Source organism: Thiocapsa sp. (genome assembly GCF_022340925.1).
Lineage (GTDB): Bacteria > Pseudomonadota > Gammaproteobacteria > Chromatiales > Chromatiaceae > Thiocapsa.
Window position 1 is genome coordinate 1 of record NZ_JAJDNA010000085.1, and the last position, 57,671, is coordinate 57,671.

At 65.0% G+C, this 57,671-nt stretch carries 53 protein-coding genes (1 of these 53 running past the window's edge); 10 read left to right on the forward strand and 43 right to left on the reverse strand.

Annotated elements, in window-relative coordinates; translation table 11 throughout:
- Together LJE61_RS10430 and LJE61_RS10435 are read right to left on the reverse strand one after the other, a co-directional pair.
- The gene (locus tag LJE61_RS10430; RefSeq protein ID WP_296918330.1) at positions 1-1,038 is read right to left on the reverse strand and encodes a DUF2950 domain-containing protein; all 1,038 of its coding nucleotides are present in this window, start codon (positions 1,036-1,038) and stop codon (positions 1-3) included.
- A 98-nt stretch (positions 1,039-1,136) separates the two neighbouring features.
- The gene (locus LJE61_RS10435; protein WP_296918332.1) at positions 1,137-2,756 is read right to left on the reverse strand and encodes a DUF3300 domain-containing protein; all 1,620 of its coding nucleotides are present in this window, start codon (positions 2,754-2,756) and stop codon (positions 1,137-1,139) included.
- A 462-nt stretch (positions 2,757-3,218) separates the two neighbouring features.
- Here LJE61_RS10435 and LJE61_RS10440 point away from each other — a divergent pair, with 462 nt between their 5' ends.
- Positions 3,219-3,908, forward strand: coding sequence for a tellurite resistance TerB family protein (locus LJE61_RS10440; protein WP_296909839.1), 690 nt, complete (start codon positions 3,219-3,221; stop codon positions 3,906-3,908).
- An 88-nt stretch (positions 3,909-3,996) separates the two neighbouring features.
- Here LJE61_RS10440 and LJE61_RS10445 read toward each other — a convergent pair whose 3' ends face one another.
- The 7 genes from LJE61_RS10445 to ypfJ form a co-directional block, all read right to left on the reverse strand.
- Positions 3,997-4,491: a hypothetical protein gene (locus LJE61_RS10445; RefSeq protein WP_296909840.1), complete on the reverse strand. Its 495-nt coding sequence runs from the start codon at positions 4,489-4,491 to the stop codon at positions 3,997-3,999.
- 13 nt (positions 4,492-4,504) lie between these two features.
- Positions 4,505-5,368: a hypothetical protein gene (locus tag LJE61_RS10450; RefSeq protein WP_296909841.1), complete on the reverse strand. Its 864-nt coding sequence runs from the start codon at positions 5,366-5,368 to the stop codon at positions 4,505-4,507.
- 146 nt (positions 5,369-5,514) lie between these two features.
- Positions 5,515-7,923, reverse strand: a complete 2,409-nt coding sequence (locus LJE61_RS10455) for a putative bifunctional diguanylate cyclase/phosphodiesterase (protein WP_296918334.1) — start codon at positions 7,921-7,923, stop codon at positions 5,515-5,517.
- Positions 7,924-7,944: 21 nt separating this feature from the next.
- Positions 7,945-8,220, reverse strand: coding sequence for a hypothetical protein (locus LJE61_RS10460; RefSeq protein WP_296918336.1), 276 nt, complete (start codon positions 8,218-8,220; stop codon positions 7,945-7,947).
- Positions 8,221-8,835: 615 nt separating this feature from the next.
- Entirely contained in the window at positions 8,836-11,244 is a 2,409-nt protein-coding gene (locus LJE61_RS10465; protein ID WP_296918338.1) for a tetratricopeptide repeat protein, read from the reverse strand.
- A gap of 87 nt (positions 11,245-11,331) precedes the next feature.
- The gene (locus LJE61_RS10470) at positions 11,332-11,862 is read right to left on the reverse strand and encodes a hypothetical protein (protein WP_296909848.1); all 531 of its coding nucleotides are present in this window, start codon (positions 11,860-11,862) and stop codon (positions 11,332-11,334) included.
- Positions 11,863-11,923: 61 nt separating this feature from the next.
- A complete protein-coding gene (ypfJ, locus tag LJE61_RS10475; RefSeq protein WP_296909850.1) occupies positions 11,924-12,820 on the reverse strand; it encodes a KPN_02809 family neutral zinc metallopeptidase in 897 nt (298 codons plus the stop codon).
- A 216-nt stretch (positions 12,821-13,036) separates the two neighbouring features.
- Here ypfJ and LJE61_RS10480 point away from each other — a divergent pair, with 216 nt between their 5' ends.
- The gene (locus tag LJE61_RS10480) at positions 13,037-13,360 is read left to right on the forward strand and encodes an MIP/aquaporin family protein (RefSeq protein WP_296909852.1); all 324 of its coding nucleotides are present in this window, start codon (positions 13,037-13,039) and stop codon (positions 13,358-13,360) included.
- 103 nt (positions 13,361-13,463) lie between these two features.
- Positions 13,464-13,823 (forward strand): hypothetical protein, encoded by a 360-nt coding sequence (locus LJE61_RS10485; RefSeq protein WP_296909853.1) that lies wholly within the window; start codon positions 13,464-13,466, stop codon positions 13,821-13,823.
- 137 nt (positions 13,824-13,960) lie between these two features.
- Here LJE61_RS10485 and serS read toward each other — a convergent pair whose 3' ends face one another.
- From serS to rpoE, 20 genes are all read right to left on the reverse strand, one after another.
- Positions 13,961-15,235, reverse strand: a complete 1,275-nt coding sequence (serS, locus tag LJE61_RS10490; protein ID WP_296909854.1) for a serine--tRNA ligase — start codon at positions 15,233-15,235, stop codon at positions 13,961-13,963.
- Complete coding sequence (locus tag LJE61_RS10495; RefSeq protein ID WP_296909856.1) at positions 15,229-15,549, reverse strand: putative PII-like signaling protein; 321 nt, start codon at positions 15,547-15,549, stop codon at positions 15,229-15,231. Before LJE61_RS10495 ends, serS begins: the two co-directional genes overlap by 7 nt.
- Complete coding sequence (gene crcB, locus LJE61_RS10500) at positions 15,546-15,920, reverse strand: fluoride efflux transporter CrcB (RefSeq protein ID WP_296909858.1); 375 nt, start codon at positions 15,918-15,920, stop codon at positions 15,546-15,548. Before crcB ends, LJE61_RS10495 begins: the two co-directional genes overlap by 4 nt.
- Positions 15,921-16,142: 222 nt before the next feature.
- Positions 16,143-16,724, reverse strand: coding sequence for a class I SAM-dependent methyltransferase (locus tag LJE61_RS10505; RefSeq protein ID WP_296909860.1), 582 nt, complete (start codon positions 16,722-16,724; stop codon positions 16,143-16,145).
- 17 nt (positions 16,725-16,741) lie between these two features.
- Positions 16,742-17,356, reverse strand: coding sequence for a hypothetical protein (locus LJE61_RS10510; protein ID WP_296909862.1), 615 nt, complete (start codon positions 17,354-17,356; stop codon positions 16,742-16,744).
- Positions 17,357-17,417: 61 nt separating this feature from the next.
- Positions 17,418-18,092, reverse strand: coding sequence for an endonuclease III domain-containing protein (locus LJE61_RS10515; protein WP_296909863.1), 675 nt, complete (start codon positions 18,090-18,092; stop codon positions 17,418-17,420).
- 9 nt (positions 18,093-18,101) lie between these two features.
- The gene (locus LJE61_RS10520; protein WP_296909865.1) at positions 18,102-19,361 is read right to left on the reverse strand and encodes a GlgC family sugar phosphate nucleotidyltransferase; all 1,260 of its coding nucleotides are present in this window, start codon (positions 19,359-19,361) and stop codon (positions 18,102-18,104) included.
- Positions 19,362-19,594: 233 nt separating this feature from the next.
- Complete coding sequence (gene gpmI / locus LJE61_RS10525; protein WP_296918341.1) at positions 19,595-21,175, reverse strand: 2,3-bisphosphoglycerate-independent phosphoglycerate mutase; 1,581 nt, start codon at positions 21,173-21,175, stop codon at positions 19,595-19,597.
- A gap of 260 nt (positions 21,176-21,435) precedes the next feature.
- On the reverse strand, positions 21,436-22,191 hold the full coding sequence (gene pdxJ / locus LJE61_RS10530) for a pyridoxine 5'-phosphate synthase (RefSeq protein ID WP_296909868.1): 756 nt from the start codon (positions 22,189-22,191) through the stop codon (positions 21,436-21,438).
- A 3-nt stretch (positions 22,192-22,194) separates the two neighbouring features.
- Positions 22,195-23,001 carry a DNA repair protein RecO gene (gene recO, locus LJE61_RS10535; protein WP_296909870.1) on the reverse strand — a complete coding sequence of 269 codons (807 nt, stop codon included), beginning with the start codon at positions 22,999-23,001 and terminating at the stop codon, positions 22,195-22,197.
- Between the two features lie 9 nt (positions 23,002-23,010).
- A complete protein-coding gene (gene era, locus LJE61_RS10540; protein ID WP_296918343.1) occupies positions 23,011-23,913 on the reverse strand; it encodes a GTPase Era in 903 nt (300 codons plus the stop codon).
- The gene (gene rnc / locus LJE61_RS10545) at positions 23,906-24,583 is read right to left on the reverse strand and encodes a ribonuclease III (RefSeq protein ID WP_296910244.1); all 678 of its coding nucleotides are present in this window, start codon (positions 24,581-24,583) and stop codon (positions 23,906-23,908) included. The genes era and rnc overlap by 8 nt, the downstream gene beginning before the upstream one ends.
- A complete protein-coding gene (locus tag LJE61_RS10550; RefSeq protein ID WP_296918345.1) occupies positions 24,580-24,963 on the reverse strand; it encodes a DUF4845 domain-containing protein in 384 nt (127 codons plus the stop codon). The genes rnc and LJE61_RS10550 overlap by 4 nt, the downstream gene beginning before the upstream one ends.
- 239 nt (positions 24,964-25,202) lie before the next feature.
- A complete protein-coding gene (gene lepB, locus LJE61_RS10555) occupies positions 25,203-26,054 on the reverse strand; it encodes a signal peptidase I (RefSeq protein WP_296918347.1) in 852 nt (283 codons plus the stop codon).
- 76 nt (positions 26,055-26,130) lie between these two features.
- A complete protein-coding gene (gene lepA, locus LJE61_RS10560) occupies positions 26,131-27,933 on the reverse strand; it encodes a translation elongation factor 4 (protein WP_296910240.1) in 1,803 nt (600 codons plus the stop codon).
- A 217-nt stretch (positions 27,934-28,150) separates the two neighbouring features.
- A complete protein-coding gene (locus LJE61_RS10565) occupies positions 28,151-29,569 on the reverse strand; it encodes a DegQ family serine endoprotease (protein ID WP_296910239.1) in 1,419 nt (472 codons plus the stop codon).
- 159 nt (positions 29,570-29,728) lie between these two features.
- Positions 29,729-30,214 (reverse strand): SoxR reducing system RseC family protein, encoded by a 486-nt coding sequence (locus tag LJE61_RS10570; protein ID WP_296910237.1) that lies wholly within the window; start codon positions 30,212-30,214, stop codon positions 29,729-29,731.
- Positions 30,211-31,182, reverse strand: coding sequence for a MucB/RseB family sigma factor regulatory protein (locus LJE61_RS10575; RefSeq protein ID WP_296918349.1), 972 nt, complete (start codon positions 31,180-31,182; stop codon positions 30,211-30,213). The genes LJE61_RS10570 and LJE61_RS10575 overlap by 4 nt, the downstream gene beginning before the upstream one ends.
- Positions 31,166-31,726, reverse strand: a complete 561-nt coding sequence (locus tag LJE61_RS10580) for a sigma-E factor negative regulatory protein (RefSeq protein ID WP_296910235.1) — start codon at positions 31,724-31,726, stop codon at positions 31,166-31,168. Before LJE61_RS10580 ends, LJE61_RS10575 begins: the two co-directional genes overlap by 17 nt.
- Positions 31,727-31,954: 228 nt before the next feature.
- On the reverse strand, positions 31,955-32,533 hold the full coding sequence (gene rpoE, locus LJE61_RS10585) for an RNA polymerase sigma factor RpoE (protein ID WP_296910233.1): 579 nt from the start codon (positions 32,531-32,533) through the stop codon (positions 31,955-31,957).
- Positions 32,534-32,785: 252 nt separating this feature from the next.
- Here rpoE and nadB point away from each other — a divergent pair, with 252 nt between their 5' ends.
- Both nadB and ppsA read left to right on the forward strand, forming a co-directional pair.
- Positions 32,786-34,414, forward strand: coding sequence for an L-aspartate oxidase (nadB, locus tag LJE61_RS10590; protein ID WP_296910232.1), 1,629 nt, complete (start codon positions 32,786-32,788; stop codon positions 34,412-34,414).
- Positions 34,415-34,779: 365 nt separating this feature from the next.
- Positions 34,780-37,155 carry a phosphoenolpyruvate synthase gene (gene ppsA, locus LJE61_RS10595; protein WP_296918352.1) on the forward strand — a complete coding sequence of 792 codons (2,376 nt, stop codon included), beginning with the start codon at positions 34,780-34,782 and terminating at the stop codon, positions 37,153-37,155.
- Between the two features lie 204 nt (positions 37,156-37,359).
- On the opposite strand, the gene LJE61_RS10600 is transcribed toward ppsA, so the two are convergent.
- Positions 37,360-39,222: a phosphoenolpyruvate carboxykinase (GTP) gene (locus tag LJE61_RS10600; protein ID WP_296910230.1), complete on the reverse strand. Its 1,863-nt coding sequence runs from the start codon at positions 39,220-39,222 to the stop codon at positions 37,360-37,362.
- A gap of 579 nt (positions 39,223-39,801) precedes the next feature.
- Between LJE61_RS10600 and LJE61_RS10605 the strand changes: the two genes are divergently transcribed.
- Entirely contained in the window at positions 39,802-40,824 is a 1,023-nt protein-coding gene (locus tag LJE61_RS10605) for an SUMF1/EgtB/PvdO family nonheme iron enzyme (protein ID WP_296918355.1), read from the forward strand.
- Between the two features lie 189 nt (positions 40,825-41,013).
- Here the strand turns inward: LJE61_RS10605 and LJE61_RS10610 are convergent, their stop codons facing one another.
- Entirely contained in the window at positions 41,014-42,948 is a 1,935-nt protein-coding gene (locus LJE61_RS10610) for a cytochrome c3 family protein (protein WP_296909483.1), read from the reverse strand.
- Between the two features lie 405 nt (positions 42,949-43,353).
- Positions 43,354-43,929: a hypothetical protein gene (locus tag LJE61_RS10615; RefSeq protein WP_296909482.1), complete on the reverse strand. Its 576-nt coding sequence runs from the start codon at positions 43,927-43,929 to the stop codon at positions 43,354-43,356.
- 431 nt (positions 43,930-44,360) lie between these two features.
- Between LJE61_RS10615 and LJE61_RS10620 the strand changes: the two genes are divergently transcribed.
- The 4 genes from LJE61_RS10620 to pilV are packed head-to-tail and all read left to right on the forward strand — an operon-like array spanning position 44,361 to position 47,208.
- The gene (locus LJE61_RS10620) at positions 44,361-44,918 is read left to right on the forward strand and encodes a GspH/FimT family pseudopilin (RefSeq protein WP_296909481.1); all 558 of its coding nucleotides are present in this window, start codon (positions 44,361-44,363) and stop codon (positions 44,916-44,918) included.
- On the forward strand, positions 44,912-45,715 hold the full coding sequence (locus tag LJE61_RS10625) for a hypothetical protein (protein WP_296909480.1): 804 nt from the start codon (positions 44,912-44,914) through the stop codon (positions 45,713-45,715). The genes LJE61_RS10620 and LJE61_RS10625 overlap by 7 nt, the downstream gene beginning before the upstream one ends.
- Before the next feature lie 60 nt (positions 45,716-45,775).
- Complete coding sequence (locus tag LJE61_RS10630) at positions 45,776-46,777, forward strand: pilus assembly PilX family protein (RefSeq protein ID WP_296918357.1); 1,002 nt, start codon at positions 45,776-45,778, stop codon at positions 46,775-46,777.
- Positions 46,774-47,208 carry a type IV pilus modification protein PilV gene (gene pilV / locus LJE61_RS10635; protein ID WP_296918359.1) on the forward strand — a complete coding sequence of 145 codons (435 nt, stop codon included), beginning with the start codon at positions 46,774-46,776 and terminating at the stop codon, positions 47,206-47,208. Before LJE61_RS10630 ends, pilV begins: the two co-directional genes overlap by 4 nt.
- A gap of 46 nt (positions 47,209-47,254) precedes the next feature.
- Here the strand turns inward: pilV and LJE61_RS10640 are convergent, their stop codons facing one another.
- The 11 genes from LJE61_RS10640 to LJE61_RS10690 form a co-directional block, all read right to left on the reverse strand.
- On the reverse strand, positions 47,255-48,502 hold the full coding sequence (locus LJE61_RS10640; protein WP_296909477.1) for an O-succinylhomoserine sulfhydrylase: 1,248 nt from the start codon (positions 48,500-48,502) through the stop codon (positions 47,255-47,257).
- Positions 48,480-49,994, reverse strand: coding sequence for an amidophosphoribosyltransferase (gene purF / locus LJE61_RS10645; RefSeq protein ID WP_296909476.1), 1,515 nt, complete (start codon positions 49,992-49,994; stop codon positions 48,480-48,482). Before purF ends, LJE61_RS10640 begins: the two co-directional genes overlap by 23 nt.
- A gap of 171 nt (positions 49,995-50,165) precedes the next feature.
- Positions 50,166-50,657, reverse strand: coding sequence for a CvpA family protein (locus tag LJE61_RS10650; protein ID WP_296909475.1), 492 nt, complete (start codon positions 50,655-50,657; stop codon positions 50,166-50,168).
- Positions 50,658-50,707: 50 nt separating this feature from the next.
- A complete protein-coding gene (locus LJE61_RS10655; protein ID WP_296909474.1) occupies positions 50,708-51,352 on the reverse strand; it encodes an SPOR domain-containing protein in 645 nt (214 codons plus the stop codon).
- Between the two features lie 214 nt (positions 51,353-51,566).
- Complete coding sequence (gene folC, locus LJE61_RS10660; protein ID WP_296918361.1) at positions 51,567-52,850, reverse strand: bifunctional tetrahydrofolate synthase/dihydrofolate synthase; 1,284 nt, start codon at positions 52,848-52,850, stop codon at positions 51,567-51,569.
- 18 nt (positions 52,851-52,868) lie between these two features.
- On the reverse strand, positions 52,869-53,750 hold the full coding sequence (gene accD, locus LJE61_RS10665) for an acetyl-CoA carboxylase, carboxyltransferase subunit beta (protein ID WP_296909486.1): 882 nt from the start codon (positions 53,748-53,750) through the stop codon (positions 52,869-52,871).
- A gap of 151 nt (positions 53,751-53,901) precedes the next feature.
- The gene (trpA, locus tag LJE61_RS10670) at positions 53,902-54,723 is read right to left on the reverse strand and encodes a tryptophan synthase subunit alpha (protein WP_296909472.1); all 822 of its coding nucleotides are present in this window, start codon (positions 54,721-54,723) and stop codon (positions 53,902-53,904) included.
- The gene (gene trpB, locus LJE61_RS10675; protein ID WP_296909471.1) at positions 54,720-55,985 is read right to left on the reverse strand and encodes a tryptophan synthase subunit beta; all 1,266 of its coding nucleotides are present in this window, start codon (positions 55,983-55,985) and stop codon (positions 54,720-54,722) included. The genes trpA and trpB overlap by 4 nt, the downstream gene beginning before the upstream one ends.
- Positions 55,966-56,595 (reverse strand): phosphoribosylanthranilate isomerase, encoded by a 630-nt coding sequence (locus LJE61_RS10680; RefSeq protein WP_296909470.1) that lies wholly within the window; start codon positions 56,593-56,595, stop codon positions 55,966-55,968. Before LJE61_RS10680 ends, trpB begins: the two co-directional genes overlap by 20 nt.
- Positions 56,596-56,787: 192 nt before the next feature.
- A complete protein-coding gene (gene truA, locus LJE61_RS10685; RefSeq protein ID WP_519972622.1) occupies positions 56,788-57,585 on the reverse strand; it encodes a tRNA pseudouridine(38-40) synthase TruA in 798 nt (265 codons plus the stop codon).
- 70 nt (positions 57,586-57,655) lie between these two features.
- Positions 57,656-57,671, reverse strand: the end of a protein-coding gene (locus tag LJE61_RS10690; protein WP_296909469.1) for a FimV/HubP family polar landmark protein. Its footprint extends 3,314 nt past the window's final position; 16 of the gene's 3,330 nt are visible here — the last part of the coding sequence; the start codon falls outside the window, past its right edge; the stop codon is at positions 57,656-57,658.

Below are 57,671 nucleotides of genomic sequence, written 5' to 3' on the forward strand. Positions count from 1 at the left end.
TCAATCCACCACCGGCTCCCAGTCATCATCTGGGTTGAAGGCGTCGATGGCCGCGGCCGCCGCGGCAGTGTCCTCCCCCAAGTCGGCCTCATAGACCATGCCCCTTTGGTTGACCAAGAAGCTCATGATGCCGGAGTTGCCGTAGGCAGCGGGCCAGGCGAGGAGAGCAAAGCCGCCGGTGAGGTGCCCGTCGTTCATGTAGCTCATGGCGCCCCCAGGCGCGCTGGGTCCCTGGGCGGTGAGGATCCTGAAGTAATAGCCGTGGTAGGGGCGAGGCCCCTCCCCCTGCTTCCGGACCCCATATCCTTCATCGACCGCCTCCGCGACCAGTGGCCCCATGGGGCTCTCAGGCTCGCCCGATTCGGTCTGCCAATAGAGCCCGTCCCGCTTGCCCTGCGCACTCCATAGCCGCGCGGCGTAGGCACGGATGCCGTCCCCGTCCGGATCGGCCGCCGCGTATTCCAACTGAGCATCCACAAAGGCGCGGGCGGTGGCGATGGCGTGCAGCTCGTTGAGGCCGATGCGCCTGTCCAGCACCTCCTCGACCCCGGCCGCGGTATCGAAGTACCAACCCTCGTCGTCCCTGGCCAGCGGGATCGGGAAAGGCCAGTCCTCGGGTCCGATCACGAGGATGGCGCTGTCCTCGGTCTCATCCTCGATGTAGGCGGCCCCTTTGGCCAGCTCCACGAAGCGTTGGCGATCCGCGGCATCCGCCACCGGGTCTCCTGAGACGAGCTCGTCGAGGTCAGAGCCAAGCACCCCGTAGAGTGCATCCCGGCCGTCCTCGGCGGATGCCTCGATCAGCGCCATGGCGGCGGCATCCGGACTCTCGAAGCGCCTTGGCGGCACGCCTAGCGTCTCGGCCTCCCCTGCGGCCTCTGCGAGGGCATCCTGGGTCGCGCCCGCCACCGCGAGCGTGACGAACGGGGCATCTGATGCAGTCTGGGGAGTCACCGATGAGGCCTCCTCGGCGGCCAGCACACTGGCGAAAACGACGCCTGCGGTCAATCCGGCTAGCAAGTTGCAGATCTTGTTCATAGGGTTATCTTCGCTCGGACAGGCTTGCATTCGATGGACGCTGGCACCGGCTCTGCGTGCGGCGTGGCTTGGTGCTCAGCCTAATCATGGTCAGCGGATCAGCGACGAATGGCTCGACCACCGCCGCCACCCCTGCTGGCACCCGCCTTGGCCCGGCTCGCCCCGCCGCGGTTGCTCGCGGCTCGGGCAGCCTTGGGCTTGCCGGCCTTGAATGCGCTGGCCTTGTGCTTCGATGCCTGGCTGACCGCGGGTCGCTTGGCCTGTGGCCTCGCGGCGGTCTTGGCCGGGCGTTTAACCTGCGAGACCGGCGGCCGCTTGGCCGCGGTGTTCACCGGTCGCCTGGTCGCCGCCGCAGTGTTGACCTTGGGTTTCGCCTTTGCCTTCGCCTGGGCCGCCGGCGCCTTTGCCTGGACCTTGGCACGTGCCTGAGGGGCCTTCGCCTGGACTTTTGCGCGCGCATCGCCCGCGCTCGGACGCTGGTCCCTGTCGGCGAACGTGCGGCCGGCACCGCCCCGATCTTTGAGGTCGTCCAGCCTGCCGCTTTTCGCACCTTCGCGCCTCACCTGGTCCAGATCGGGCGCCTTGACCTGCCGGTCTCCGCCCTTCAGCCGGCCGCGGGCCTCATCGCGATCAATGGTGCGCTCTTTACGCTTGGCGGCGAACTTGTTCTCGGTGGATGAATTCCGGTAGCGCACTCCGCCCCGCCGCTCGGGGTTGTGCTCCCACTTCTTAACCTCGTTGCCGACGATCCCTTTGTTGATGTTGATGTCGCCGCGCTCGACGTTGCGGTCGATATCGATGTTGCGGGTGCGGTTCAGGTTGATATTGGCCGGCTCGCGCCAGCCGTTGTTGTTCCAATAATTGGGTTGGCCCCAATAGCTCGGTGCGCCGTAGTAGCCGGGCCCGCCATAGTAGAGGCGGTCATTCCGGTCGTCGTCATCGTCCCACATGATGGCGGCAGTCAGAAGCCCACCCGCCAAGGCGCCGAAGCCGAAATTCACGAGGCTGTCGGTGCCGCTCGACGAGGCCACCTCGCCGCTCGGGACATAGGCCGTCGCGGAGTCGCCGGCGGCTCGCCCGGCCGCGTAGCCCGCATCGTAGCTCGCGGTGGCATCGGCATAGGCGTCCGGATAGTACTCCTTCGCAGGGGGGCTGCTCTGCCCGTAAGCTTTCACCGGATCATAGGTGGGCAGATAGACCACCTCGGGCTGCGCGGGCTGAATGACAATGGTGTCCCCCGCCTTTTCGACCCGCTGGACCTCGTTACTCGTGAGTGCCCCGGCCTTGTCGGCCTCGCCGCGGAGGCGCTGTATGGTGTCCGTCAGCTCGCCCTGCTGAGCCAGCACGGCATCACCCAGGTCCTGGGTCCAGTCCAGGTTGTCACTCATAAACTCAAGTACGCTGGGGAAGAATGCCAGCGCCTTGACGCTGTCGTCCCATGGCTCCTGGTCGACGGCCTTCTGCAGGTCGTCGCCCTCCAGCCCTTCCCGGTCACCCAGCCAGCGATTGGCCTGGACTACGTCCAGCGGATAGGTGCTAGCCATCAGGATCTGGGCAATCAAGGCGTCCGGGTACAGCGCGATCGGCGCCACCAGTTGCTCGAGCTGGTCTGCGGGGATGAGCTCGGCATCCGCCTTCTCGGCGGCCCGGGCCTGGACCGCAAGACCCAAGCTGATGCTCAGGACCAAGGTCATGACCCGACGTGCAAGGTTGGACATCGCGGATCCTCCGGGTGGTAGAGCCTGAATTGTAATCAAGGCCGTTGGCATCGACCGCATGACCCGGTAACGGTCTTTCATTGTCAGCTCCGGGCCGGCGTAGGCACTATAACGCAATGCGCGAGGTGAGTCGGAAGGCCTACGCTATCGTGAGGCTGGTCGGTGCCTGCCGGGGCTCCGCCGGAGTGAACCGGAACACCCGAGTTGGCACGGAGTCAACCGCCTGCGGCGCTTGGGGCAAACGTTCGAGCGGATGAGCGAGTCGGTCGATCACGTGCGGCTGGTGGTGCCGGGCGTCGGCGTTTGCGCAATACACGTGGCAGATCCACGAATTGGCGCGCTATCCTAGCGTCGGTACCCGTTGTCCGGGGCTACGTCCTCTTCGGTCTCGTGCGATCCCTCGCTCGGGCCGAACAGCCGCCACTCGCTCTCACCAACGCAACACTCATGAGGAGCTTGACAATGGCTTTCAAAGACATGCTTGACCAGATGCTCGCCGCGGGTAAAGACCTGGCTGCCCAAGGGCAAGCCTACGCGCAGCAGCACATGAATCTGCCGCCGGCGGGACCGGAGCGCGACGCGGTCCTGTCCAACCTGGGCAAGGGCGCGCTCGCCGGCGGCACGCTGGCCCTGCTGCTGGGCAGCCGTGGCGGGCGCAAAGTCGCCGGAACAGCGGCCGCCCTGGGCGGACTCGGCATGTTGGGCAAGGTGGCTTTCGATGCTTACCAGACCTGGCAGGCCGACCAAGGCGCGGCGGTTGCGGAGCCGGGCACGCCCGTGGGTGAGCTGAGCGGTCCTGCCGCCGAACAGCGCAGCAGGGTCCTGTTCAAGGCGATGATCGCCGCCGCCAACGCCGACGGGCACATCGACGACGCCGAGCGCGCATCCATCCAAAATGCCGTCAGCGGATTCGGACTCGACGACGACATTCGACTGATGATCAATGCGGAATTGGCGCGGCCACTGAACGCGGCCGACATCGCGGCTGATGCCGATTCACCCGAGACCGCCGCTGAAATCTACCTGGCGTCGCTGTCCGTCATCGACCCAAATGATCCCAGCGAGCGTGCCTATCTGAACGAGCTTGCCGCCGCACTCCAGATCGAGCCGGCCCTGGCGCGCCATTTGGAGGGGACGGCCCAAGCAGCTTGACCATGTAAAGGGATCGATCGCGAAACACGCCAGGGAAGGCCCCGCCGCGGCGACAGACGGGCGGGCCATCTGGGAGGCGGGTCGTCCTTCAGACCTTGAGGACATCCTTGAGCTCGTCGAGGAATCCCTGCTCGGCGCCGCTCACGCGCTCGCCGCCGAATCCGAGGAAGCCCCCCTCCTTCGCGGCATTGGCGGCGGTCGTCGCCACGCTCATGAGCATGCCCTTGTAAGCCTCCACTTCCGCGGGCGTGGCCTTGCTGGCGACGAGATCAACCGCCCTCCGGACCTCCTCGAACGATGCCTTGCGGAGGCTCTGGACCTGCTGCTCGCGGTTGCCTTCACCGAGCAGGCTCTTGGGGTCGGGCATGCCCGGGATGCTCTGGTCGGCGAGCATCTCCTGGGCAAGCTCGACACCGCTCGCCGCTTTCAGGGCCTCGACCATGCCCTTCATGCCCCCGGCTGCCTCCTTGAGGGTTCCGAACAAGCCGCTCGGGTCCGAGGTACTGACACCGGCGGCAAGAATCGCGGGCACGGATCTCAGCAGGTTCCACTCGTCGGTCGTGAATGCGGTTTTCGTTGTCATCCTAGTCTCTCCGTCAGCTCGCTGGTGATGGGGTCTTCGCGCCGGGGGGTCCATGCCGGACGAGAGTTCCCAGTGCTCGCTGCCCGGTCGACGGACCGAGATTAACCGCCAAGCGGACTCCGCACAACGCTCGCCGAGCGCGATAGGTGACACGACAAGGGGGCTGTGCCCTGTCGTCATCCGGTTCCAGGGGCTGGGGATTCGCACCGCCTGAGCCCGTCCTCCCCCGGACAACGCCTGACAGCCTCTCGTTTGCGGGCCCGCCTTCGACGTAGAGATGCACGTCGCGCTGCGGGAAGGGGATGCCGATTCCCTCGGCATCGAAGCGTTGCTTGACCGCCTTGGTCACGTCCCAATAGACGTCCCAGTAATCGGCGGTCCTGGCCCACGGCCGACAGATGAAGATGACCGCCATGACGATCCAACGCACCGCGCCGACCAGGAAGTCTTCCAGCAACTTGGACACCCGACCCGATACCTGCAAGCCACGGTGCACAGCCCGGCTGAGGACATTGGACAGGATCCAGACGGCAGACAGGATATCCACGAACAGGACGATGTTCTTCGCCCAGCGCAGCCCGCCTTCCTCGGAGGTCGGCCACCCCTGGATCGCGACCCAGGCCGAGGTCGTGTCCTTGACATCGAGCGTTATACCGGTGACCGAGGTTATATCGAGGCGGTGATCCTTGATCTTTGCCAGGGTGTCGGCGTCGTCCTTGTCGGTCTTGGTTTCCAGCTCGTCGAGCGCTGCCTTGATGTGATCGATGAGCTGGGTGCGCTCCTCGGCCTTCGCCTTGAGCAGCGCCTGCCAGCCATCCACCTCCACCAGAAGCTCGTCCTTGGCCAAGGGCTTCAGCAGGAGGGCCGGCTCGGCCACGGGGTTCTCGGAGTCGCCGGTGGTCAGCGGCTGGGGCGGCGGCGCCTTCTCCTCGGCTGCGCATGCGACAGAGAGACCAACACCAGCATCACCCGAAACGCCACTGCCGCCGTGATCCGGATCCGCTGAACCATTCCGTGTAAACCTCATTGTGTCGAGATGAGCGTCTGTGAGGCTGGACACCTTCTATCAACCGGCGTCACACTCGAGTCGGTTTCGTTTTGTTTCACGTTTTGCTGGTTGATCGAACCCGGCGGAGGAATCGCGGCGCAGTGTTCCGTTCGCTCGGGCATTCCCGGCCCGATCAGGGCACAAGGAAGACTTGGCCCCAGTCGTCCTTCATCGACACGACGACCCAGCCGTTCCGCGGGAACAGACAGCCAAGACGGCGGGCACCGCCAGGCGGCCAACCAGACCGGCAGCTCATCCGCGGGCATGGGCCGGGCGATGGCGAAGCCCTGGGCGAGATCGCAGCCGAGACGCAGCAACAGCTCCCCGTGGGCTCGGGTCTCGACCCCCTCGACGATGACCTGCCGGTGCAAGGTCGCGGCCAGGCTGAGCACTCCCTGAAGGATCGCCTGATCATCGGGGTTGTTGAGCAGGTCGCGCACGAGGCCCTGATGGACATTCAAGCGATGGACCGGCAGCCGCCTCAGGCAGGTGAGCGAGGAATAGCCGCTGCCGAAATCGTCCAGGGCGAAGGCCACACCGAGGCCGCGGCAGGCTTGAGCCAGAGGTGTGATCAGGGCCAACTCTTGCAGCGCCGTCGCCTCGACGATCTCGAGCTCCAGGTCGCCAGGCTCAACACCCGGATGGGCCGCCAGGCGGCTGCGAAGGCGGTCCAGGAAATCGCCTTGGCGGAGTTGCTGCACCGCCACGTTGACGCTGACCGGCAAGCTCAGCCCGTTAGACCGCCAGGTCTCGAGTTGGTCCAGCACCGTGTCGAGCACCCAATTGCCGAGCTCGACAGCAAGCGGGTGTCCGTCGATGATGGACAGGACCTCGGCGGGCAGGACGAAACCGCGTTGGGGATGCCGCCAACGCAGCAGGGCCTCGACGCCGACCACCTCTCCGGTCAGCATGCGCACCCGGGGCTGGTAATGGAGCACGAGCTCCCCGGCGAGCATGCCCTGGCGGATCCGTTCCAGCTCGCTGTAGCGGCGGCGCAGCGCGCGATCACGCTCGGCGTCGAAGATGTGGTAGCGGTTCCTTCCGGCCACCTTGGCCTGATACATCGCCTGGTCGGCCTGCCGAAGCAACTGATCGGCATCCGCCTTCTCAGGCCCGGGGTAGAAGGTGACCCCCAGGCTGGCGGTCACCCGCAGCACCTCGCCGTCGACCCGCATCGCCCGCGCAGCCGCCCCGAGCAGCCGATCCAGAATCGGGAGGCAGGCCTCCGTGTCGGTCAAGTCGGGTAGCACGGCAACGAACTCGTCGCCGCCGAGGCGTGCCAGGGTGTCGCCTTCGCGCAGGGCATCCTGCATGTGCTCGGCGACGACGGGGAGCAGACGGTCACCGACGGCGTGACCATAGGTGTCGTTGACGACCTTGAAGCCGTCCAGGTCGACGTACACGACGCCGAGCCGCCGGCTCGTTCTTTCGGCCCGCACCATGGCCTGCTGCAGACGGTCGGACAGGAGGACGCGGTTTGGCAGGCCGGTGAGCACATCGAAATGCGCGATGTACTCGAGCTGGCGTTGATGCTCCTTGATCGCCGTGATGTCGGAGTAGATCGCCACGTAGCGCACCAGCTGGCCACGATCATCGTGCACAGCGCTGATGGTCACCAGCGCGACGAAGCGCTTCCCGTCCTTGCGCCGGTTCAAGATCTCCCCGGTCCAATGGCCGTGCTCGGTCAGCCCGCGCCACATGTCCTCGTATAGGAAGCGATCTCGACGATCAGATCCGAGCATCTTCGGGTTTCTTCCGATCACCTCGTCGCGGCGATAGCCGCTGATCTTGGTGAAGGCGTCGTTGACGTCGAGGATATCGCCGTTCGGCGCGGCGATCACCACGCCTTCGCGCGCATGACTGAAGACACTGGCAGCCTCGCGCAGACGATCCTCCGTCCGCTTGCGCTCGGTGATGTCCTCGACAATGCCTTCGACGCGGTTGTAAAGGCCGTTTTCACCCCTCACCGGGTGCGAGATGACAGCCACGGTACCGATGCCCCCGTCGGGGCGGCGGAACTGGAGCTCATAGCGCGGGGGCGTCTCGCCGGTGACCATCATCGCCCTGATGTTGGCCCAGGCCGACTCTCGGCTCGCCGGCAACCAGGGGATCAACTCGAAGCTGGATCCGATCAGGCGTTCCAAGGAGATGCCGAAGATGTGCTCCGCGCCCTTGGTCGCATACTCCACGATGCCGTCGTCACGATGGCTGTAGATCACATAGTTTGGGCCGATGTCCTCGACCAGGCGCTGGAATCTGCGCCGGCTCTTCTCCAGCGCCAGGACCGCCCACGGAGCCTCTCCCGTCTGCCGGGCGGCGCCCTGGCTGCTGATGGCGAGGCCGTTCTCACGACCGCGCCGACGCAGGTTGGTCTCGACCCGCATGAGACGCTGGTCGTCCGCGCCCTAGAGCCGCGAGGCCGCGGCCAGCAGGGGTCCGCTGAACGCGATGTGGTCGAGGACATCGCCAGAGTCGAAGTCCCAGGCGACGTGCCGATACAGCAGCGAGACCTCTGCCCCCCCGGCCGTCTCGCCCTGGATACCGGCGGCCCAGAGATAACACGCGGCGCTGTACTGCCAGTCACCCTCGGTGTCGGCGGCCAGCACGGGAAGAGGTGTGCCGGCGAGTGCGCCGGCGGCGAGGGCACTGAGTGACAGGGGGCGAAGGATCGATCGGGTCATTGTCATGCCTCCTGGCGGCGATCGCTATCGTCGTCGCGTGCTGATGAATGGCGATGCTGCGCTCCCCGATTCCGAGCCCCCGGAACGGAGTGCATCCGCCTCTCCTCGCTGACCGTCGTAGCAACAGGCTACAAACAATCGATGAACAAGTGGTGACCATGCGCTGACGAATAGTGCTCTCTCACGCAGCAGAAAGGAAGACAGGGCCCGGCCCAGCTGGCGTGAGGAAAGCGGTGATGTCGGAGCGTTTAGCGTCCGGGCCATGAACGGCCCGGCATTTTCAAGCGCCCTCAGCGATGGAAAATGCGAGGATTCAGAACTCGCACTTTCAAGTCGCGAGCCGATCCCGCCGGCGCGTCGCATGCCGGCGGACCGACACGACTGGATTGACCCGCGTCCGGCGCAACCCGAAATCTCCAGCGCTGCGCCAGGGCTTCCCTCCCAGGAGAGGACCCGCACAAGGGCCGGAGCGGTGCTGCCCTTGATCTCCCTGTGCCCGCGCCGGATGCTTAGCCCGAATGAAGTACGAGCGGATTTGGGGAGCCCTGTCGGGGTCGTAGCGGATGTGACAGAACCCGATCGGCAGCGACGAGGTTCAGGTCGCCAGATGAGGAGTCAGCGCTCGTCCGGATCCTTGCTCGTTCCCTGAACGATCTGGGCCCGGAGCTGCTGCACCTCCGGATCGCCGGGTGCGTCGGCGTCAAGCTGGTCGAGCCAGCCGATCGCGACATCGCGCCGGCCCAGCTTGGCGTTGTACCGGATCAAGGCGACCAACAGGTCCCGATTGGCAGGGTCGCGTTCCCGGGCGGCCTCGAGCAGCGGCAAGGCCTCGGCGGTGCGGCCGGCGCCGTCCAGGGCAACCGCATAGACATACTGATAACGGGTGTTCTCCGGGGCCAGCTCCGCGGCGCGCGACAGCTCATCAATGGCGCCGTCCATCCGTTGAGCACGCACCAGCGCGAGCCCCAAGGCGTGATGCAGGGCCGGGTTATCCGGCTCCGAGGCCAGCCCGGCCCGGAGCTCGGCCTCGGCGTCCCGCTCCCGCCCCTGCTCCCGATAGAGGTCCGCCAGGTTCGCGCGGGCAGGGGTGAAGCGCGGATCGAGGCGCAGCGCGGTGCGATAGGCCTGCTCCGCGAGCTTGGACTCGCCGGCTGCCGCCGCAACCAGGCCCAGGTTCAGGTGCGACTCGGGCCGGTCAGCGTTCACCATCTGCGCCGCGACGTATTCCTCCAGGGCGGCGCTCATCTGATCGCGAAGCCTGCCACCGATCCCTTGGCGCATCACCGGCGCGAGCACCCGCGCCGCCTCCAGCCGTGCCGTGCGTGCCGGGTCGGAGAGCAGCGGCCAGCCCAGCTCGACCCGGGTCCGCAGGTCCGCCAAGTCCAGGAGGTCGAGCGCCTGCGCACGGACGTGCGCGTCGGAGTCGGCAAGAAGCCGCCGGACCGTCATCAGTGCCTCGGGGCTGGGATGTTCGCGCAGGCGCGCGAGCGCGCTGGCCCGGACGATCGCCGGCTGATCCAGATCTCCTGCCAGGGCCAGGAGGCGGGCGGCCGCGTCCGGGACGTTGCGCTCAGCCGCGTGCAGCGCCTCGCCGAAGTGCGTCCCCCGATAGGGCGAGTCGGGGTACCACGCCGCCACGGCGGCCGAAGCCCAGGTGGCATCCTGGTCCTGGTGACAGCTATTGCAGGCGTTGGGTGTGCCCAGGGTGAGTGTCAGATCCGGACGCGGTACCCGCATGCTGTGATCCGCGCGCTCGTCCACCACCATGTAGTAGCGCTGGGGCATGTGGCAGGACACACAGGCGGCGCCGGCCGTGCCCGGCTCATGGTGATGGTGCTGGGGTGCATCGTAGCGGCTGGCGACATGGCAGCGGGCGCACACCGCGTTGCCCTCGGCGTGCAGACGCAGACTATGGGGCTCGTGGCAGTCACCGCACACCACCCCCTGGTGATACATGCGGCTCTGGATGAAGGAGCCGAAGACATACACCTCGTCCTCGATCTGACCGTCAGGAAAGTAGAGCCCCGGATCCAAGAGGGCGAGCCGGAACGCCTGGTGCAGAGGCTCACCCGGCGTCAGCTCATCCCAGATGCGCCCGCGCCGGGAGTGACACCGCGCGCAGGTCTGCGTCTGGACCTGTGCGCTGCCGTCAGGCGCGCGGAGCACCGAGCGCACCGGTTTGCCGGTTTCGGGATCGATTCGCCAGGTCCCGCCGTCGTGATCCTTCAGGTCCACCATCAGGCCGCGACTGACCGCGTCGATCGTGGCCGCTTCCGCCGAACCTGTGGTCCCGCCGTTCCCCGCCTGTGCCTGTTCCGCAGAGTGGGCTCTGGCCCACTCAACATGGCGGGCACCGGGTCCATGACAGGCCTCGCAGGCAACATTGATCTCCGCGTAGCGTGTGTCGTAGACATTGCCCTCCGGATCGTAGCGCTTCTGCAAGTCGGTGGAGTGGCAGTCCGCGCACTGATAGTTCCAGGTCTGGTCCGGGGCGGTCCAATGAAGCGGGTTCGTATGGCTCATGGACTCGCCCGGATAGAGATGGAACCATTGCTGACCTCCTTGTTCCTTGGGACGCGAGTCCCAGGCCAATCCCAGGCTCTGAAGCCGCCCGCCCGGAAACGCGATCAGATACTGCTGCAGTGGATACCAGCCGAAGGTGTAGCGGATCGGGTAGTCCCGAAGCTCACCGTCAGGCCCGTCTGTCTGGACGAGGAACTGACCGTCCCGTTGGAAAAAGCGCGAAGTCACGCCGTGGGCGGTGAGCTCGGCGTTGTCGAAATCGCCAAGAACGGTCGCGGCAGTGGCTTCCTTCATGGCGAGGTCGTGATGGGAACCTGTCCACAGGTCCAGCTCCTTCTCGTGACACTCCCCGCAGATCGCGGCGCCCACGTAGCCGCGCTCGCCCCGCTTTGGGTCCAACAAGGGATCACCCCCAGGCGTGGGCGAGTGATCCGCTGGAAGCATAGGCGGGGACGCAAGGGCGGCAAGGCAAAGGGCAATCGCGAATGTGAAACGGCTCATGCGGAACGGCTCCTGAGGTGACCGGAGCGGCCAGGATAAGGGGCGCGGGGCGCGCTCACCAGCAGGCTCGAGCCCAGGCGGCAGCGGTCAGCGCGCAATCAGGTGCCCGACGATCGCCTGGATCGCCGGGTGCTCCATCAGGCGAAGAAAACGTGGGTCGGACCTCAGTGCCTCCAGGTCGCCGGACACGACCAGCCGGACGAGCTCGGGATCTGAGAGCGCCGCGTGCAGCTCAGGATCCCCCTGCAGGGCCGTCACTGAGCTTAGGATCTCAGGGTCGCCGACAATTCGCCGCTGAACACCCGCAATCCCACCGCCAGGGTCGGCGGGTGCAGAGCCGAGCATCGCAGCGGAGGCAGCGGTTGCTGCCGTGGGGCGGATCGACAGCACGTCCGCCTCCTTGACCTCGACCTCGCCGATCACCGAGCTGCGGATGCGGTAGCGGCCGTCTCCCACTCCGACCAGCTCGCCCGAGAGCACGCTGCCGTCACGCAGCTCGATCCGGCTCTCCCCCGCCTCGAGCACGGCGACACCCGGGACCCAGAGCAGCACACCGGCGAGAATCAAGGCCGGCAACGCAGGCGCGGCGCCGCGTCGGACGACGACATACAAGGACATGGGAAACCGCTCCATCGTTTGCGCCGGTCGACCCGGGCTATGGCCCAAAGCGCCCGGCCCTTCAGAAGTCGCCGAAGGTGTTGCAATCACTCAGGCGGCCGCTCCTGACCCCCCGTGCGAACCATTCGGCGCGTTGCTTGGAGGTGCCGTGCGTAAAGGTATGGGGAATGGCGAAGCCCTGCGCCTGTCGCTGAAGCCGGTCGTCTCCGATCGACGACGCCGCGACCAGGGCCTCCTCGAGGTCGCCCTCTTCCAGGATATCGAACATCTTCTGGGCATGGTTCGCCCAGACGCCCGCGTAGCAATCGGCCTGCAGCTCGACCCGGACCTGGAGCTGGTTCTGCTTGGCATCGCTCCGAAGCTGCTGCTTCGCGCTCTGCACCTGGTCCAGGGTACCTTCCAGGTTCTGGATGTGGTGACCGATCTCATGGGTGAGGACATAGGCGCGCGCGAAATCGCCCTCCGCACCGTGCTGCCTCTCGAGGTCTTCGAAGAAGCCCAGGTCGACATAGACCTTCAGGTCCTCAGGGCAATAAAACGGCCCCATGCGGGCACTGGCGGGTCCGCATCCGCTCACGGTCGAGCCGCGGTACAGGACCAGGGTGGGGAAGTGGTAGCGCTGCCCTGCCTCGGCGAAGATCCGGCCCCAGACGGCCTCCGCATCCGCGTGCACGGTCTTGATGAAGGCGGCCAGCTCCTCGTCCTGCTCCTCGTTGACGAACATCGGGCTGCCGCCGCCGGTAAAGACGGAGAGGTTGGTGCCGGCGAAGTAGGCGAGCGCGCCGATTCCCAGAATCGCGAGTCCGAGCTTGGACCGCAGTAGCGGCTTGATGATCGGCCACAGGAACAGGAGCGTCCCGATGGAGGGCAGGCCGCCTCCGCCCGGACCCGCGGCCCCGCCGCTGCTGTGTCGTCTGTCATCGACATGGGTACTTTGCTTTCGATTGCGCCATTTCATTTTTCACACCAATGAGTTAAGAACAGTGGGTGCGACGCTCCGAGCAGGTGACAGTGGCGAGCCGCACCCGGAGGACTTGGCTGTCCTATCGCCATGACCCGCGATTTTACTGCGTTTTGCGCGGCTGATTCCGTTTCGCGATCAGGCCTGGTCGCCGGCCTGCCGGACGCTATAATGTCGCGCTTTCCCCGCTCGTGGCTGATACAGGCGGCTTGTATGCCATTGATGACTCGCGCCATAGCCGAGCTGATCGGCACCTTTTGGTTGGTACTTGGCGGATGCGGTGCCGCCGCCTTCCTGATCTGGTTTATCGCCGCCGACATGGGGATGCACAAAGAGGGTCAGGCAACCTTCGAGCTCGCCGCCAACAGTCTGGCCGTAAACGGGTATGGGTCTCTCTCGCCCCAGGGCTACGGGATGATGGCGGGTCTGGTGACCGAGATCGTCATGACCGCCATGTTCCTCTTCATCATCCTCGGTGTCACCGACAAACGTGGCACAGCCGTGGCCGGGGGCCTGAGGCGCCGGCGCGATCCATGAGGGCGGCCGCTTGCGTCCGGCCGCCCCCGGGCCCGGCCCGACTCGCACGGCCGGCCAGAGCAACGCGAAACCGATCCCGTCTGATCACAATGCCAAGCCCCGAATGTCCCCGGAAGACTTACCCACACCCTTGACCGATCTGCGCCGACGGGTGAACGTCGCTCGCGATCTGATTCGCGCCGTCATGGCAGAGCTGGTCGGCCCGAGCGACCTCGTGTTCGACTTTTACCGCGAATGGAACGGGTGCTGGCGCGTGCGCATCGAGATCCGGGAGCCGATCAAGGGGAGACTGGAGTTCACCCTACTGGATACGCCCGGTGGCGGCATGCTCGCCCTGCCCCGCCCGCTGCCGGAGCGCTGGAGATCGGAGACGGGGATCCCGGCGACCGACGGGACGCGTTGGAGCCTGGACGCTGAAGGCCAGCTCACGCCCTTTCCGCGCCCGGACGGCCGCTCAAGCTAGTCGCTGTGTCACCTTGACAAACGCAAGGGTGCGAAGCGGCTTGGTAGACGCTGATTGTTTGGCCATCCCGGCAACAAAGCAGCGCGGAACGGCGAGATTCCCCAACACCCCTTGCGGTGCACAAGCCCTTTCAGGACCTACGCAAGCACGTCCTGCCAACCTACGTAAGGGCGCAGCACCTCCGGGACGATGACGCGGCCGTCCGAGTCTTGATAGTTCTCCAGCACCGCGACCAGGGTGCGGCCTACGGCCAGACCGGAGCCGTTGAGGGTATGGAGCAGCTCGGGCTTGCCAGTATCTGGATTGCGCCAACGGGCTTGGAGCCGTCGCGCCTGGAAATCCCCAAAGCTGCTGCAGGATGAGATCTCCCGGTAGGTTTCCTGGCCAGGAAGCCAAACCTCGAGATCGTAGGTCTTGCATGCCGCGAACCCGAGGTCTCCCGCACAGAGGGTCACCACTCGATAGGCCAGGCCCAGGCGCTGCAGAATTGTCTCGGCATGTCCGGTCAGGTCCTCCAAGGCCTGGAACGCATCCTCCGGTCGCACCGCCTGCACCAGCTCCACCTTCTCGAACTGGTGCTGGCGGATCATCCCGCGTGTGTCCTTTCCGTAAGAGCCGGCCTCGCTGCGGAAGCAGGGCGTATGGGCGACCCATTTTCGCGGCAGCTCGCCGGCAGCGAGGATGCGGTCGCGCAGCAGGTTGGTGACGGGAACCTCGGCGGTCGGGATCAGATAGAGGTCGCGCTCCCCCGGGACCTTAAAGAGCTCCTGCTCGAACTTGGGCAGCTGACCGGTGCCGTAGAGGCTGTCCGCATTGACCAGATAGGGGACATAGACCTCGGTGTAGCCATGCTCGCGTGTGTGGGTGTCGAGCATGAATTGGATCAAGGCCCGATGCAGACCTGCCAGCGGACCTGACAGCACGACGAACCGCGAGCCAGCGAGCTTGGCGGCCAGGTCGAAATCCATCCAACCGTTGAGCGATCCGAGCTCGACGTGGTCGCGCGGCTGGAAAGCGAAGGACGGCGGCTCACCCCAACGCCGCTCTTCGCGGTTGTCACGCTCGTCGCGCCCGTCGGGCACGCTGGCATGCGGAAGGTTAGGCAGACTCAGGCCGATCGCGTCCGCCGTCTGCCGGATCTCGTCCAAACGGGCCTCGGCCGCCTTCAACCGGTCGCCCAGGTCCGAGACCTCGGCGAGCAGCGGCACGATGTCCGCACCCGATGCCTTCGCTTGGCCGATCGCCTTGGAACGGGCGTTACGCTCACCCTGCAAGGCCTGCACCTGCATCTGCAACCCCTTGCGCTCGGTCTCCAAGGACTCGATCCGCCCAGTGTCGAGAACCAGTCCACGACGCGCCAGGTGCGCGGCGACCTCCGCCAAACGGGTGCGCAGCAGGCGTGGGTCTAGCATTGAAGCTCCTCTGATTCGACACCGACCGGCCAGGATACGATATGCCCGGGCGGCAAGAAACGCTCAATGCGTGCGATCGCGCCCGCCGCCTTCTCGGGACGATCGAAGAACTCCACCACCAATGGCAGATCGAGCGACAGGTCGATCAGTGAGGCGGCGTGCCGTTTGCCGGAGGCACCGAAACCCTCGATCCCCCGCATCACCGTGACCCCGCAGACACCAAGCTCATTGTGCAGACAATCGAGCAGCTGCTTCAGCGCATGGTCGGATTCAGACAGATAGACCCGCACCATGAGCGCCTCTTGCCGACTCATAGCGACCTCCCGAGAATGATCCCCACCCAGCAAAGCAGGACGCAGAGCAAAACGCTCATGATCATGTTCACAAAGGCCCCCACGATGGCCCCCTCCTCCAGCAGATTCAGGGTCTCGATCGAAAAGGTCGAGAAGGTCGTAAAGGCGCCGAGAAAGCCGATCAATATGGCTGCGCGCCATTCCGGTGCCGCACTCAGCCGTTCCAGGAACAGGACAAACAGGAGCCCCATCAGGAACGAGCCGAGCACGTTGACCGCGAGCGTGCCCCAGGGGAAATCCCGCCCGAGCAGTCCATAGACCGCGTTCGAGGCCCCGTAGCGCGCCACCGCCCCGAACGCGCCACCGGCGGCGATTGCGATGAGCTGAAGCATCCATCCCCCTGCTTTGATGTGGGATCCGCGACGGCCATGCCATCCGATCGCGGCCAACCCAGGAGCCTGTCGGACGGAGGATGAATCGGCTGCGGAAGCGGGAGAAGGGCCATGTCGCCCCGCTTTTTCGTTACATAGCCCCCACTATGCGCCTCAAAACCGGAACGACATGGCCTCACTCTCCCACTCTCTCGCGTCGATCCCCCTAAGTCCGACAGGCTCCTAGGCCTTGAGAAACGCCATCGAGAAATCGCCGGACAGATAGCCTTCTTCCAACCGCGGCTCCGCGCCCAACTCGCCGGCAAGCGCGGCGAGGTCCCTCGGCTGCTGGAAATTGTAGCTGCCCGGCCCGTCCGTGCCCTTGAGCAGGTTAAAGACGAAGCCGCGCCCGGATGCGCCGTAGCAGTGGCGGATGAAGCACCAGGTCTCCTCGCGTGTGAGGTTGTTCATGGCACCGCTGCACAGGTAGTAATCGGCATCCGGGAGGCGGTCGTGCAGAACGTCACAGAGGCGGATCTCACACCCCGTGCGCCGACGCGCCGCCTCCACCATCGGCTCCAGGACATCGAGCCCGATATAGCGCGCGGGTATGTCGTTGCGTTTCAGTAGGTAGCGATAGAGGTCGCCGAAACCACAGCCCGCGTCGACGAGCATCAGATCGGAGAGGTCGGCCGGCAAGAGCCGGCGCAGCACCTCGAAGCGCAGCTCCTGCGTGTGCGTCGACATCCATTGAACCCCTTTGGCGGTCTCGCCGTGGGAGGCCAACGAATCCAGATAGAAACGGGTCGTGTCAAGCCGCGGCATGGTCTGAGTCCACCGTGTCAGATCCGCGAGAGGTTCTGGATCGCTGCGATGGCGCCCTTCCCGGCGGCATCGATATCCGCCTCCCGACCCGCCAGTGTCAGGCGCCCGAAGGCCCCGACCGCGCGCACATCGATGAGCGTCACACTCGCCGCCTTCTCGGCCTCGTTAGCGGCGTACACGATATAGCCGGCCGGCTCGGTCTCCAGGATGAACATGCTCTGTCCCGGCAGGATCATGGAACCGCGTCGATCCTGCCGGTTGATCAGGACCGCATGATCCGGCGTGATGGCGCGAATGGTCTCGTTCCAGGCGATGCGGCATGTCCGGCGAGCCCCCTCGGTCGAGTCGAGTGCGTTGAGCACCACGCGGCCGGCATCCATCACGTCGCTCTGATCGCGGTGGTGGATCACCATCGACCCGAAGGCACGCTCGACGACCTGCTGCCCGAGGTGGACCCGCGTGGCCTTGAGCGCGATGTCGGTGAGGCGATGGATCGCCATTCCGGGTGCCACCTCGAGCCACAGGCAGGCATCGCCGGGCACCGGGAGGAAGCCTTGCGAGACCGAGCCCAGGTACTCGGCCAATTGGGGCTGCAGCGAATCGATGAAGACGTAGGTCCGAAGCTCGATCATTGTTCTCTTCTGATTGGAAAGGCCCGACTAGAGGCTTTGGCGCGAAACGAGGCGGTCCGGGTCAGCCGGCCGAAGAGGGATCAAGCGAGTCTGCCGCGGCCGCACAGGTCTGCCACAGTGCACAGCGGTCGCATGCGGGACGCGAGCGACAGACTGCCTTGCCCTGCTGGACAATCAGCGCATGGTACTCCTTGAGCAGAGGTACGTCAGGGCCAAGCGCCCGCTCGAAGGCGTCCCGGATCCGCTCATAGGGCTCCTTCCCGGCCAGCAGCCCCAGTCGGCTGAAGATCCGCCGGGTATAGGCATCCACTATGAAGACGGGCCGCTCGAAGGCGTAGAGCAGGATGTCGTCGGCGGTCTCGGGCCCAACCCCCTTCAGGCCCAGCAGCCAGGCCCGAAGCGCTGGCGTTGGGAGCCGATCCAGACCGGACAGGCCCCCGGCCTGCAGGTAGGCCTCGCAGAAAGATCTGAGACGCTGCGATTTGACGTTGAAATATCCCGAGGGACGGAGGGCATCGGCGAGCTCGTCCGAATCCAGCCTCAGGATCGCCTCGGCACTGAGCGGGATGCGCGCCTGCAGCCGCATCAAGGCGCGCTCGACATTCGTCCAGGCGGTGTTCTGCGTGAGGATCGCCCCGACCATGATCTCGAACGCACTCTCGGCCGGCCACCAGTCTTGCGGGCCGAAGCATGCGACCAGCACCTCGTGAACCCGGCGGAGGGCCTCGGGCTCCACACGGACCTCTTACGAGAGTGAGTCAGTCTTGGTCACGACAACCACACCCTGCGCTGAGACGGTGAAACGCTCGCGGTCTGACTTGAGATCAAGACCGATCTGGGCCCGCGCTGGGATCTCCACCTCCTTCTCCACGACACAGTTGCGCAGGTGAGCGCCCGGTCCGACTACGACGCCGTTAAACAGGATCGATGCCTCGACGATCGCCCCGTCATCGACGCGAACCTTGGGGAACAGGACCGAGTGATTGACCCCGCCGCCGCTGATGACCGTACCCGCCGCCAGCATCGAATTGACGAAGATGCCCTCGTTTCCGCTGGCGGCGCCAGGCACGGTGCGGGCGGGAGGGTACTGACCTTGGTAGGTATGAATGTTCCAGTCGGCCTGGTAGAGATCCAATGGGGGTTCGGCCCGCAGCAGGGCCATGTTGGCCTGATAGTAGGCATCGATCGACGACAGATCGCACCAGTATCGATCCGGGGTTACGCGGCCCCTCGCCTGGCCGAAGCGGTAGGCAACGACCCGATTCGCGGCGCTCAGGGGTGCGATGAAATCAAGCGCGAGATCCCGGTCGGCACCGGCGCTGACCGTGCCTGCGGCGTCCGTGCGCAGCGGATCGGTCCGGGCCATCTCGGCCAAGAGGAACCGACGATCGAAAACATAGACGCCCATGGTCTCGAGGCGCTCGGCCTCGCTCGCCGCCGTCTCGCCGTTCTGGGTGCCGGCCGGAGCGGGTCGGGCGAATCCGCTGATGAGATCGGCATCGGTCAGCTCGACGCCGGCCTGCGTCCCGGAGCCGGTGCCCTTCACCGCACGCACCGCGACGGTGATCTCGGCCTTCGACTCGACATGCGCCCGCACCAGCTCGGCGTAGTCCATCCGATAGACGGCCCCCCCGTCCAGCACCAGCACCTGGCGGGCGCGGCTGCGTTCGATCAGATAACGGTTTTGCCGAATCGCATCGAAGGGACCGGCATACCACTCCTGGCTCTCACGCATCTGGGGCGGCACCGGGGTGATGAATTCACCTAGCTCCGGGTTGAAGATCGACCAGCCATCGCGCAGGTGCTTGTGCAGCGAATGACTCTTGTATTGGGTCAACACCAGGACCTGGCGCAGCCCGGAATGCAGACAGTTCGCCAACGTAAAGTCGATGACGCGGAACTTCCCCCCAAAGGGAACCGCCGCCTTGGTGCGGTGCTCGGTCAGAGGCTCGGGGCCCGTACCGCGATCGATGGCAAGGACCAGAATGAGCGTGTCGTAAGACATAGCGAACCGGAATCACCGACGGGACCCCTTGTCCCGGCGCACAGTCTAGCGGGGACCCGGCACGAAAAGCCAGTCGCAATGGCGATGCCGACTGAATCCGCCCGTGCAACAAACCAGCTCGGAATCGCACGACTGCGATTGCCCGACCATTTTTTGTTCAACGACCTGGCGACATCGCATTCAGCGGGTGACATGCCAGGCCAGGACCGGAAGCGCAATCAATCGGCCTATCGCTACGCCGCGTCCAGGCGCTCGAGGGCAGGCACCGGTTTGGGGTGCAAGGCCTCGATCAGGACCGATCGACCGGTCATCTCGGTCGGTCTCGGCAACCCCATGAGATCCAAAACGGTCGGGGCGACGTCGGCAAGGCTGCCGGAGGACGCCAGGGTCCAGCGGGATTTGTCCACGACCAGCAGAGGGACGGGATGGGTCGTATGCTGGGTGTGGGGCTCGTCGGTCTCGGGGTCGACCATGAGATCGCAGTTGCCGTGGTCGGCCGTGACCAAGGCGGAGTAGCCATGCGCCACCGCCGCATCGAGTACCTGACCGACGGCACGATCGAGCGCCTCGACCGCCCGAATCGCGGCTGGCTGGTCACCTGTATGCCCCACCATATCGCCGTTGGCAAAGTTGACGACCAGGAAGCCATAGCGGACGCTGCGGATGGCCTCCACGACGGCGTTTGCAACCTGCGGGGCGCTCATCTCGGGCTTCAGGTCATAGGTTGCCACCTTCGGGGACGGAATGAGACGGTGTTCTTCACCAGGCGCGAGGTCCTGGCTGCCCCCATTGAAGAAGAAGGTGACATGGGCGTATTTCTCCGTCTCCGCACAATGGAGCTGGGGGATGCCTAGCCCCCCCAGGATGCGATTGAGCGCCGCACCCGGCGTCTCGGGCGTAAAGGCGAAAGGCAACAGGAGATCGCGGTCGTACTGCATCATGCACGTCAGATCGAGCCGCGGATGGCGCCCTCGGTCGAAGCCGTCGAAATCCGGGGTCGCCAAGGCAGCCACCATCTGACGCGGGCGATCCTTGCGAAAATTGAATGAGACCACGACATCGTCGTCGCTCAGCCCGCGAAAGCCGCCGATGACGGTGGGCTGGATGAACTCATCGTTCTCCCCGGCGGCGTAGGCGGCATTGATGGCGTCGCGGGCGGAGGCGGCGCCCCGTCCCTTCCCGAGCACCAAGGCGCGCCAGGCGCGCTCGGTGCGTTCCCAGCGCCGATCGCGGTCCATCGCATAGAAGCGCCCCGCGAGCGTGGCGATCCGACCCGGCCCGCGGCCAAGCGCCTGCTCGAGCGGAGCAAGATACTGGAAGGCCGACTGAGGCGGCGTATCCCGGCCGTCCGCGACCATATGGACCACGGGCTCGACGCCCTTTTTCTGGCACATCTGAATCAACGCGAGCAAGTGGCTCAGATGGCTGTGGACCCCTCCTTCGGAGACCAGGCCGAGGAGATGCAACGGACGACTTCGACCCTTCGCCTCCGCCAGCGCCTTCGACAGCGCCGCGTTGTTCGAGAAGGTCCCGTCGGCGATCGCGTCGTTGATGAGGACCAGGTCCTGGCGGATGACGCAGCCGGTGCCGAGCGTCATGTGCCCGACTTCCGAGTTACCCATCTGCCCCTCTGGCAGACCCACAGCAGGACCCGACGCGGTGAGGACCGTGAAGGGATACCGGAAGTAGTATTCGTCGAGCCGCGGGGTGCTCGCCAAAGCAACCGCATTGTTGAGCTTGCTTGGGTTGATGCCGACGCCGTCCATGATCACGACGACGACGGGCCGTCTCGGAACCAACTGTTGACCATTCATGGGTCTCAATCACTCACGAGTTGAGTTGCGGGGAACGCGGATGGCCCAAAGGCATGCAAACGCAGTACCGACGGGTCGGGACAGAAACCACGGAACTCCCGCGGCAAGGCGCCGATGGCGGCCAACTGGCGCGCCTCATATCCGCCAGACCCATCCCGATGATCGACAGGGGCACCTTGTCTACACCCGAGCCTTCTGCCCCCTGCAGGGGCAATCGCCGCCCGACACGCCCCGACAGGGTGCAGGTCGACACGAGCGCGTCAGTGTGATCCCCGGGCCGCGGCATCCATGACCTCCTTCATGTCCCGAACAGCGCGGTCGAGACCCGAGAAGATCGCACGGGCGACAATGGCGTGCCCGATGTTCAGCTCGCGGACCCCGCGGATGGCGGCGATCGCCTTCACGTTGTGGTAGTCCAACCCATGTCCGGCATTGACCTGCAGTCCCAGAGCGAGACCCAGCTCCACCCCGCGACGGATTCGCGCCAAGGCACTGGAACACTCAAACCGCGTGCGGGCGTCCGCATACTGGCCGGTATGGATCTCGATCACGGGGGCACCGACGGCATGCGCCGCCTCGATCTGGGCGGGCTCGGCGTCGACGAAGAGGGATACGCGGATCCCGGACTCGGCAAGGCGTGCGCAGAACTCGCGCAGGGCAGGAACGTTGGCCGTCACGTCCAAACCGCCCTCGGTGGTGAGCTCCTCGCGGCGCTCCGGCACCAGACAGCAGTCGGCGGGGCGCAGGCGACAGGCGATTTCGCCCATCTCCGGCGTGGGTGCCATCTCGAGGTTCATGCGGGTCTGTAAGATGCCGCAGAGCAGCTCCACATCGCGCTCCTGAATGTGGCGCCGATCCTCGCGTAGATGCAGTGTGATCGAGTCCGCGCCGGCCTGCTCGGCCACCAGCGCGGCCTGGATCGGCTCTGGATAACGGGTCCCGCGCGCACGACGGATCGTGGCGACATGGTCGATGTTGACGCCGAGCAGGACCTCGGCAGGTGTCTGGTTGATCAAAGCTCACGACTCCGATTCACGATCCCCGGTCGAAAAGGTTTGCGACATCCCGGCACTGATCCCTGACGCCGGCGGCTGACGCGCTGCCGGCTTGGCCTCAGCAGCGGCCCAGCGACGGAACAGCTCGCGGCTCTTCAAGGGTCGTCCGCCAAGATGGGGCTCGAGCACGCGGCGCAGAAGGGCTCGGGCCTCGCGGATCTGAGGCGGCGACAGGGGCATACCCTTCGAAAGGGCCAGCAATGTAGCCCCGGACAGGGTCTGCCCGGCGTCATTCACGGCGGCCCGCCGTACGCCGTATCCCGGATCAAGCGCATAGATGCCATCGGCGACGACGGCGCCCCCCCCCCCTGCCTCGACATCCAACGCCAGTCCATAGCCGAGCTCATCGAGCAGCCGGATCTCGAATTGCCGCAGAACGGTCTCCTGATCCTCATCTTCCGCCAAGGCGGCGAGTGCGGAATGGTAGAAGGCGAACAACGGGTCGTGCGGATCATCGCGACCGAGGAGTCGCACCAGCAGCTCGTTGAGGTACAACCCACACCAGAGTGAGCGGCCGGACAGACCGATGGCCGGTCCCGCAGCCTCCACGCGCGTCAGGGTGCGGACCTCACCGCGCCCGATAACGTCCAGCCACAAGGGCTGAAACGGCTGCAGCAGGGCGCTTCCCGGATTGCGGGGGCGCCGCGCACCTCTGGCGATGGCTGGGATGCGGCCGAGATCGATGGCGAATATCTCCAGCAGGAGACTGGTGTTGCCATAGTCTCGCCGGTGAAGCACGAAGGCTTGGAGCAGGGACCCTGGATCGGTCACGGCGACGCGTCACTCATCCCCATAGCCGAGGCGGGTCAAAGCCTCCTCGTCACTTGACCAGCTCTTCTTGACCTTGACCCAGACCTCCAGGTGCACGGGGTAGCCAAACAGCTTTTGCATCTCGAGCCGGGCCTGGGTCGCGGCAGCCTTGAGCGCCTCGCCTTGGCGACCGATGATGATGGCCTTCTGACTGGGGCGCTCAACCCAGATCAGGGCATGGATCCTGTAGCGCTGGTCGATCTCCTCGAAGCGCTCGATCTCCACCGTCGTGCGGTAGGGCAGCTCCTCGCCGTAACGCTGCACCAGTTGCTCGCGCACCAGCTCGGCGGCAAAGAAACGCTCCGAGCGGTCGGTGATCTGGTCTTCGGGGAAGGCAGGCTCGCCCTCGGGCAAGGCCCGCAGCAGGGCGAGCTCCAGTGCATCGGTCTGATCTCCGGTCCTCGCCGAAACGGGGACGAGCTCCACGAACCCATGGCGTTGCCCGAGTCGCTGCAGGAAGGGCAGCAGATCTTCCTTGTTGACGACACGGTCCACTTTGTTGACAGCGACGATCGCCGGTACGCCCGCGGTGACGATGGCCTCGAGGGCCGCGTCATCTTCGCCCGTCCAGCGCAGCGCCTCGACCACGAAGAGCACCAGGTCAGTTTCGCTGATCGCCGTGCGCGCCGCACGATTCAGATAGCGGTTCAGCGCACTGCCCCCGCGGTGGTGAATCCCCGGTGTATCGACGAAGAGGATCTGTCCCTCCGGCCGCGTCCTGATCCCGAGAATCGAATGGCGGGTCGTCTGCGCCTTGTGCGAGGTGATGGCGAGCTTATGCCCCATCAATCGGTTGAGCAGGGTCGACTTGCCGACATTGGGCCGCCCGATGATGGCCACCGTCCCACAGCGACCTCCCCGCGACTCAGACATGTCCGATCCGCTCCAGCATCGCCTGTGCCGCCGCCTGCTCGGCGCGGCGTCGTGTTCCGCCCTCGGCGCGCGTACAGAGGTCCGCATCGCTCAAGGTGCAGCTGACGAGAAAGGTCTGGGCATGGGGGTCACCACCGATCGCCTCGACGCGGTACTCAGGGAGCGGCCGCCGTTGAGCCTGAAGCCACTCCTGCAGGCGGGTCTTGGGGTCTTTCGCGGACTGCGTCGCACCGGTTTGGTCAAGCCGGGGACGAAACAGACGAAGCACCAGCTCGCGGGCCGAGGCGAAGCCCGCGTCCAGGTAGGCAGCGCCCAACAAGGCCTCGAAGGCATCGGCCAGAATCGAGTCTCGCGCGTAGCCGCCGGTGCGCAGCTCCCCGCCCCCGAGCGTCAGGTAGTTGCCCAGGTCCAGCCCGCGGGCGAGTCGCGCCAACGTCTCCCGCTTAACCAGCGATGCCCGCATCCGGCTCAGGGTTCCCTCATCCGCATCCGGAAAGCGCTCCCAGAGTGCCTCGGCAATCACGAAGCCGATGAGGGCGTCCCCGAGAAACTCCAACCGCTCATTGTTGGATGGTCCCGCGCTGCGGTGCGTGAGCGCCTGCTCGAGCAGATCTGCCCGCGTGAATCCTTGTCCGATGGCGCGAGCGAGCCGTCTCGGATCGGCCGTCACGGCGCCTTCACTTCGACCTGGTGATCGAACGTCAAGACCGCATCGACGTTGTATAAGACATGCTGGCGCTGCTCGTAGTCGAGCTTCACCTCGTAGCTGTTCTCGCCCGTACGCGTGACCTTGAAATCCTTGGGAGTGACCTGTCCAACGTTGTTGATCTCCATCTGACGCGAGATCTGATTGACGATGCCACGAGCGCCGCCCTCGATGGGCTCCGAAGGGTTCGCGACGCGGTTCATGATGGACCTGACCGTCCAGAAGTTCATATAGGCCGGGCCCAACTTAAACAGAAGGGTGAGAAAAAAGGCGATGAGCGAGATGATGACAATCACCGACAGCATGCCCATTCCGCCCTGGTGTGTGCGCAGTCGCGATCTCACAGACGCCTCCGATCGGTTTGACTCATGATGCTGTATACACCACATGTCGCTCGGTCCTCGAGCGGCCTATGCGGTGCGCCGATATCGCTTGGCCTTTGAGCCAGACGCTTGATTGCGTTTCCCCCGAGTTGCAACGACGACACGTCGCCGAACGGGGGATGAATCGGGAGACCCCGTCTTCCGGCTCCATGCTGATTCCTCGCCAGGATGGCCGATCAATCAGCCGCTGCATAGGGAGCTTACTCGATGCCCTCACCCAGCCGGCCCCATGCGATCGGCAACCCGTCACGGCCGCCGTCCCAATGCATCCAGATTGCGAATGCCTTCCCGACAAGGTTGCCCGCCGGCACGAAGCCCCAGCAGCGGCTGTCATTGCTGTTGTCCCGATTGTCGCCCATCACGAAATACTGGCCTTCCGGGACCTTGATCGGGCCGTACGCCAGCATCCGGCAACCCGGGGGGAGGTCCGGGGCATTGGGGCGCGTCAGGATGTGGTGCTCGACGCTGCCGAGCCGCTCCAGCGCCTCGCGCGCACCGGTCATCTCGGCCCCCGATCCCACACCTGTAAAGGACCCGACCGGCAATTGCGCCACGGGCTCACCATTGCGATAGATCGTCTTGTGACGGTAGCCGATCTCGTCGCCCGGAACGCCCACCACGCGCTTGATGTAATCGGTCGACTGATCCTGGGGAAATTTAAAGACCACCACGTCGCCGACTGCGGGGTCGCCGATGTCAATGAATACGCTGTTGAGGATCGGCCAACGCAGACCATAGGAAAACTTATTGACAAGGATGAAGTCACCTGTCAGGAGGGTCGGCATCATCGAGTTCGAGGGAATTCGAAAGGGCTCGACTAGAAAGGAGCGCAGAATCAGGACGGCAAAAATGACAGGAAAAAAGGAGCGGGCATACTCGACCAAGACAGGTTCTTTGCGGGCGGACCTGCGATCCTCCGCCACCGCGCCTGTGCCGACAGCGACCTCGGCCAGGCGCCGCCGACGCGGCGCGAACAGGAGTGCATCGATCAGCCAGATGCCGCCCGTCACGGCGGATGCCAGCACCAAAAACGCGGGGAAATCGAAAGTCATGGGTCTGTTTGTCGGGGCTCTCTGTTCGTTGGCGGGACCGCGTCCTCACGGACCCGGCACATCGGCCGAAGCCTGGTCAATTATCCTTCCCGACCTTTAGCACGGCAAGAAAGGCCTCCTGAGGGATCTCGACCCGACCGACCTGTTTCATTCGACGCTTGCCGGCTTTTTGTTTTTCCAGGAGCTTGCGTTTTCGAGTCACATCGCCGCCGTAGCATTTCGCCGTGACGTTCTTGCGCAAGGGCTTGACCGTGGTTCGCGCGATGATCTTGGTGCCGATCGCCGCCTGGATCGCCACCTCGAACATCTGGCGTGGAATCAGCTCCTTCATCCGCTCGGTGACGTCCCGTCCGCGACCCTGCGCGAGGGCGCGGTGGACAATCGAGGAGAGCGAGTCCACCTTGTCGCCGTTGATCAGGACATCCAGCTTGACCAGATCCGTCGCCTGGAAGCGCTTGAGCTCGTACTCGAACGAAGCGAACCCTCGACTGACCGATTTGAGCCGGTCGAAGAAGTCGAGCACGACCTCGCTCAGGGGCAGCTCGTAGCTGACCTGCACCTGCCCCCCGAGATACTGGATCTGCTTCTGCACGCCCCGCTTCTCGATGCAGAGATTGATGACCGCGCCCAGGTAATCCTGCGGGACCAGGATATGGGCCTCGATGATCGGTTCGCGAATCTCTCGGATCTTGCCCGGATCCGGCAGGTTCGCCGGATTGTCGATCTTGATGAGCTCACCGTCGGTTCGCAGCACCTCGTAGACGACGGTCGGTGCGGTCGTGATTAGGTCCAGATCGTATTCGCGCTCAAGCCGCTCCTGGATAATCTCCATGTGCAGCATGCCGAGAAAACCGCAGCGAAAGCCGAATCCCAAGGCTTGCGAGACCTCGGGCTCATAGTAGAGAGCGGCGTCATTGAGCCTCAGCTTGCCGAGCGCCTCGCGCAAGTCGTCATAGTCGTCTGAGATCACCGTATAGAGTCCGGCGAACACCCGCGGGCGCATCTCCTTGAAGCCCGGAAGCTTGGCCGCCGGGGCATCGGGACGCGTGATGGTGTCCCCCACCGGTGCGCCGTCGATCTCCTTGATGCCGGCCACCATGAAGCCGACCTCGCCCGCACCGAGACCCTCCCGCTCCGTCTTCTTCGGCGTGAAGACGCCGAGCGCGTCGACCTGGTGGGTCCGTCCGGTCGACATGATCAGGACCTTGTCTCGGCGACGCATCTCGCCGTTCATGACACGCACGAGAGAGACCACACCCACGTAGGGGTCGAACCAGGAATCGATGATCAAGGCCTGCAAGGCCGCGCTCCGGTCACCGCGCGGCGGCGGGATGCGCTCGATCAGCGCTTCGAGGAGATCGGGGATCCCCTCGCCGGTCTTGGCACTCACCCGGAGTGCATGCTCGGCCTCCAGGCCGATGATCTCTTCGATCTCCGTGATCACACGCTCCGGCTCGGCCGAAGGCAGATCGATCTTGTTCAGGACCGGCAGGACCTCGAGACCCTGCTCAATGGCGGTGTAGCAGTTGGCCACGCTCTGGGCCTCGACACCCTGAGCGGCATCCACGACGAGCAAGGCACCCTCGCAGGCAGCAAGCGACCGCGACACCTCATAGGAGAAGTCGACATGGCCCGGCGTGTCGATAAAATTCAGCTGATAGATCTCACCGTTACGGGCGCGGTAGTCGAGCGTCACACTCTGTGCCTTGATGGTGATCCCACGCTCGCGTTCCAGGTCCATCGAATCGAGCACCTGGCTCGACATCTCACGGTCTGTCAGTGCACCGCTGAGCTGGATGAAACGGTCGGCGATAGTCGACTTGCCGTGATCGATATGGGCGATGATCGAGAAATTTCGGATATGACTCAGGTCTGCCATGAAGATACAGGTCGCCCGGGGACGCGTTGACAGCACGCGGGAGGATCAAGGCCGAGCCGGTCGGCGCGGTGCGCTTGGGTATCGCGAATGGCAGGCGATCATAGCAGACAGGCCGGACCGGCGCAGCGAGGAACCGGGCGTCAAGCACCCGGCCCCAGGCTGCAGGAGGGCTCGATCGCGCAGCGGTGTCCGTTTTGAGGTCCGGACACGTGCGCCCTCACGGAACCCGAATCGCGTAAAACATCCGACCCTCGCCGCGCTGCACCAGAACCGCCACGGAGCGACCTGCCGGAATGGACTCCAGGATCCGGTTGAATTGGTCCACGTCTTTGATCATCTCCTTGTCGAGCATCAGGATCAGATCACCGGCGCTCAGACCCGCCTGCTCCGCCGGACCTGGCTCAACCCCCTCTACCAGCACGCCCCCGCTGGCGACCGCGAGCTGCTCTCTCTGCTCGACCGTTGGTTCGCTCACGATCAGGCCGAGCCGATTTGCCCGGTCCTTCTCGGGCTCACTCACCCGGCCGGCGAGCTGCTCTTCATCGGGGAGCTCACCAATCTCCACCTCAAGCTCGAGGAGCTCGCCGCTTCGGAGGACCTGGAGGATCCTCCGCTCCCCGACCGGCGTGATCCCCACCATCGGTGGCAACGAGCTGGAGGTCAGGACATCCCGGCCGTTGTAGGCGAGGATCACATCACCCGGCAGGACCTCCGCCGCCTCGGCCGGACTGCCTGGCAGAACCTGGGCAACCAAGGCACCGCGGGGCTGCGTCATTCCGAAGGTCTCGGCAAGCTCGCGCGTCACGTCCTGGATCAGAACGCCCAACCAGCCGCGGCTCACCCGTCCGGTGGTCTTCAGCTGCTCCACGACATCCATCGCAACGTCGATCGGGATCGCGAAGGACAGCCCCATGAAACCACCGGTGCGGCTATAGATCTGGCTGTTGACTCCAACCACCTCGCCGGCGAGATTAAACAGGGGACCGCCCGAGTTGCCCGGGTTGATCGCCACATCGGTCTGAATGAAAGGGACGTAATTCTCGCTCGGCAGGCTCCTGCCAATGGCACTGACGATCCCCGCGGTGGCCGAGGACTCGAAGCCGAACGGCGAGCCGATGGCCAAGACCCACTCACCCACCTTGAGGTCCCTTGGGGAGGCGACCTTGACGGCGGGAAGATCCTCTCCTTCGATCTTAAGGAGGGCGATGTCGCTTCGCTTGTCCGTCCCGATAAGCTCGGCAACGAACTCGCGCCGGTCGCTGGTGCGCACGATGATCTCGTCGGCGCCTTCCACGACATGCGAGTTGGTCAACACGAACCCATCGGTCGACACGATGAAGCCCGAGCCGAGCGAGCGCGCCTGGGAACGGTCGTCGGGCAGCTCGCCATCCTCGCCGAAGAAATGACGGAAGAAGTCCTGCAGCGGGCTGTCCTCGGGGAGATCCGGGACCGAAAAGTCGTGCAGCTGCTGTGACGCGGCCGGCGACTGTTTGGTGCTGATGTTGACAACCGAGGGGCCGTTCTCGGCGACCAGGTCGATGAAATCCGGCAAGCTACGACTGGCGGCGAGGCCCGGCACAAGCGCACAGCAGACCAGTGCCGCAAAGGCGATATACGAGGTTGGAGTGGGACGCATGGCTGCTCCAAATAGGGGTCGATGATTTCGGTTGTCCGCCGCGGGCTGGAAGACGCGGATGATCGGCCATCCCGGGACCATATCAAGACGCGCGTCCCCTGTTCCGGTTGGAACCGCGTGGGCGAGCGACAGGGTGGACAGGGGAAGACGAAAGCCGGACTAGGGTGTCGACCGGATCTCGATCCGCGCTCCAAGATCGAGCCGGCGGACCACCACGGCCTGATACTCCGGGCGGTTGCGCGACCCCGCACTGTAACCGCGCAGCCACAGCAACGCCAGAGCAAAACCGCATGCTGCGCCCAGCAGCGCAGCCAGGTCAGCCGTGCGAGCACCCAGGGCCCCACCTGCAACCTGCTCGCCGAACAGCGCGCCAGCGACCAGGCCCGAAACGGGCACCAGATAGACCGCAAGCGATGCCCTCAGCAGCCCCTGCTCGGAGATGCCGAGCATGACCCGCTCCCCGACCACCGCCTGCGCTTGATTCAGAGCGCGAACCCGGTTGGGTCGGCTGCCGAGGAAACGCTCGATCAGGGACGTGCCGCACCCGTCCCGGGCGGCGCATCCGCTGCAGACGGATCGTCGCTCGGTCCGCACCTCCGCATGGATGCCATCGGTCGCGACCACGGTACCCGGCTCCTCGATCACCGCGCCGACTCCGTCGCCAGTCGGGCACCGGCAACCGCGGCCTCGACGGTCCCGGCGGGCACTTCGCCGACGGCCGTCACCTGATACCCATCCACCTGGCGTCCGGCCGCGTGGACCGCGCCGGTATGCGTCGAGCCCGACAATCCGTCCCGCGTGTCGGACTCGATGTAGACGGAATACGCCGACAGCCGGTCTGTAAACAGAAAGTGCTCAACCTCGGCGCCATCCGGACGATCCATCACGCCGTGGCTCACCAGCTGGAAACCCAGCGGGGGCGCGTCGAAGCGCCACTGACCGGCGACCTGGGTGGCCGGTGCCGTTCGGGGACCGGCGAGCGGCGCAACCGGCGGATTCGCGTCGGCTTCGCCGACCGTGATGGTGGTAAACATCAATTGCTCGAGCGCCTGCTCGGACCGGTCGATGAGATCGGACTTGAGGGGCAAGGCAGTCTCCGTGTCGATGTAGAAGCGGTAGCCGTATCTCAGATCATCACGCGGGATGATGCCGACCACGTGGGTCTCACGACCGGCGACTCGCGCCATGCCCGGGATTTCGATCCGGTAGTAGGCGCCGAGCAACGCCGGATTGATCCCCTCGGTGTTGAGCAGCGTCCCCGCCCCGCCCTGACGCTTGACCGAGATCGGATGGCCATCGGGCAAGACGCACATGACACGGTCACGGTCACGCTCGCGCGTGACCGCCCGGAGCGGACCGTTGAGCGAGACCAGCCGCTCTTGGACCATGCCGCCCTCGATCCGGTGCGCGAGATGCAGTGACTCGAGCCGATTCTCATGCGAGTAAATCAGCGTCCCCTCGTAATCGAGGGACCTCAGGGCCTGCGCCATGCGCCCGAGCAGGTCACTGGCAAGCTCTGTCAAATCGTCTGCCCGGACCGCGTGCGCCGGAAGAACCAGGCAGAGGAGACCGACGAGCGGCGCCAGCGCGCGCCCGCTACCGTCCCGCTTCATAACCCACGAACGTCGCATACGGCAGCATCCCCTTGGCCCCGGCCATGGGAGCCGTCTCTTGATGGGTCACGAGAAACAGATCCAGCTTGCTCGCCAAATCGGGACGATCGATATCCCAACGCTTCGCCGGAAGTACCGCGGCGGGCTGTTGGGCGACGACCTGCGGTGCAATGCCGACCTCCGGCTGAAATGTTGCAGCCCCCTTGAACCAAGTCGGGAGGATGAAGACTGCGATGAATACAGCAGCTGCCGCGAGCGCACCCCCCGCGAAGGGGGCCAACCTGACCCGCCTCTCAACGGTCGGACGTCGCGGTGCGAGCACTGTCGGCTCATCTTCGATACGCGCACGAACTGTGTCGGCCAGCGACCGAGTCAGCGCCTCGACGCGCTCGCCGCGAATCGCAAGACCGATCAGATGGTAGCGCTCCCAGATTCCACGAAGGTTGCGATCGCGCATCAGGGCGTCCACGAGGCGCGACGCGCTGTCGGTATCGAGCTCGCCATCCTGGAGTGCGGAGATGCGTTGTCGTTGCTCGTCGATCATTGCTTCACGCCTGAAGTGAAATCGTCGGTTGGGTGACAACTCGATCGACAAACCAGACCCGCGTGTAGAGGCCCTGCCGTCGATCCGTTCTGATCCGGCCGCCACGCTTTCGGCCGCTGCAAATACGGGCGATCCGAGCGACATGCGCTTTGCGCGCGGTCCCGTCCGCGGCCGCGCCGCCGGCGCCCCTCTCCGGCTGATCGTTGCCGGTTGGACGGCAGAGGCACCTCAAGGTTCGAGCAGCGGCCGCAGCCGCTTGTCGATGGCGTCCCGGGCGCGGAAAATGCGGGAGCGGACCGTGCCGATCGGGCACTCCATCGCGGTTGCAATCTCCTCATAGCTCATACCTTCGAATTCGCGCAGGACAATGGCGGTGCGGAGATCATCGGGCAGATCATCGAGGGCGCGCTGAACGGTCTCCGCGATCTCGTCAGTCAGGAGGTGGCGTTCGGGTGTGCCCGACTCCCGCAGTCGCGTCCCCATGTCCATCTGCTCGGCCAGCTCCGCATCGACATCATCGCCCGGCGGCCGCCGCCCTTGGGCGACGAGATGGTTCTTCACCGTGTTCACGGCAATCCGGTAAAGCCAGGTGTAGAAGGCACTCTCCCCGCGAAAGGCCGGCAACGCGCGGTACGCCTTCAGAAAGGCCTCCTGGCTCACGTCAAGCACCTCGCTCGGGTCGCGGATATACCTCGAGATCAGATTCGCCACCTTCTGTTGATACTTCAGCACAAGAAGGTCGAATGCGCGCTTATCGCCGGTTTGGGCGCGCACCACGAGCTCCTGATCGGCGATGCGCTCAGACATGGACGCAAGCCTCGATACGACTGGCCGGCGTTTCCGTTGGCATGGACAATTCCCCGATTCGGAAGTTCGTGAGCAGGCTGAGGTGTGGCCGCAGGCTGCCGAATAAAGCAGCAAACCTTGATCTGAGCCATTAAATCGGTGAGTTTACGGCAACCCGCTCGGTCGCCCAAACCTGCCACACCGGGGCCGGCGTCGCGACCAAGGGGCAAGAACCGACGACAACCCCGCTCACGCGCAGCGAAGGCCTCGACCATGTCCGTTACCCCTCACCGCCATGATGTCCTGATCCTCGGCAGCGGCGCCGCGGGTTTGAGCCTTGCACTGCGGCTCGACGACGACTTGTCAGTCGCCGTGGTGTCAAAGCGTGAGCTCAAGGAGGGCAGCACCCTCTACGCCCAAGGCGGCATCTCGGCAGTGCTGGACGCGGCCGACTCGGTGGACTCTCACGTCCAAGACACCCTCAGGGCCGGTGCGGGACTCTGCGACCGCAAGGTGGTCAAACAGGTCGTCGAGCGCGGCCCAGCCAACATCAGGTGGCTGCTCGACCAAGGCGTCCAGTTCACGCGCGATGAGGCGCGTGGCTCAGCCGGGGGCTATCATCTCACCCGGGAAGGCGGTCACACCCATCGACGTGTCGTGCACGCCGCCGACGCCACCGGCCGGGCGGTCGCCACCACGCTGGAGGCGCAGGTCCGCGCCAAGGCAAGCGTGACCCTGTTCGAGCAGCACATCGCCATCGACCTGATCACCTCCAGGCATGTGTCCGGGAGCAAGGATCATCGTTGTCTCGGCGCCTACATCCTGGACCTCGGAACCGGAAAGGTCGAGGTCTATCTGGCCCGGTTCGTCGTCCTCGCCACCGGGGGCGCGAACAAGGTCTATCTCTACACGAGCAATCCGGACGTCTCGACGGGCGACGGGATCGCGATGGCCTGGCGCGCCGGATGTCGGGTCGCGAACATGGAGTTCATGCAGTTTCACCCGACCTGCCTCTATCATCGGCAGGCTCGCTCCTTCTTGATCACCGAGGCCCTGCGCGGGGAAGGTGCACGCCTCCTGCTCCCCGACGGTGAACGCTTCATGCCCCGGTTCGATCCGCGGGCCGAGTTGGCCCCGCGCGACATCGTCGCACGCGCGATCGACCACGAGATGAAGCGGCTCGGCACCGCTTACGTCTATCTCGACATCTCGCATCGGCCGCCCGACTTCGTCATTGAGCATTTTCCGACCATCTATCACCGTTGTCTGGAGCTCGGGATCGACATCACCAAGGACCCCATCCCGGTGGTCCCCGCTGCGCACTACACCTGCGGCGGCGTCATGGTCGACGGCCGCGCCCGCACCGATCTGCCGGGGCTTTACGCCAGCGGCGAGACAGCCTATACGGGCCTGCACGGCGCCAATCGGATGGCCAGCAACTCGCTGCTTGAATGTCTGGTCTACTCGGAGCTGGCGGCACAAGACATCGCGCGCCTCACAGCCGAATCCGCGCATCCGCCGGATGTCCCGCCGTGGGATGAGAGCCGGGTCACCGAGCCCGACGAAGAGGTGGTGGTGTCGCACAACTGGGACGAGCTGCGCCGTTTCATGTGGGACTATGTGGGTATCGTCCGCACCAACAAGCGCCTGCGCCGGGCCAAGCGACGCGCCGATCTGCTGCAGCAGGAGGTGATCGAGTACTACAGCAATTTCCGCGTGAGCAACGACCTGATCGAGCTGCGCAACCTGCTCGAGGTTGCGGATCTGATCATCCAATCCGCGCTGCGTCGGCGCGAGAGCCGCGGGCTCCACTACACCCTCGACTATCCTCAGAAGGACCCCAGTCAACGCAGTCCCACGATCCTGATCCCGGACACCTACCGGCCCCGATCCGGCGTGTGAGGCTGCCCAAGGCGGGCACCCGGGGCTTTGGTGCTCTGACGCGGCGGCGACCGAGGCGGGGAACGAGTCGGAAACCGCCCTTCCTCGGCACGCCGCGACTCGCGTGCCGATGTCGCTGGGGGGACGGCCAATCGCCCGCGGGTGCGAGTGATTTTTCAATCCTCAAGATTGATAGGAGATCAAGACGACCCTTTGTCCAGTCGGTTATATTGCGATGTTATGTCGAGGATTGGCAAAGCATGGACGGGCATGCGAGACCGCTCGCCCAGCCAGGTGATCCGCCTTGGCCAAACGCCACTCAACCGCGGCGGGCCGCCATCCGGCCGGGCGGCCGCAATCGATGCATTGATCGGAGAACGAGCACCATGACCGACTATGTCCGCTGGCTCAGCGAGCTCGGAATGGACGACGTCCCCGTCGTCGGCGGCAAGAACGCGTCGCTTGGCGAGATGATCCAGAACCTGACCGACGTCGGTGTCCTGGTCCCCGGCGGTTTCGCAACGACAGCGGACGCCTATCGCGAATTCCTTGCGAAAGACGGGCTCGATGAGCGAATCCAGGCGATCCTGGACGACCTGGACGTGGATGACGTGTCGACCTTGGCGGAGGCGGGCGCGCGCATTCGCGGATGGGTCATCGACCAGCCCTTCCCGCCCGCGCTGGAGTCCGCCATCGACGACGCCTTCGCCCGTCTGACCGCGGAGTCCCACGGCGCCGCGGTCTCCTGGGCGGTGCGCTCCTCGGCCACGGCCGAGGATCTCCCCGATGCCTCCTTCGCCGGCCAGCAGGAGACCTTCCTCAATGTCCAGGGATTGGACCACGTCAAGCATCGCATCAAGGAGGTGTTTGCCTCGCTGTTCAACGATCGGGCGATTGCCTATCGCGTCCACCAAGGCTTCGAGCACCGTCATGTCGCCCTCTCGGCCGGTATCCAACAGATGGTGCGCAGTGATCTCGCGGCCTCAGGGGTCGTGTTCACGCTGGACACCGAGTCGGGTTTTCGCGATGCCGTCTTCATCACTGCAAGCTACGGACTTGGCGAGATGGTCGTGCAGGGCGCGGTGAATCCAGACGAGTTCTACATCCACAAACCGACGCTCGCCGCCGGCCGCCCAGCGATTCTGCGCCGCAGCGTCGGCGACAAGGCGATCCGAATGGTCTACGACGGCACCGACGCGAAGAGTCCGGTGCGCACCGAGGATGTTGCGGAGGCGGATCGCCGGGTCTTCTGCATCAGCGATGCGGAGGTCGAGCAGCTCGCGCGCCAAGCCGTTCTGATCGAGGCGCACTATGGCCGGCCGATGGACATCGAATGGGCGAAGGACGGCAACGACGGCAGGATCTATATCCTCCAAGCGCGACCCGAGACGGTCCAGAGCCGTTCTGGCAATGTCATCGAGCGCTATGTCCTGCGCGAGCGCGGCCCGGTGCTCACGACCGGACGCAGCATCGGAAGCCGCATCGGCGCCGGCACGGCGAAGGTGGTCTCCAGCATCGCGGACATGCACCGGGTCAGGGCGGGCGATGTCCTGGTCACAGACATGACCGACCCGGACTGGGAGCCGGTCATGAAGCGCGCGGCTGCCATCGTGACCAATCGAGGGGGGAGGACCTGTCACGCGGCCATCATCGCCCGCGAGCTGGGAGTGCCGGCCGTGGTCGGCTGCAACGATGCCACCGACGTCGTCAAAGACGGCCAGCCCGTCACCATCAGTTGCGCCGAGGGCGATACCGGGGTGATCTACGACGGTAAGCTGGACTTCGACTACAAGACCATCGAGCTCTCGGCCATGCCAGAGATCCCGGTCAAGATCATGATGAACGTGGGCAACCCGGACCGTGCCTTCGCCTTCGCGGCGACGCCGAGCTCGGGCATCGGGCTGGCACGCCTGGAGTTCATCATCAATAACACCATCGGGATCCATCCCAAGGCCCTGCTTGAGCTCGACCAGCTGCCGGCCGATCTCCGCGCGCAGATCGCGCCGCGTATCGCCGCCTATTCGAGTCCGCGCGAGTTCTACGTCGCCAAGCTTGCGGAAGGCATCTCCACGCTGGCCGCGGCCTTCGCGCCCCACGCCGTCATCGTGCGGATGTCGGACTTCAAGTCCAACGAGTACGCCAACCTGATCGGGGGGCCGCGTTACGAGCCGCAGGAAGAGAATCCCATGATCGGCTTCCGCGGTGCAGGACGGTATGTCGCCCCCGGCTTCAAGGCGTGTTTCGAGCTCGAATGCGAGGCCCTCAAGCGGGTGCGCGACGACATGGGCCTGACCAACGTCGAGATCATGATCCCCTTCGTGCGCACCCTCAAGCAAGCCAAGGCGGTCGTCGATGCGCTTGCGGAGCAGGGCCTGGAGCGCGGCAAGAACGGCCTGCGCCTCATCATGATGTGTGAGCTGCCTTCCAACGCCGTGCTGGCCGAGGAGTTCCTGGCGTATTTCGACGGCTTCTCCATCGGCTCGAACGACATGACGCAGCTGACCCTGGGCCTCGATCGCGATTCCAGCCTAGTCGCAGACAGCTTCGACGAGCGCGACCCGGCGGTGAAGAAGATGCTAGCGATGGCGATCGCCGCCTGCCGCGCCCAAGGCAAGTATGTCGGCATCTGCGGACAGGGGCCTTCTGACCACAAGGACTTCGCGGACTGGCTGCTCAAGGAGGGGATCACGAGCATCTCCCTCAACCCGGACACCGTGATCGACACCTGGATCTATCTCGCGGAGCAGGCGAAGACACTCTGAGCGGCTGGAAAGCCGGATGGGCTAAGCGACCCGGCGCGCATCGCCGCCACCGGCGTCGCTGCCGAAGGCGGGAGCCGTCAAGATCGCCCGACTGCGTCGTGCCCATCCTCCAACGGCCCGCATCGGCATGAAGGTTCAGCCTATCTCCGCGCGCCGCATGCGGCGCGATCGGGGGCAGGCGGGTTCTGCCGCCCATGGAGTCCCTCAAGACCCGTGCGGTCCCGTCAGGTCCCAGATCGCCGGTGAATGATAGAGGCGGGCGAGCTGCAGCTCGCGCTGGATCTCCATCTCGCGCGGCAGATGGTCGCCGAACCGGGTGAACAGCTCCTCCTGGTCGTTGGTCTCGTGGCGGGCGGCCTCGCGCTCGATGTTCATGATCGAGTAGAAGCTGTCCCGATCGAAGTCCAATCCATCCCAGTTGAAGGCGTCATAGTCCGGCATCCAACCGAGCGGACTCTCGAGGGCAGCGCCACAGTCGTTGCAGCGCTTCACGATCCACTCCAGGACCCGCATGTTCTCGCTGAAACCCGGCCAGAGAAAGCGACCGTGCTCGTCCTTGCGAAACCAGTTGACGCGGAAGATCCGCGGCGGCGTGGCGACGCAGCGCCGGCCGATCCGCAACCAATGCCGCCAATAGTCGGCCATGTTGTAACCGCAAAAGGGCAGCATCGCCATCGGGTCGCGGCGGACCGCGGCCTGACCGATCGCCGCCGCGGTGGCCTCCGACCCCATGGTCGCGGCGAGATACACACCGTGCTCCCAATTGTAGCTCTGGAACGCCAGCGGGAAGTGCCGACTGACCCGTCCGCCAAACAAGAAGGCGCTGATGGGTACACCCCTGGGGTTCTCCCATTCCGGATCGATCGACGGGCACGCCGCCGCCGGTGCGGTAAAGCGCGCGTTCGGGTGCGCCGCCGGCCGACCACAGCCGGGCGTCCAATCCTCGCCCTTCCAGTCGATCAGGTGATCAGGCGGCTCTCGGGTCAGGCCCTCCCACCAGACGTCGCCGTCGTCGGTCAGCGCACAGTTGGTGAAGATCGCGTTCTCGCGCAACGCCGCCAGTGCGTTTGGATTGGATTCCTCGTTGGTGCCCGGAGCCACCCCAAAGAGACCGAACTCCGGATTGATGGCGTAGAAGCGCCCGTCGGCCGGATTCGGCTTGATCCAGGCGATGTCGTCGCCGACCGTCGTCACCTTCCAGCCCTCGAACCCCTTGGGCGGGATCAGCATCGCGAAGTTGGTCTTCCCGCAGGCGCTGGGGAAGGCCGCCGCCACATAGCGCTTCTCGTGCTCGGGGGATTCGACGCCCAGCACGAGCATGTGCTCGGCCAGCCAACCCTCGTCGCGCGCCATCACCGAGGCGATGCGCAGCGCGAAACACTTCTTGCCGAGCAGCGCATTTCCTCCGTAGCCACTCCCAAAGGACCAGATCTCCCGCGTCTCCGGAAAGTGGGTGATGTATTTGTCCTGGATGTTGGCCGCGCAGGGCCAAGGCACATCCCGCTCGCCGGGCTGCAACGGCGCACCAACCGAGTGCACGCACGGCACGAACTCACCATGATCGCCCAGTGCATCGAGGACCGGCTGGCCCATCCGGGTCATGATCCGCTGATTGACAACCACATAAGGCGAGTCGGTGATCTGCACACCAATGTGGGCGATCGGCGACCCGATCGGCCCCATGCTGAACGGGATGACGTAGAGCGTGCGTCCGCGCATACAATCCTTGAAGAGACCCTTGAGCAGCGCCTTCGCCTTGCGCGGCTCCAGCCAGTTGTTGGTCGGTCCGGCATCCTCCTCGCGCAGCGAGCAGATGAAGGTCCGATCCTCCACGCGCGCCACATCGCTCGGATGCGAGCGTGCGAGGTAGCTGTTGGGACGCTTCTCGGGGTTCAGCCGCACGAAGGTCCCGCCTTCGACCATTGTGTGGCACAGTCGGTCGTACTCCTCCTGAGAGCCGTCGCACCAATAAATGCGATCAGGCTGGCAGAGCTCCGCCAACTGGGTCACCCAGTCCAGCAGATGACGATTTTGCGTACGGGTTTCCCCGTCGTGCCTGGTGGTCATGAATGACTCCTCAACGATTGAGCGCGCATGAGACGAGCGCCAACAACAAAGAGACGACGCACCCGCCGTTTCACGGATCGCCGCGATGCCGCTGATCGAGACACCGTGGCCAAGATCAACCCCTCGTGGTCGCCTCGGGGCGAGGCTGATATATTGGCCATCCAGGCCAAGCACCAGCACGGCGCATCCTGCCCCGCACGGGACGCACTGAGTTTTTCAGCGCTGACTCAGGGATCACTCCGGACCAGCAGAGTCCGTCCCACCGTCCGGTGAGTAGGAGCTCGATCCTTGTGAAGTCTCAACCGGCCGCGCAAGCTTCGTACCATGATCGCTCGCCGGCCTTCGCTTCGGAGTCTATCCGACTCATCGCGATCAAACGAGACCCCATGGCAGCCGCCCGGGACCAACCGGCGGATCGGACCCGGACCGAAGGCCGTCGACGATGGTCGGGCTGACCCGAAAGGCGCTTGAAGCCGCACCACTCGGAGGTTTTCGATTAAAATTCCTGTTCCGGCACGCTTGCAGTCGGGCGATCCGGACCCCGGCCCCGCCTCTACCCAACGACGAGGGAGCCATCCCGTGCGCTATTCATCTCTCCTGCTGCTGGCTATGACTGCACTGCTGAGCGGCACGGCGGCTGCCGCAGACGACGCCGCCGTGGTCCGCATCTTCACCATCCCGGGGGACGCACAGGTGTTCGTCGACGGCGAACGCAAGGGGAGCTCGCCGGCCTCTGCCGAGGAGACCTTCCTGATTCGTCTGCCGCCTGGCGAGTACCGGATCGGTGCCCGCAAGAACGGCTTCGACCCGGCCGAACGGGAGCTCTTCGTCGCCGCAGGGACCGAGCAGACCGTCAAGCTCAGCCTGGCCCCCGAGATCGTCATGGTCCCCATCCCAGGCGGCTGCTTTGTCATGGGCAGTCCGGCCGAGGAACCGGAGCGCGACCCCGACGAGGGCCCGCAGCATGAGGTTTGCGTTCCGCCTTTCCAGCTCGGTCAGCGCGAGGTCACGTTTGCCGACTGGGATGCCTGTGTGATGGATCAAGGCTGCACCAAGAACCCGTCCGACGAGGGGTGGGGACGCGGGCAGCGCCCGGTGATCAACATCTCCTGGGAGGACGTGAACGAATACCTGCGCTGGCTGAACCGTCTCACCGGCATGGGCTACCGACTGCCTACAGAGGCGGAATGGGAGTATGCAGCGCGGGCGGGGACCACCACGCCGTTCAGCACCGGCAGCTGCATCGACACGGATCAGGCGAACTATGACGGGACGTTCGAATATGCGGGTTGCGGCGCACACACCGGTGTCAATCTGGGCCGGACCGCGCCGACCGGAAGCTATCCGGCCAACCCCTGGGGACTGTTCGACATGCACGGCAACGTCAACGAGCTGACCCTGGACTGCTGGAACGGCGGTTTCGACGGGGCACCGACCGACGGGAGTGCCTGGCTGGACGGCAATTGCACGCAACGCGTCATGCGCAGCGGCTCCTGGTACGGCTATGCGGGATACATGCGCTCCGCATATCGATGCCGCGCCGGCACCGGGTTCAGCCATCGCAGCATTGGCTTCAGGCTCGCCCGGACACCGGAGTCCTGAGACCGCGCGCGGCCGGCAATCGATCGGGCTCGTCATCAGAGCCGGAAGCCCCGCCGGCGATCCGCGCACCACTCGCGGTCGACCGGCCGTTTCCGTTCACCTGGCACCCCGGGTCAAGTGGCCGCCCGCCCATGCCTGCGCCCATGTGGCGGGCGGCCGGAAGCTGACGGCGGATTGCTCGCTCCAGCGTCAATGGCTGGTCAGCGCATCGACGTATCCCTTCAGCACCAAGGCGGCCAGAATCAGGCCGATGACGATCAGCCAGCCGGTGATCTTGCGGCCAATCCGCTGTGTTCGCTCCGAGGGCGGCTTGACGAGGTACTTCTCAAGCTCCCCGCTCGACTTGAGCCGCTCGTATTCCAGAACATGCTCGTGCTTGAACTCCTCCAAGGGTACGGCGCCAGTCGCCATGACAATGTCCATGGGCCACTTCTCGGGGCGGAAATGGACGTTGAAGTAATGCACGGTGAACAGGAAGACCGCGGCCAGGACGGCCTCCTCGGCATGCACGATGGTGGCGATGTTGAACACCCAGCCGGGGAGGATCGACGCGGTCACCGTGGGGAACCAGAGCATCAGTCCACTCAGGCCGATGACGAGCATGCCCCAGAAAGGCGCCCAATAGTCGAACTTCTCCCAGTAGGTCCAGCGATCGAACTTGGGCCGCGGACCGAATCCGAGGAACCAGGCGAACATGGCACCGATATCGCGGATGTCCTGCCAGGTGGGCACCATGGAGTTTGGACCGAACCAGCGAAAGCCCCTGCCCGCCCGCAGGATGTTGCAGGTCACGACGAGGAGATGACCAAAGAAGACGGCCGCGAAGGTGACGGCCGCCGTCCGGTGAATGACCGCCGCGACTTGGGGGCCCCCGAGCAGATTCATAACGTATTCTGCCCAGGGCTGCTCGGCAAAGAGGACGGCCGTGCCGGTCAGGACCAACACCATGACGGCGACGGCCAACAGGCCGTGCGCGATCCGCCAGCCGACGCTGAAGCGGCGGAAGTAGACCGTCGGGGGGACGGCCGGATCGGCACGATAGTCCTTCCCCTGCCTGCGCTCACGCCACTCCCGATAGATCCACAGTAGCATGTGGGTCCAGAAGAACAGGAAGACGCCGGCGATCAGGACCTCCATGAAGCGGGCGGCGACCCACATTTCCGGATAGCGCTCGAAATCGTCGGCATCGCCGTGGGCATGAAAGCCGAGGAAACCCTCCGGCGCACCCGTGTGACACTGGCGGCAGGTCTCCAGGCGATTGTCGGGATGCACCTTCGACGCTGGATCCTTGACGTCCATGATCCCGTGGCTGCCGTGGCAGTCGTAACACTTCGCGGTGTGGGTATAGCCGAGGCGCACCACCTGACCATGGTATGACTTCTGATAGGTCTCGACCTGCTTCTGGTGGCAGCTCCCGCAGTTGTCGGTGATCGTGAGCTTGACCTGAGCCTGGTCGGGTGAATCGATATTGTGGGGGGTGTGGCAGTCGGAGCAGATCGCGGCGCTGGCGTCCCGGCGCTCGATGACCGCGGTCCCGTGGACCGATTGCTCGTAGTGCTTGCGCTGCTCCTCGTGGCAGCGACCGCAGACCTCGTGAATTCGGCTGCGGTGCTCGGCCCGCGCAGAGCTGCCTGCGGTGCCGATGTTGTGGCCATCATGACAATCGTAGCAGGTGGCGTTGGTCCGGGACTGGTCCAGCAGATTCGGGCGCGCATGCACGGAGGCCATATAGCCGTCGATCTGGGCCAGCACCACGTCCAGCCGCCGGTACTGCGGATCGGAGCTGCCGTACTGCACCTCCGCGGTCTTGAGATGGCACGCGACGCAGCCGATGCTCTTGGGGAGCGGAATCTCGTGAACGGCCTTCTGGACCGTGTTGTGGCAACCGACACAGGGCTGTTTGCCGTGCACGCTGTGCTCGAAGCGCTCGCGATCCACGTAGATGTCGACCACGGTGCCGTCTTCACGCTCCGAGGTCTTCTCGTCCTCATCGTTGTGGCACTTTAGGCAGCGCTCGTTCGGGATCTTCGGGAGATTGAGAAGCTCGGCAACGGTCGGGGCTTTCGCGGGCCCGGTCGCGTCCCCCTCGCCGCCGCTGTCGATCGCCGAATGGACGTCTCCCACCAAAAGAGCTAGTCCGATCGCAAGAGTCGACAGCACCGCACGACGCGGGCGACGGTAGCACAATCCAGCGGACATCGATGGCCTCACCGATTCAACTTGGGACGAAGCGACCACGCTGTGTAGAGACGCTGCGTGGCCAATGCGGCGGGACGCGGTGCTGCATTCGCCCGGTCGATGCCACCGGGGTCAGGAATCGACACCCGCGTTTATACCACCGCCGACGCCGGTTCGACAGACTGACGGGCGACCCAATCGAGCGGCGGCGTTGGGTTCCAACCCGGGCCGAGCCCGACTCGCGGGATCAGATTGGCGGGGACGGGCTCGCCGTTGGCGTTGCGGTCGCGCGGTGCCGATGCGCATCCACCCGGGATTCGCGTCCCAGCCGCCCGCAGCCGCAAGGCCAGGCTACAGCCCCGGGAGCTCGAGTGTGGCCAGTTCTCCCAGGGCCGCCTGAATCTCCGCGATGGTTGGCGGGCGGGTGTAGGCGGGGTCGTCCAGTCTGCCGAGGCAGGTGAGACGCATCAGGTTAGGTTGGCGGCTGTCGTCCAGCCAAAAATGATAGCCCTGCTGGATCATCTGTGAGCCCCCACTGTCACCGTGTCCGGCGAGTCGGAAGCGGACGCCGCCGGTCGCACCCGGGACCGTTCTCCGATCGGCCACCAGGGCTACGTAGTCCTGTACGCGAGTGATTCGAATCACGCCGGGTGCGACGGTCTGGATGCCGGCGTGGTCGATGCGTCGGACCTCGAGCGCGCAGCTCGCGTCCTGGCTGGCACCCGATGCGCGCGCCCCCCCACCCACAAAGAAGGCGCGAGCGCGGCCCTGCGGGATAGGGATCGCACGGTTGAGCCGCAACGTGCTCCCTGCCGGGATCGTCACCCAATGCCCCGGAATGGACTCGCGCACCCGTGTCTCGCAAGCCCCGAGCATGAGCGTCATCAGTAGTCCGAAGGTCAGCAGCACGAATGTTCTTAAAGTCATGATGGCATCCAGTGATTGTCGGCGGAAGCTCGCTGGGTCTCGGCAGCCCCGTCCGCGGCCTCGCCGCGAATGGAAGCAGGCATCGGCGCCAAGCGCTCGCCATTCATAGCACGAGCGGTGCGGGTCGCGCAGGTATCAGTAGTGAAGCCACCAGGCTGCGGACCCCACGCACCCCTGTGCATGCCTCAACCAGCCAAATCACTGACTAGAAAAATACACAAAAAGATATCATACTTGAGTTCGAGACTCGCTTTGAGAGTGTCCGATTATCCTCCATAGTAAACTATTTTTATTTATAAAAGACGAGAAATAGAGGCCAAAGTCGCAGAGTCATGTTAGAACACTTCACGTGTCTTTTCCGCATCACTCTCACCACCATCGGGGAGAGCCAAGAGCGGGGCCGTTCCGGGCCTCCCCCAGTCTCTCGTCCGATGGATCGCGTCGACCTTCTAGGTCATGACGGCTTCACCCTGGTGGAGCTCATGCTGACGATTACGGTACTGGCCGTCCTGGCAACCATAGGCGCACCGACCATGCAGGAGATGCTCGCCCGCAACCGACTGAAGGCCGCCGCTCAGGCGCTGACGGAGGATCTGCAATGGACGCGAAGCGAGGTAATCCGACGCAACCGGCACCTGTTCCTGACGGTCGACAGCGAGGCCTGGTGTTACGGCATCGCTGAGAGGAAGGATTGCGACTGCCGTCTGCGAGATCTCTCGGCAGAGAGGGCCTGCCGGCTGTCCACGGCGGGCGAACCCATGCTCAAGATCGTCTCGGGTGTGGATTTCCCCGGCATACGCATCGAGGGCACCACCTTCACGGGCAGCCCGCGAGGCACGGGATTCGAGCCCAGGCGGGCGACCGCCCGGGGCGGTAGCCTGACCTTCGCATCCGGACGAGACGCCGAGCTCAGGGTCGTATTGAGCCTGCTCGGCAGAGTGCGCCTCTGCTCTCCCCGCGGGACCGTGACGGGCTTTCCACCATGCTGACCATTGACGGGACACGCGCGCATTCGCTGGCGGGCCACCCCGCTCGCCAATCCGGGGTCACCCTGACGGCACTGATGGTCGGAATGACGGTCGGGGCACTGGTGCTGGCCGGGACCTCTGCCGTCTATCTCCTGACCGCACGCGGCGCAGCGGAGAACATCCGGTTGGCGCGGCTCAATCAGGAGTTGCGGGCGGCCATGGAGGTCATGGAGCAGGATCTCCTGCGCGCAGGCCACTGGGAGTTTCCTGACGGGGCGGACCCGGCCGACAACCCCTTCCGACTCGAGATTAGCGGAATCCAGAACGATCTAAGCATCGGCTCGGCGATCGGTGAAGCCAGCGGCAGCTGCGTGACCTATAGCTATGACCTGAACGCCAATTCGCTCATCGGAGTCTGCGACGGCTGCACGCCGATCGCCTCGCCTTTCGATGGCGATGCCTATGACCGGGCCAATGTCGAGATGTTCGGTTTTAGACTGCGCGGTGGCGCTCTTCAGATCCGCACTCGACTCGCAAGCGCATCGGACCCCGCCTTTGACTGCGACAGCGGACACTGGGAGGCCGTCACCAGCAACGACGTTCGTGTGACGAGGCTCAGGTTCGACATCACCGCCGGCGAGACCACGAACCTCAACCCTGCCAAGGCGCGAACGGAGCCATGCACAGACGATGACCTTTGTCAGCAGGTTCGGTCCGTCGACATCATGCTGGCCGGGCAACTCGCGGGTGATCCCGCGGTGAACCAGACCTTCGCTTCGCGGGTCGCCGTCCGCAACGACCGCTATTGGCGCCCATAGCCGAGGCCCACCCGCATGCGTTCTCAGATGCCGACAAACGGCCGTCAGGAGCATGGTGCGATGACGCTGATGGTCGGTTTCCTGCTCCTCACGGCTTCGACGATTCTAACCATCGCCGTTGCACGGATGGGCGTCATGGAGCAGCGTATCGCGAACAACGAGCTCCGCGCCAAGGAGGCCCAACAGGCGGCGCAGTCGGGGCTAGACTACGCGCTCGCCTGGCTGTCGACTAACGTGTGGAGTGCCGGCACTGAGATCCCGCCTCCACCGCAGATCTCGGCATCCGGAGACTACCGCTACGGAATTCGATTGACTCTCGATGACAGGCCTGGCTGTCTGCGTGTGCACTCCGAGGCCCACGCGACCGGCGATGAAAGCATCTACGCGGCCGCGACCCAGTGTTTTCAGCAGAAGCGTCCGCTACGAGACGCCATGGCGAGGGGCGTCCCACCCCTGGTGGTCGGCGGCTGCCTGTCGGGAGTCACCGGGAACGCCAATGTCTATCCGAGCCGGTGCGATCCCGGCCGGGATGACGGGTGCGACCGCGCGTCCGTCGTATCGTCCCACCCCCTTTCCTGCCTGGACCCCGGCAGCCTCTACCTCAACGGCGGCAGTTTAAGAGGCAACGCCTTCGAGGGTACGGCGTGGGAGTACCTCTTCGCGATCAGTCAGGAGGAGTACAAGGCACGCGCAGAGGACGGAGATCCAAGGTTCCTTTGGATCACCTCGACCCTCCGATGGGACTCCGACATGGGCCAACCCAAAGAGCCCATTTACATGGTGTTCACGGAATCGGCGGGGTGTCCTGAGGTCAGTGGGTCCGTTTCCGTCTACGGGATCGTCTACTTTGCAGAGGATGCCGGATGCGGCAGCCGCGGGTGGGGGGATGCCGCAGTCTACGGCTCGGTGGTCTTCGAAGACGCGCTCGAGGGGCTGACCGCGCGAGGCCGCCTGTACCATTGGAGTTGGGCTGTGGACAATGAAGAGGGCGCCAGTCTCAACATCGTCACCTCCACCCATCGCGTTCCGGGAAGTTGGCGAGATTGGGAGCCGGACGGATGAGCAGGCGAGCGCAGATCAGCCACGCAGGCTTCACCCTCGTCGAGGCGCTGATCGCGCTGACCGTGCTGTCGATTGGACTCATGGGTTTGGCCCACCTGCAGATGCGGGTGTTTGCGAGCTCCGGCCACAGCAAGACCCAGACGATCGCCGTCAATCTCGCGCAACAGAAGCTCGAGTCGCTGCGAGCGACACCCTATGACAGCATCGAGAGCGGCGCGGATGCGCCTGAGCCCCAAGTCGGCCACAACGCGCATTTCACCCGGCGGTGGATCGTAGCGGACCGCTCTGCGCCCGACTACAAGGCGATCAGGATCACGACAGCTTGGCAGACTCCCGACGGTGAAGCGCGCTCGGTGAGCCTCGGTTCGTTCATCGCGCGATCGATCGCACACCCTTTGGGCCCTGTCGGCCTCCCGGCAGCCGATGAGTAAACCCGCTGGCCCATCCCGGGCCGAACTGCAGCAGATGCCAGGCTGGTCAGGAAATCGCCTTGAGCCCCCGCGCAAGATCCGCCTGAATGTCAGCGATGTCCTCCAGGCCGACCGCCACTCTCACCAGACCCTCGCCGATGCCGACGTCGGCGCGTTCCTCTGGCGTGAGCCGTCCATGCGTCGTGGTCGCCGGATGGGTGATCGTGGTCTTGGCATCGCCCAGATTGGCGGTGATGGACAAGAGCCGCGTCGAGTCGATGAGCCGCCATGCGCCGGTCTGACCCGAACGCACGTCGAAGGCGACGATCCCGCCACCCGTGCGCTGTTGGACTCCGACCAGATGATGCTGCGGGTGATCCGGCAGACCCGGGTAATAGACCCGCTCGACCGCCGGCTGCAGCCCCAGCCATCCCGCGAGCTGAGACGCGGCGCGGGCATGGGCGCGCATACGCAGCTCGAGCGTCTCCAATCCTTTGAGGAAGACCCAGGCGTTGAAGGGGCTCATGGTGGGCCCCGCGGTTCGCAGCACCCCGAAGACCGTTTCGCCAACCAGTTTGCGATCACCGACCACCGCCCCGCCCACGCACCGGCCCTGCCCGTCCAGGTATTTTGTAGCAGAATGGATCACGAGGTCGGCACCCAGCTCGAGCGGCCTTTGAAGGGCCGGGGTGCAGAAGCAGTTGTCGACCGCCAGCACGCAACCGCGGCGGTGGGCGACTTCGGCAAGGCGGCGCAGATCCACCATCTCGGTCAAGGGGTTGGACGGCGTCTCACAAAACAGCAGTCGCGTCTCGGGGCGAATGGCCGCTTCCCAGGCATCCAGATCAGCCAGCGTCACGTAGCTGGTATCGACGCCGAAGCGGGCAAGATACGTATTGAACAGCAACGTGGTGGTCCCAAAGAGGCTGCGCGAAGCGACGATGTGATCGCCGGTCTGCAACAGTCCCATACACAAGGCCAGGATCGCCGACATCCCGGAGGCCGTCGCGACACAGCGCTCGCCCCCTTCGAGCGCAGCTAGCCTCTCTTCGAAGGCGGCAACCGTCGGATTGGTGAAGCGCGAGTAGATATTGCCCTGTTGCTCACCGGCAAAACGCGCCGCGGCCTCCGCCGCGCTTGCGAAGACGAAGCTCGACGTGGTGAAGATGGGCTCGCCGTGCTCACCTTCAGGGGTGCGGTGATGACCCGTTCGCACCGCACGGGTCGCGAATCCCACCTCGGTAGTGTGCTGATCCGAGCGCCGCTCCGGCTGATGCGCGGCCGGCGGCGCGTCAGGCCGAGTTGTAGAGCTCAATGACACTCTCGCTGAACGGATTGTAAGCGGCCTTGGCGATGTCGTTCCGATTGGCCTCCAGTACCTGGAGATACTCGGGGGTCACATCCCCGGTGACATAGACGCCGTCGAATACAGAGGTATCGAAGCGGTCGACATGACTCTTGCCCTTCTTCTGGACGGCATCGATCAGATCACTGAGATCCTGATAGATGAGCCGGTCGGCGCCCAACTCGCGGGCGACCTCCTCCTCCGTCCGACCGTACGCGATCAGCTCGCTTGCGGCTGGCATGTCGATCCCATAGACGTTGGGACAGCGCACCGGTGGGGCAGCCGAAGCGAAGTAGACGCGCTTGGCACCGGCGTCGCGCGCCATCTGGATGATCTGCTGAGAGGTGGTCCCTCGTACAATCGAGTCATCCACCAGCAAGACGTTCTTTCTCCGAAACTCCAGATCGATCGCGTTGAGCTTCTGGCGCACCGACTTCTTTCGCACGGTTTGGCCCGGCATGATGAAGGTCCGTCCGATATAGCGATTCTTGATGAATCCCTCGGAGTACGGGATCCCGAGCTGATTGGCGAGTTGAAGTGCGGCCGTGCGACTGGTGTCCGGGATTGGAATGACGACATCGATGTCATGGCTCGGCCACTCGCGTTTGATCTTGGCGGCCAGCTTCTTCCCCATTCGCGACCGCGCCTTGTGCACCGAGATATTATCGATGATCGAATCGGGGCGGGCGAAATAGACGAACTCGAAGATGCAGGGAGACAGGATCGGCTGGGCCGCACACTGGCGTGTGTGCAACTCGCCGTCGACGCTGATGAACACCGCCTCACCCGGGGCGACATCGTCGATCAGCGTGAAGCCGATGGTGTCGAGGGCGACACTCTCGGAGGCGATCATGTACTCGGTGCCTTGGTCGATCTCCCGACGGCCGTAAACGAGTGGCCTGATCCCATGCGGATCGCGGAAGCCGAAGGTGCCGAATCCGGGGATCATCGCCACCGCCGCATATCCCCCGCGGCAGCGCAGATGAACGCCGGCGACCGCCCGAAAGATGTCTTCTTCGTCGATCCGCAACTTGCCCTGGATCTGGAGCTCATGGGCAAGGACGTTCAGCAGGATCTCGGAATCTGAATCGGTGTTGAGATGACGCAGATCCTCGACGAATAGATCGCGCTTGAGATCCTCCGCGTTGGTGAGATTCCCGTTGTGGGCCAAGACGATCCCGTAAGGCGAATTCACGTAGAACGGCTGCGCCTCGGCCGAGCTCGATGCACCGGCCGTCGGGTAGCGCACATGGCCGATGCCCATGTTGCCGCGCAACTGGATCATGTGCCGGGTGCGGAAGACGTCGCGGGCCAGCCCGTTGTCCTTGCGAAGATGGAGCCTGTCGCCCTCGCAGGTGACGATGCCGGCGGCATCCTGACCCCGGTGTTGCAGCACCAACAGCGTGTCATAGAGGGCCTGGTTGACGGAACTCTTACCGACGATGCCGACGATGCCGCACATGAGCCCCTCGCCCGCGCCCCATCCTTCGGACCAAAGGATGGGTGCTGCAGATTGACAGCCGGCGACTATACCCCGCCCCCGCGCCAGGGGACAATCACGAGCGACCGGCTCCTTTCAAGAAGCACCCCCGCTCGCCGCCGGAGGACTGGCGGCTGGAAACCTTCCCCGAGGTCACAAGTCCTTGATCCGGGACTGAACCTCGTCCGGCACGAAACTGACGAGCCAGCTCGCAACCGATTGAAACCGCCCGATGAAACGTGACTCCTTCCACCAAGGATCGTCCGGCATCGGCGTCAGGGCGGCCAGAAACACCGCCATGGCGACGATGACGACGCCTCGCGCCGCCCCGAAGATCAAGCCCAGCGATCGGTCGACGCCGCTGAGGCCCGCCTTGTCCACGAGTGCCGCGAGGACCGCGCCGAGAATGGCGCCCACCAACAGGGTGAGGAGAACCAACGCGATGAAGGCCGCGGCCATGCGTATCGTGGGCTGCGACACGTAAGGAACCAGGAGATCCGCCACCTGGCGATGATACAGCCAGGCAATTAGGATGGCCGCGACCCAGACTCCCAGCGACAAGGCCTCACGGATCAGACCTCGAGCGACCCCGACCAGGGCGGACAGAAGTATGACCCCAAGGATGGCATAGTCAGCCCAGTTCATTGTGACTCCGGTCAGCCGGGTTTCGGAACCTTGATCAGATCAGAATCTGCTTAGGGATAGCGTTGAATCAGCGCATCCTTGTAGCTCTGACGCAACCGCTCCGCCGTCTGCTCGGCACGCGCGCGGTCGAGCTCCGGCCCGACGCGCACCCGATAATAGACTCGACCCCTGACCTCGGCCGGCTCGACGAAGGCAGAGTAACCTTCGCGACGCAGCTTGTCTGCAAGCTTCTCTCCACCTTCCTGTGTCCCCAGGCTGGCGACCTGAATCACCCATGACGGCATCCCATCGTCGTGACCCACCGGCTCCGGGACGCTGGAAAGGGTTGCGGTCTCGGGCGGCACGTCGGGAGTGACTGTGCTGCCCGGGATCTCTCTCGCCGGTGGCTCGCTCGGCGGCATCGGCTCATCGACCATGCCCTCGTAGACCGGCCCGGCCTCCTCGACGGCAGGAGGCGGCAGGTCTTGAGTCTCGGCCCAGCTCCCTTCTCCGGGAATGCCCGCGATGGAGCCACTGGGGGTCAGATAGGCCTCCTCGCGGAAGCGCTCGTCGAGCTCCGGCTGTTGGGGCATCACATCCGGCAGTGGCGGCAAGGGGGCCACGGCCTTATCCTCGAACAGCATGGGTACGAAGATGACCGCCAGCGCGACGATCACGACCGCCCCGACCAACCGTTTTTTTGCGCCTTCTCGCATAAACCTCTACCCCGACGCCGAGCAACACGCCAGCGCCACTCCGACATTCGATCCATGGGCCGCTGCGGTGGGGCGAGTATATCACGTCCCAACTGATTTGAAACCCGCCAGACTAAAATATCGGTATTACTTTCAATCAATTAAATCTCCCAGACCGTCCGGGACCCGCGCCTGGCCGCGCCCCCCGATCGACGGAGCGCACGGCCGGTACCACTCAGCCCCATGCGGATCGGGCCTCTTCGAGGCGCCGGAGCGCCTCACCGACAGTCGTGAACGATCCCACGACCAGCAGGCAATCGCCAGACCCGGAGGCCGACTCGGCCGCGGCGAGCGCGGCTCCCACCGTTCGGTGGACCACGGCCGGCCGCGCCGACAGCAGCGGAGCCAGGCGCGCGCTCAGGACGCCGACCGACATGGCTCTCGGATCATCGCTCTGCGCCAGATACCACTCGTCCACAAGAGGCAGGAGCGGCCGAACGAGGGCCTCGGGCGCCTTGTCGGAGAGGACGGCCAAGACAGCACGCGTCCGACCGGGGCAAGCAAATGCCCGCAGGTTTGCGGCGAGGGCATCCCCCGCCGCGCCGTTGTGCGCGACGTCCAGGATGCAGCATGGCCGGCCGGGAACGACCTGGAAGCGGCCGCGCAATTGCGCCCTCTGCAGGCCGGATCTGATTGCGTTGACCGGAACCGGCAGACGCCCGCCCAGCTCCCGAAGCGCCGCGATCGCAGCCGAGGCGTTGTCGTATTGAAACGTGCCGCGCATCGCCGGCGCCGGCAAGGCCAAGCGTTCGCCGCCCGGACCGACCCAGATCCAGCCGCCGCTCCCGAGCTCCCAATCGAGCTCGCGTCCAAGCTGCCGTGGAAGACTACCCAACCGCTCCGCTTCGGCTCGCAACCGCGTCGGGGCATCGCGCTGTCCGATGATCGCCGGACGATCCCGTCGAAAGATTCCTGCCTTTTCACCGGCGATCTGATCCAGGGATTCGCCCAGCCAGGCGGTGTGATCGAGTCCGATCGAGGTCACCACCGAAACATCCGCATCAAGCAGATTCACGGCGTCGAGGCGCCCCCCAAGCCCGACCTCCAGCAGGGCGAGGTCGGGCTCGGCCCGCACGAACAGGTCGAGCGCGGCAAGGGTCCCGAACTCGAAATAGGTCAGCGCAATGTCGCGGCGCGCGCGATCCACACGGTCGAAAGCCTCGCACAGCGCGCGGTCGGCGACAGGCTCCGCGTCGAGTCGGACGCGCTCGTTATAGCGCAGCAGATGCGGAGAGCTGTAGCAGGCGGTGCGGTAACCAGCAGCCCGCAAGATCGCCTCGAGCATGGCAACGCAAGAGCCCTTCCCGTTCGTCCCCCCCACCGTGATGACGGGAAAGGGCGGCGGCTTGGGGCCCAACCGGCGCCAAACCGCCTCCACCCGGTCGAGACCCAGCTCGATGTCCTTGGGGTGCAGCCCGCCCTGCCAATTCAACCAGGCATCGAGATCCCGGAAACGCATCGGGACCAGGCGCCGCCCTCAGACCGGAACGACGGTGCGGCAGTAACGGGGGCGATGGGTCAGGATCGCAAGAAGATCGGCGATGCGCTCACGCAGATCGCGCCGGTCCATGATCATGTCCAAGGCACCCTTATCCAGCAGGAACTCACTGCGCTGGAAGCCATCGGGCAGCTTCTCATGGACCGTCTGCTCGATCACGCGCGGGCCGGCGAAGCCGATCAGGGCGTTGGGCTCTGCGATATTCAGATCGCCGAGCATCGCCAGGCTCGCCGAGACACCACCCATCGTGGGGTCGGTCATCACGGAGATGAATGGCAGCGATTGCTCGCGCATCCGCCCAAGCGCCGCGCTGGTCTTCGCCATCTGCATCAGCGAGAAGAGGCTCTCCTGCATGCGGGCCCCGCCGCTCGCGGCAAAACAGACGTAGGGCGAGTCCCGCTCAAGGGCCGCCTCAACGCCGCGAACGAACCGTTCACCTACGACCGAACCCATGGAGCCGCCCATGAAGCCGAACTCGAAGGCCGCGGCAACGATGGGTTGGCCTTTCAGGCGCCCGCGCATCACGATCAAGGCCTCTTTCTCGGCGGATTGTTTCTGGGCCTGGGCGAGACGATCCTTGTACTTCTTGAGATCCTTGAACTTGAGCGGATCCAGGGATTCGAGATCGCCAGCGATCTCCTCGCGCTGCTCGGCATCGAGGAAGGTCTCCAGCCGACGGCGCGCACTGAGCCGACTGTGGTGCGCGCACTTCGGGCATACCTCGAGGTTGCGCTCCAACTCGGCGCGATAGAGGATGGCATGACAGCCTGGACACTTCGCCCAGACGCCTTCGGGAACGGCCCGTTTTGTGCTTGCCTCGGTGCGGATGCGACTCGGTATGAGCTTCTCAAACCAGCTCATACTCTTGTCCATCGCCTGCTTCAAGGTGCCACCGCGGTTGTCGATCGCCTGCTTCAAAGTGTCACCACGTTCGATCCGAGGTTCCTTTGCAGGCTGCTCTGAGGCAGGGACCCCGCCGCGCATCAGTCCTTGGCCAACCCGTCCGGGACGCTTAGGAGACATGGGCATCCACCTCGTCGATGGCTTGACGCAGACCGGCAAGAAATCCGCCAACCGCGTCGGGGATCTGTTCAGGGGTCGCCGCCAGAGCCTCGATCCGGCTCACGATGGCGCTGCCGACGATGATTGCATCGGCGACCTCGGCGATCCGCGCGGCCGACCCGGCATCGCGGATGCCGAAGCCGACGCCGACCGGCAGTCGAACCAGCGATTTGATCAGGCCGACCTTCTCGGCCACTGCCGCCGTATCCAGGTGACCGGAGCCGGTGACTCCCTTCACCGAGACGTAGTAGACGAAACCCGAGGCCACCTCCCCAATGCACGCGATCCGGGCCGCGGTCGAGGTCGGCGCCAAAAGATACACCAGGTCCAGTCCGCGGGTCCTGAGCATCGCGACCAGGTCATGCCCTTCCTCGGGCGGCACATCGACAACCAGCACACCGTCCACGCCGGCCTCGTGCGCTGCGACTGAGAACAGCTCGTAGCCCATCACCTCGATCGGATTGAGATAGCCCATCAGGATCACGGGCGTATCGCCGTCTCGTGTCCGAAAAACACGAACCATGTCCAGCACATCGTCCAATGACACACCCTTGGCCAGCGCCCGCTCGCTGGCCCGCTGGATCACGGGGCCGTCGGCGATCGGATCGGAAAAGGGGACACCGATCTCGATCAGATCCGCGCCCGCGGCGACCATCGCATGCAACAGCGGAACCGTCACCTCGGGTGCCGGATCCCCGGCGGTCACGAAGGGGATGAGCGCCGTTCGGCGGCGCTGGGCGAGTCGCCCGAAGCACGCGTCAATCCGACTCATAGCACCAGCCCATCGTGACTGGCGACGGTGTGCATATCCTTGTCCCCTCGACCGGAGAGGTTGACAAGAATCGCCTGATCGCTGCGCATCCCCGGGGCGAGCTTATGGGCATAGGCCAGTGCGTGACTGGACTCGAGCGCCGGGATGATCCCCTCGGTGCGTGTCAGGTGATGGAAGGCGCGCAGGGCCTCCTCGTCCGTCACCGAATCGTAGCGGGCACGTCCGCTGTCCTTCAGCCAGGCATGCTCGGGACCGACCCCAGGATAGTCGAGCCCGGCGGAGATGGAGTGGGTCTCGACGATCTGACCATGTCGATCCTCCATCAGATAGGTCCGGTTACCATGGAGCACGCCGGGCCGACCGGCACACAGCGGCGCGGCATGGCGACCCGTCTGAAGACCATCGCCGGCGGCCTCGACGCCATAGATCGCCACCCCGGGGTCGCCGATGAAAGGATAAAAGAGACCGATGGCGTTTGAGCCCCCGCCCACGCAGGCGACGAGGGCATCGGGCAGGCGGCCGGTCCGTTTTAGGATCTGGGCGCGGGCCTCGCGTCCGATCACCGCTTGGAAGTCCCGCACCATCGCGGGATAAGGGTGGGGGCCAGCCACGGTGCCGATGATGTAGAAGGTGTTGTCGATGTTCGTCACCCAGTCCCGCATTGCCTCGTTCAACGCATCCTTCAGGGTGCGGGACCCTGAGGTCACCGAAACAACCCGCGCCCCGAGCAGACGCATGCGATAGACGTTGGCCTCCTGCCGCGCGATATCGACCTCGCCCATGTAAACGACGCATTCCAGACCCAACCGCGCCGCCACGGTCGCGCTCGCCACACCGTGTTGACCCGCACCGGTCTCGGCGATGATACGGGTCTTACCCATCCGCCGCGCGAGCAGGGCCTGACCGATCGTATTGTTGACCTTGTGCGCGCCCGTGTGATTCAGGTCTTCACGCTTCAGGAAGATCTGAGCACCGCCGAGCTCCCTGCTCCAGCGCGCGGCGTGATAGACGGGCGAAGGTCGGCCCACATAGTCGCGCAGGTCCGCATCGAGCTCGGCCTGAAACTCTGGATCATCGAGGAAACGCTCATAGGCCGCGCGCAGCTCCTCGAGCGGCTGCATCAGCGTCTCCGGGACAAACATCCCCCCGTAGGGACCGAAATGACCACGGGCATCCGGCCAGCGGTAAGCACTCGGCTGCGAGCGGCGCTGGCCGGCCCCGCCCGGAAAGGCCCGATCCAGGTCATCGGGATATGTCAACATCGTTCACCTTCTGCATGAAATCGCGAATCTTGCGATGGTCCTTGATTCCCTTGGACGCCTCGACGCCACCGCTCACATCGACCCCGAACGGACGAACTCGACGGATGGCGTTCCCGACATTGCCCGGGGCGAGCCCACCCGCCAGGATGATCGAAGGCGCAATCGGCGCTGGGATTCGTTCCCAGTCGAAGCATTGGCCCGTCCCTCCCGCCCGAACCGGATCGAAGGTATCGAGCAGCAGTCCTGCGGCCTCACCGTAACGCGCCTGCTCCGCCAGGAGATCGATGCCCGGGCGCATCCGCACCGCCTTGATCCAACGCCGTCCGAACGAGGCGCAGAACACCGGTTCCTCTTCTCCATGGAACTGAATCAACTCGAGCGGGACCTGGTCCAGAACCGACCGGATCCGCTCCGACGAGGCATCGACAAAGAGTCCGACCGCGGTTACGAAGGGCGGCAATCCCTCGCACAAGCGCCGCGCCTCATCCGGCGACACCGCCCGCGGGCTCGGGGGATGGAACACGAAACCGACGGCGTCGGCACCTGCGGCCACCGCCGCCTCCACATCGATCCGACGGGTTAGTCCACAGATCTTAACGCGGGTTCTCATGATTGGCGAATCCGGAGATCGTCATGGCATCGGAGAGGCAACCTCAGTCCGGTCTTTATGCCTGTCACAGACGGATTTTCCGCCGCGACGCACGCCGCCCGCACCCGATCGCCGCGTCGCGACTCCTCGCAATAGAGGCCGCGAGTCGTCCTCGTCGCGCCTTGCTCCCGGGCACGACGAACACGCCTCGCTTTACGCGTTACCCATGTGCGACGGAGTCAGCCCGCCCGATAACCTCGCTGATTGGACCGGCGGAAGGTGGAGCTCAGCCGGATAGTCGGCGCGGACGAAGTAGAGCCCATGCGGGGGGGCGGTCACGCCGCCGAGCCGTCGGTCGCGCAATGACAGGAGGTCGCGGGTCCACCCGACCGGCGCATCACCGCGGCCGATCATCATGAGGACACCGACGATATTACGGACCATATGGTGCAGAAAACCGTTGGCTCCAATCCTCAGCTCGATGAGCCCGGACGTGTCGGTCAGCTCCAGGTAGTGGACGTGGCGGATCGGGCTCTTCGCCTGGCAGGCCACCGCCCGGAAGCTTGAGAAATCATGCACCCCGACGAGTGTCTGACCGGCCTTGCCCATGCGCTCGGTGTCCAGCAAGCGATGCGTCCAGACCACCCGGTCGCGGTGTAACGGCGACCGGGTGGACCGGACCATGATCAGATAGCGGTAGTGGCGCGCGATCGCGCTGAAACGGGCATGAAACCGCGGATCGACCGGACGGGCCCACCGGACCGCTACGTCCGGCGGTAGGTGGGCGTTGGTCCCGAGCACCCAGGATCGGTCGCTGCGATGCGCCGACGTGTCAAAGTGGAGGACCTGCTCCTCGGCATGCACCCCCGCATCAGTGCGTCCCGCGCACTGAACCCGGACCGGCTCGTCCGCGACCCGACCGATTGCCGCCTCCAGGGCGGCCTGGACGGTCCGGACTCCGGCCTGGGTTTGCCAGCCACAAAAACCCGAGCCGTCATACTCGACGCCCAGCGCAATCCGTTGCGAGCTCAGCCCCCCTGTCGCCGGCGGTCGCGCGCGCTCGCGATTCAGGCCGGTGTCCTCAATCGCTCCTCGGA

What these genes read in the sequence shown, in the direction of transcription:
- LJE61_RS10430 (WP_296918330.1), bottom strand. Translation starts at nt 1,038, where the DNA reads ATGAACAAGATCTGCAACTTGCTAGCCGGATTGACCGCAGGCGTCGTT.
- LJE61_RS10435 (WP_296918332.1), bottom strand. Translation starts at nt 2,756, where the DNA reads ATGTCCAACCTTGCACGTCGGGTCATGACCTTGGTCCTGAGCATCAGC.
- LJE61_RS10440 (WP_296909839.1), top strand. Translation starts at nt 3,219, where the DNA reads ATGGCTTTCAAAGACATGCTTGACCAGATGCTCGCCGCGGGTAAAGAC.
- LJE61_RS10445 (WP_296909840.1), bottom strand. Translation starts at nt 4,491, where the DNA reads ATGACAACGAAAACCGCATTCACGACCGACGAGTGGAACCTGCTGAGA.
- LJE61_RS10455 (WP_296918334.1), bottom strand. Translation starts at nt 7,923, where the DNA reads ATGCGGGTCGAGACCAACCTGCGTCGGCGCGGTCGTGAGAACGGCCTC.
- LJE61_RS10460 (WP_296918336.1), bottom strand. Translation starts at nt 8,220, where the DNA reads ATGACCCGATCGATCCTTCGCCCCCTGTCACTCAGTGCCCTCGCCGCC.
- LJE61_RS10465 (WP_296918338.1), bottom strand. Translation starts at nt 11,244, where the DNA reads ATGAGCCGTTTCACATTCGCGATTGCCCTTTGCCTTGCCGCCCTTGCG.
- LJE61_RS10470 (WP_296909848.1), bottom strand. Translation starts at nt 11,862, where the DNA reads ATGTCCTTGTATGTCGTCGTCCGACGCGGCGCCGCGCCTGCGTTGCCG.
- ypfJ (WP_296909850.1), bottom strand. Translation starts at nt 12,820, where the DNA reads ATGAAATGGCGCAATCGAAAGCAAAGTACCCATGTCGATGACAGACGA.
- LJE61_RS10480 (WP_296909852.1), top strand. Translation starts at nt 13,037, where the DNA reads ATGCCATTGATGACTCGCGCCATAGCCGAGCTGATCGGCACCTTTTGG.
- LJE61_RS10485 (WP_296909853.1), top strand. Translation starts at nt 13,464, where the DNA reads ATGTCCCCGGAAGACTTACCCACACCCTTGACCGATCTGCGCCGACGG.
- serS (WP_296909854.1), bottom strand. Translation starts at nt 15,235, where the DNA reads ATGCTAGACCCACGCCTGCTGCGCACCCGTTTGGCGGAGGTCGCCGCG.
- LJE61_RS10495 (WP_296909856.1), bottom strand. Translation starts at nt 15,549, where the DNA reads ATGAGTCGGCAAGAGGCGCTCATGGTGCGGGTCTATCTGTCTGAATCC.
- crcB (WP_296909858.1), bottom strand. Translation starts at nt 15,920, where the DNA reads ATGCTTCAGCTCATCGCAATCGCCGCCGGTGGCGCGTTCGGGGCGGTG.
- LJE61_RS10505 (WP_296909860.1), bottom strand. Translation starts at nt 16,724, where the DNA reads ATGCCGCGGCTTGACACGACCCGTTTCTATCTGGATTCGTTGGCCTCC.
- LJE61_RS10510 (WP_296909862.1), bottom strand. Translation starts at nt 17,356, where the DNA reads ATGATCGAGCTTCGGACCTACGTCTTCATCGATTCGCTGCAGCCCCAA.
- LJE61_RS10520 (WP_296909865.1), bottom strand. Translation starts at nt 19,361, where the DNA reads ATGTCTTACGACACGCTCATTCTGGTCCTTGCCATCGATCGCGGTACG.
- gpmI (WP_296918341.1), bottom strand. Translation starts at nt 21,175, where the DNA reads ATGAATGGTCAACAGTTGGTTCCGAGACGGCCCGTCGTCGTCGTGATC.
- era (WP_296918343.1), bottom strand. Translation starts at nt 23,913, where the DNA reads ATGTCTGAGTCGCGGGGAGGTCGCTGTGGGACGGTGGCCATCATCGGG.
- lepB (WP_296918347.1), bottom strand. Translation starts at nt 26,054, where the DNA reads ATGACTTTCGATTTCCCCGCGTTTTTGGTGCTGGCATCCGCCGTGACG.
- lepA (WP_296910240.1), bottom strand. Translation starts at nt 27,933, where the DNA reads ATGGCAGACCTGAGTCATATCCGAAATTTCTCGATCATCGCCCATATC.
- LJE61_RS10565 (WP_296910239.1), bottom strand. Translation starts at nt 29,569, where the DNA reads ATGCGTCCCACTCCAACCTCGTATATCGCCTTTGCGGCACTGGTCTGC.
- LJE61_RS10575 (WP_296918349.1), bottom strand. Translation starts at nt 31,182, where the DNA reads ATGAAGCGGGACGGTAGCGGGCGCGCGCTGGCGCCGCTCGTCGGTCTC.
- LJE61_RS10580 (WP_296910235.1), bottom strand. Translation starts at nt 31,726, where the DNA reads ATGATCGACGAGCAACGACAACGCATCTCCGCACTCCAGGATGGCGAG.
- rpoE (WP_296910233.1), bottom strand. Translation starts at nt 32,533, where the DNA reads ATGTCTGAGCGCATCGCCGATCAGGAGCTCGTGGTGCGCGCCCAAACC.
- nadB (WP_296910232.1), top strand. Translation starts at nt 32,786, where the DNA reads ATGTCCGTTACCCCTCACCGCCATGATGTCCTGATCCTCGGCAGCGGC.
- ppsA (WP_296918352.1), top strand. Translation starts at nt 34,780, where the DNA reads ATGACCGACTATGTCCGCTGGCTCAGCGAGCTCGGAATGGACGACGTC.
- LJE61_RS10600 (WP_296910230.1), bottom strand. Translation starts at nt 39,222, where the DNA reads ATGACCACCAGGCACGACGGGGAAACCCGTACGCAAAATCGTCATCTG.
- LJE61_RS10615 (WP_296909482.1), bottom strand. Translation starts at nt 43,929, where the DNA reads ATGACTTTAAGAACATTCGTGCTGCTGACCTTCGGACTACTGATGACG.
- LJE61_RS10620 (WP_296909481.1), top strand. Translation starts at nt 44,361, where the DNA reads ATGGATCGCGTCGACCTTCTAGGTCATGACGGCTTCACCCTGGTGGAG.
- LJE61_RS10625 (WP_296909480.1), top strand. Translation starts at nt 44,912, where the DNA reads ATGCTGACCATTGACGGGACACGCGCGCATTCGCTGGCGGGCCACCCC.
- LJE61_RS10630 (WP_296918357.1), top strand. Translation starts at nt 45,776, where the DNA reads ATGACGCTGATGGTCGGTTTCCTGCTCCTCACGGCTTCGACGATTCTA.
- pilV (WP_296918359.1), top strand. Translation starts at nt 46,774, where the DNA reads ATGAGCAGGCGAGCGCAGATCAGCCACGCAGGCTTCACCCTCGTCGAG.
- purF (WP_296909476.1), bottom strand. Translation starts at nt 49,994, where the DNA reads ATGTGCGGCATCGTCGGCATCGTCGGTAAGAGTTCCGTCAACCAGGCC.
- LJE61_RS10650 (WP_296909475.1), bottom strand. Translation starts at nt 50,657, where the DNA reads ATGAACTGGGCTGACTATGCCATCCTTGGGGTCATACTTCTGTCCGCC.
- LJE61_RS10655 (WP_296909474.1), bottom strand. Translation starts at nt 51,352, where the DNA reads ATGCGAGAAGGCGCAAAAAAACGGTTGGTCGGGGCGGTCGTGATCGTC.
- folC (WP_296918361.1), bottom strand. Translation starts at nt 52,850, where the DNA reads ATGCGTTTCCGGGATCTCGATGCCTGGTTGAATTGGCAGGGCGGGCTG.
- accD (WP_296909486.1), bottom strand. Translation starts at nt 53,750, where the DNA reads ATGAGCTGGTTTGAGAAGCTCATACCGAGTCGCATCCGCACCGAGGCA.
- trpA (WP_296909472.1), bottom strand. Translation starts at nt 54,723, where the DNA reads ATGAGTCGGATTGACGCGTGCTTCGGGCGACTCGCCCAGCGCCGCCGA.
- trpB (WP_296909471.1), bottom strand. Translation starts at nt 55,985, where the DNA reads ATGTTGACATATCCCGATGACCTGGATCGGGCCTTTCCGGGCGGGGCC.
- LJE61_RS10680 (WP_296909470.1), bottom strand. Translation starts at nt 56,595, where the DNA reads ATGAGAACCCGCGTTAAGATCTGTGGACTAACCCGTCGGATCGATGTG.